Source organism: Pseudomonas sp. BBP2017 (assembly GCF_003024385.1).
Lineage (GTDB): Bacteria > Pseudomonadota > Gammaproteobacteria > Pseudomonadales > Pseudomonadaceae > Aquipseudomonas.
On sequence record NZ_PVZN01000010.1, the window covers coordinates 55,152 to 112,473 of the forward strand.

The following is a 57,322-nucleotide window of genomic DNA, read 5'->3' on the forward strand; positions in this document are numbered from 1 at the left end:
GTGGCTTGAGTGCGCTGGTGATTCTTGCCGTGCTCAAGCCGTTCCAACGCCTGTGTGCCGAAGCCCTGAGCATCGCCGATAACCCGTTGAGCCAGCAGTTGTATACCGGCCGCCGCGATGGCATCGGCCAGATCGATTTCGCCCTGCGTATGCTCAAGGGGCAGCTAGGTGCGGTGGTCGGGCGCATCGGCGACACTTCCCGACGCCTGGCCGGACACAGCGGCTCGCTGGCGCAATCACTGCAAAGCAGTCACAGCAACAGCCTCGAGCAGCAGGGCGAAGCCGACCAGATCGCCACCGCGATCAACCAGATGGCCGCCAGCGTCGCCCAGGTCGCCAGCAATGCCCAGCAAGCGTCCCAGGCCGCCGATCAGGCCGAAGGTGAAACCCGTGCCGGGCACCACCTGGTCGACCTCAACCGTAGCGCGATCCAGGCGTTGGCCAGTTCGCTGGATGCCGCCACCGAGGTTATCCACAACCTGCAGAACCACAGCAGTGAGATCACCGGCGTCGTGGAGGTGATTCGCGGGATTGCCGAGCAGACTAACCTGCTGGCACTCAACGCCGCTATCGAGGCCGCTCGGGCGGGGGATCAGGGCCGTGGTTTTGCCGTGGTTGCCGATGAGGTGCGCAGCCTGGCGCAGCGTACGGCGCAATCAACCCACGAGATTCAGCGCATGATCAGCGTCCTGCAGGTCGGTGCACGCGATGCAGTACAGGTGATGCAGCAGAGCAGCGAGCATGCCGGGCACAGCGTCGATCAGGCCGGGCGCGCGGCCAGTGCGCTGGACGGTATCAGCCTGCGGGTCAGGCAGATCAGCGAGATGAGTGTGCAGATCGCGGCGGCGGTGGAACAGCAGAGCCAGGTCAGTGAAAGCATCAACTGCAACATCATCAGTATTCGCCAGGCCAGCGAGGCAGCGGTGCAGGTCGGTCAGCAGAGCCACCTCAGCGCCAGCGACGTGGCTGCGCTTGCCGAAGACCTGCGCCGCCTGGCCGCCGAGTTCTGGCGGCGCTGCCATTGAGTGTGATCAAAAACCGATGAAGCTGTAGTGTCCGGCCGCTTCGCTGCGGATCCGGGCACCAGCGGCCTGCAGCTGTGCACACAGCTGCGGGTCAAGTACGTGCAGGGTCCAGGGCGCGATCTGCTCCTCGGTGCGGACCTGCTGCAGTGCCAGGGCCAGGGCCTGGGTATCGGGCAGGTAGGCGGTGAAGCCGTTGCCCTTCAGCGCGCTGGTGTCGATGCCCAAGGCTTGGCAGATGGCGACCTTGCTGCGGATATCGTCACGGTCGGCCTGGCGCGAGCGTTCGATCAGCTCGGCCAGGCGCCGGTCGACCAGGTGCTGGCCGTGAATCAAGGGCGGGCCGCTTTGCCAGGCCTCGCCGGGACAGTCTTTGGCTTCAGGGCGCAAGGGGATGTGCGGGTTGATTTCCATCGGATAGATGCGGCACACCAGTGGCCGGATCTCATAGATGGTGCAGCGGTCGTCGGCATCCAGGTTGCGGCAGCGTTCAGGGTTGAAGGCGGCGAAGGTGATCGCCACATGCGCCTCGGTGCTGCCACACGGCACAGGCCAGGAACGGCGCAAGGCATGTTCGCGTTGCTCGGCGGGCAAGCCCAGGCCATTGGCCAGGAAGGCTTCGACCAGGACGATCAGTTGGCCGCCGGAGTTCGTCCACTGGCGGGCTTCGCTCAGCGTCAGGGGGACGTGGTGGCCAGTGCAGCATTTGCCGCAGCCGGTGCAGTCGAAGCGGATATTGCCAGTTTGGGCAGTGTTCACGGTTTAGCGGGGACTCGATAGACAATGGGCTCGATTGTGCCTGAGGTTCAGGCACTTTCAAGCACAACGCTCATCGGTTGTGTGTCAGCCTTCTTCGAAGGCCACCGCTCGGGCGGCGACGATCAGGCAGTCGGTCAGGTCCGGCGAGGAGAACTTGGTCAGCACCGCATTGGCCCCGGCGAGCCTGGCTTTTTCGCTGTTCATTGCACTGTCCAGAGAGGTATGCAGCAGTACATAGAGGTGCTTGAAGTCCGGGGTGTCGCGCAGGGTGCGGGTGAAGGCGTAGCCGTCCATTTCGGACATTTCGATATCCGAGACCACCACGTTGATTTCCTGTTCGGTGCCTTGCAGCTCCAGCAGGGTGTTGATCGCATCCTTGGCACTGCGCGCAGTGTGGCATTCGATCCCGAGGCTGCGCAGGGTGTGCACCGATTGCTGCAGGGCGACCTGGCTGTCATCGACCACCAGGATATTGGTGGCGGCAAGCACTGCGGCATCATCCGCGCTCAACTCACTGGTGAGCACTTCGTGAGCAGGCGGGGCGATGCCGTGGATGACTTTTTCGATGTCCAGCACCTGCACCAGAGTGTTGTCGACCCGGGTGACGCCAGTGATGAACGACTTGTTGCCCGAGCCATAGGGCGGCGGTTTGATGTCGGTGCTCAGGCAATGCACGATCTTGCTCACCGCCTGCACATGCAGGCCCTGCTTGGAGCGGCTGATGTCGGTGACGATCAGGCAGCCACCCTGGGGATCTTCCAGCGGTTGCTCGCCAATGGCGCGGGACAGGTCGATCACCGACAGCGAGTTGCCACGCAGGGTGGCCACGCCTTTGACGTGGGGGTGCGACTCCGGCAGCTTGGTCAGCGGCGGGCAGGGGATGATTTCACTGACCTTGAGCAGGTTGATCGCCATCAGCTTGCCACTGCGCAGAGTGAACAGCAGCAACGACAGCGAGTCCGCGCGGGCATTTTGCGTGGCCATAGGCACCTTCAGGACAGATTGAATGGGGGGATATGCCGGGTTATCGACCCGCCAGTCCCTGGCTTTAATCGCTTGTTCAAATCAGCGTAGACCCAGGCGCTTGGCCAGGCGACCGAGATTGGCGCGGTCCAGGCCCAGTTCGCGGGCGCTACTGGCCCAATTGTGCTGATGGCGTTCAAGACAGGCCTGGATCAGCTGGCGCTGGTAATCATCGAGGGCCTGGCGCAGGTCGCCGCCAGGCAGGGGCACTTCGGCAGGTAGCTGTGCCTGGCTGTGGTTGGCCACAGGTTCGACCGGTCTGAGGTCCAGGTCTGCAGCATCCAGGGTCAGAATCTTCGGGCGTTGCCGATGCTGGCCCAGGGCTTTGAGCGCCGAGCGGCCGATCAGGTGCTCCAGTTCACGCACGTTGCCCGGCCAGTCGTAGGCCAGCAGCGCGCTTTGTGCCTCGCTGCTCAGGCGCAGACTGCCCAGGCCCATGCGCGAGCGATTCTGTTCGAGAAAGTAGCCGCTGAGCAGCAGCACATCGCGCCCGCGTTCGCGCAGCGGCGGCACCAGCAATGGGTAGACACTCAGACGGTGATAGAAGTCAGCGCGATAACGTCCGGCGCGTACTTCATCGGCCAGGTCGCGGTTGGTCGCGGCGATCAGACGGACATCGACGCGGTGTTCCTGGTCTGAGCCCAATCGCTGCAATTGCCCGCTCTGCAGCACACGCAACAGCTTGGCCTGTACGGTCAGGGACAGCTCGCCGACTTCGTCAAGAAACAGCGTACCGCCGTTGGCCAGTTCGAACTTGCCGCGCCGTTCGCCGACGGCGCCGGTAAAGGCGCCGCGCACATGGCCAAACAGCTCGCTCTCCACCAGGGTGTCGGGCAAGGCCGCGCAGTTGAGGCTGATCATCGGCTTGTCGGCACGGCTTGAGGCCTGGTGGATGGCCTGGGCCACCAGCTCCTTGCCGACCCCGGTTTCGCCAGTGATCAGCACAGTCAGGTCGCTACTGCCGACCAGCTGGATTTCCTCCAGCAGGCGTTTATGCGATTTGCTCTGTCCGATCAGCTCCTTGTGTTGCTGGCCGCTGGCCTGGCGATACACCTCGGCGCGTTCATGTTCATCCTCGGCCCGTAACGCCAGACGCTCGATGCGTTCGGCGACGTTGACCGTGGCTTCTGCCAGGCTGGCGAAGGCTTGCAGGGCATCGAGTTCGACCTGCTGGAACTGCTCCGGGTCCAGCGCATCGAGGGTGATCAGGCCCCAGGGCTGCTCATCGACGAACAGCGGGCAGCCCATGCAGTCGTGGACTTCCAGGTGCTGGTGCAGGCCTTCGACCAAGCCGTCGTAAGGGTCGGGCAGTTCGCTGTCGCTGGCAAAACGGGTGGGTGCGCTGTTACTGAGAATGGCCTCGAAGCGCGGGTGTTCGTTGACCTTGAAGCGCCGCCCAAGGGTGTCGGTACTCAAACCATCGACCGCCAGCGGCACCAGCCAGTCACCGTCCAGGCGCAACAGTGCGGCAGCGTCGCAGGGCAGCAGGCTGCGCATGGCTTCGAGCAGGCGTCGGTAGCGTTCGCGCTCGGGCAGGTCGCGGGCCAGATCGCTGACCAGCGGCAGCAGGGCGGTGAGCAGGGATTTTGCGGTCATAAAGACTCCTGTTGGTCTTAATGACTATATATCACTTGTAGTCTTTATTACTCATTAAATTTTAAGCTATTGATTTATAACGATTTTACAGTTGGCATGGAAACTGAATTAGCCAAGGCATTCATCAAGAAGCCACAGGCTCAGGAGTCATCCATGCTCAATGCCCAGGATCGTGCGATCATCAAAGCCACTGTTCCCCTGCTGGAAAGCGGCGGTGAGGCGCTGACCACGCACTTCTACAAGCTTATGCTCAGCGAATACCCAGAGGTGCGTCCGCTGTTCAACCAGGCGCACCAGGCCAGCGGCGACCAGCCTCGGGCGCTGGCTAACGGTGTACTGATGTATGCCCGGCACATTGACCAACTCGAACAACTCGGTGGTTTGGTCGGCCAGATCATCAACAAGCATGTGGCCTTGCAGATCCTTCCGGAACATTACCCGATCGTTGGTAGCTGTCTGCTGCGTGCCATCGAAGAAGTACTCGGCAAGGAAATCGCCACCTCGCAAGTGATTGCTGCCTGGGGCGCCGCTTACCAGCAACTGGCCGATATCCTCATCGGTGCCGAAGCCGACATCTATGCCCAGAAGGCTGCTGCGCCTGGTGGCTGGCGTGGTGCGCGCGACTTCAAACTGGTGCAGCGCGTCGATGAAAGCAGTGAAATCGTTTCCTTCTACTTCGCTCCGCTCGATGGTGGTGCGATCCTCAGCGCTGAACCCGGTCAGTACATCGGCCTGCAGCTGTTCATCGACGGCGTGGAACAGCGCCGCAACTATTCGCTGTCGGCCCTGAGCAATGCCGGTCAGTACCGCATCAGCGTCAAGCGCGAGGCCGGTGGCAAGGTTTCCAACTACCTGCATGAGCAACTGGCCGTGGGCGATACCATCAAGTTGTTCCCGCCATCGGGCGAGTTCACCTTGAGCGCCAGCGACAAGCCACTGGTGCTGATTAGCGGCGGCGTTGGCATCACCCCGACCCTGCCGATGCTTGAAGCGGCCCTGGAAAGTGGCCGTCTGGTGCACTTCATCCATTGCGCACGCAACGGCGCGGTGCATGCGTTCCGCGACTGGGTCGATGGCCTGGCGGCGCGTCACCCGCAGTTCAAGCGCTTCTACTGCTATGCCGAAGACGACGGTGTCAGTGAGCCTGCCGATGCCGTTGGCCTGCTGACTGCCGACCAGTTGAACGAATGGCTGCCCCAGGAGCGTGACCTGGATGCCTACTTCCTCGGTCCGAAAGGTTTCATGGCTACGGTCAAGGCTCACCTCAAGGGCCTGGGCGTTCCTGAAAAGCAGAGCCGCTACGAGTTCTTCGGCCCGGCTTCGGCGCTGGAATAACACGGTTTTCCCAACCTACGGTTGAAAGCGCAAGGCACAGCCAGCGATGGCTGTGCCTTGCGACGTTTGGTCGCCTTCTCAAACAGGGCGCCTGGCCTTTTTACTGCATGCAGAAAAAGCGTCATGCGTGTGGCGCATCATCCTTCCAGCCGTATCAAGGAAAGCGAAATCGTGAACATAAAATGGGCAGACAAACTGCGCAAAGGCCTGCATGGCTCAGCTGACTCGCTGGGCAACCTCTGCGTCGAAGCTTTTCACTACCTGGCCCTGTTCGGCATCGGTGCGATCACCGCCTATGCGGCGGTGGCGACTTTCATCGAAATGCTCGGCAAGGGCGGTGTCAGCGTCGATGACATCCTGCTGCTGTTCATCTACCTCGAGCTGGGGGCGATGGTCGGGATCTACTTCAAGACCAACCACATGCCGATCCGCTTCCTGCTCTATGTGGCGATCACCGCACTGACGCGCCTGCTGATCGGCGACGTCTCGCACCACAAGGCGCCGGATGTCGGCTTGCTGTATGTGTGTGGTGGCATCTTGCTGTTGGCGTTTGCGATTCTGGTGGTGCGCTACGCCTCGTACCAATACCCGTCGACCAAGGCTATCGATGCGAGCGGCAAGGAGCTCGAGGAAGGTAAGTAGCATCCTCTGTAGGAGCCGGCCTTGCCAGCGATAGGGCCAATGACGCTTGTATATCAGATGGCCTCAGGATTGTTACCGCTTTGCGGTCGATCGCCGGCAAGGCCGGCTCCTACAAATGCAGTGCAGGTACGAAATAAAAAAGGCGAGCCCACCGGGCTCGCCTTTCTACCGTCTGCGTTGTGCGCTCGTAGCCCAGGACTGTTTTTGCAATGAATCTCTAATCTGACGGCGGCTTCTGGTCGCCATGTAGGATGTTTCTGAATCACTTTTGGTGACCTTTTTACCTGTAAATGCCGTGCTAGGTTCCGGGCTCCACTTGCTCAAGGAATCAGTGCATGGCCTACCGCATGAACATGAATGGCCTTGGCGCCGGGCAACATGGCGACCAGACCACGACTGGGGCCACCTGCCTCAGCAGTCAGACCTCTCACACCCAGGACCGGGTCCCTCACCTGCGCCTCGGGGACAGCACCACGCCCTGTCCACAATGTGGCCAGGTCGGGCAAATTGCCGAAGGTTATGACGGCTGGACCATTGACGGTCTGGCAATTGCCGTTGACGGTGTGCAGATCAATTGCGGCTGCCCGCCCGGCAGCAACCGGCTGATAGCGCCCTTGTACGGCGGGGGAGTCACCGCTGCGCCGACAACCACCGGCTTTTCCGAACCGGCTCGCCCGGTCGGCCGTTCACCTTCGTCGATGCCCACGTCCAGTTTCGCTTCCACGACTTCCCAGCCGATGGTGGCTGCCGCACCGGGCACGCTGGAACCTGGCTTCTATGTAGTGCCGCGCAGCATGTCTGGCCAGCAAGTGCTGATTGAGCTGGGCGGCAAAAGCCGCTACCTGTCGGCTCGGCTGCACCGGCTTAATCCGACTTTTGCCCAAGGCTACAAGGCGGGTGAGCTGTTCGTCATCGGCGATCCGAACAACGGCACGGCCTGCACGCGGGAGGAGGCCCAGCTGATGGCTGCTGCCGCTCAGGTCCGCGAGGCGCTGGCGCCGCTCAACGAGGACGAGGCCAATTTCATGGTCCGCTATCAAGGTGAGATTGCCGGGTTGCTAAGTGGCGCGAGCCAGTCGATGGGGGTTGGCAAGGACATGCTTGGCCAAGGGTTGCGCCAGGTCGAAGGCAGCTTGCGCGCGGTTGAGCAGTTGCACCAACGCATGTTCAGCACTTACGGGCACCTGAAGAGCCCGGAGTTCTTCGCCTCACGTCAGCAGTTGTACCGCCAGATTGATGCTCAGTTGAAGAGCGCGTTTCTCAACAAGCAGTTGAATCTGGGGAGTTACGACACCCTGCGCCGCGATTTGGGGATCTCAACCAAAAGTCTGGTGCACCACTGGAGTCGCGCCGGTGCGCCGGGTGAGATTCCGGGTTATGCCACGCATCTGGACCAAGTGGCCAAGACGGCGAAGTACCTGAAGTATGGGGGGTATGTCGGGATTGCGTTAGGTGGCGGCGCATCGGTACTCAAGGTGCAGGAGGTGTGTCGGGCTGGTGAGACAGAGGAATGTAAAAAGGTGCGTTTTACTGAAGCTGGAAGTTTCTCGGGAGGGTTCGGTGGTGGTATGGCTGGTGCCTACGTGGGAGGAAAGACTGCCGTGGCCGTATGTGGTGGCGCGGCCGTGGCTGGTGGAGTTGGTGTAGCCGTTTGTGGAATTGTATTCGTCGGAGGTGGAGCGCTTGCGGGCGGCCTGGGCACTAGTGCTGGTGGCGAATGGCTCGGGGAGTTCTTATACGAAAAGATCAAACCATGAGCGGTTTCTGGAGCTCTTGGTGGGCATTCGCCTTCATGTTGGCCCCGTATGTGATCGGATTAGCGGGCGTGGTCATGGAAACCCATCTAGCCCGTAGCCGCGACTTCGACATCATCATTGCAAGCCTTCCAAACAGCGTTTGGCTAAAGTTGCAAATACCTTTCTGGGGGACGACAAGGTTGAAATCCCGCTGCTACTTGCTCAGCACAATCTGTGGCGCGATGCTCTATCCAAAATTAAGTGTTCGCTTGGGGATGATGGACGCAGAAGATTTGCGCAACTTTCCTCCGCGACTGCGGCGCCGAATGTTGATCGCTTCCTGGCTGTTAATCATTGCTGCTGTCTGGCTTGCGATAGGCCTTGCCTTGATCAAGCTCTTCTCAACAAGGTGAGAGGCTGGGAGTTTTTCTGGTGGACTCGGTGGTGGCGCGGTTCTAGCTCTGGCAGGGCCATTGGGCGGGGCTTTGTGCGGAATATAGCTTTAGTTGGGGGCGAATCACTTGTGGGTAGTCTAGGAGGTTGGGCAGGTGGCGAGTTGCTTGGGGGGGGGCTCGGCGTAATCGAATTATCGGAAGGCTAACACTTAACAGTCATAAAAAAGGCGAGCCCACCGGGCTCGCCTTTTTACCGTCTGCGTTATGTCATTCAGCTAATACTGCGAGCTTGCTCGTTCTCCAGAAATTCTTCCTGTAGCAGGCCGTCGTTCTGGGCGCCGTCAACGCTTTGCTGGGTCACCGCGCGTTTGCTGCGCAGTTTGCCGTAGAAGTGCTCCAGGGCATGATTGAGCTTGATCGCCGCGCCATCGACAGCCTGGTCGAGGGACGCGGATGTGTGGCTCACGGAAATCGGTTGATGGCCTTTTGGGCGTGCCTCCATCTGGCAGCGTTTGTCGTGCGGACCTGGCTTGTCGCCGTTCTCGTCGCGCAGGTGGACCTCAACGCGGGTGAGGTCTTCTTCAAATCGTTCGAGCGTGCTTTCTACAGTGCTGCGGACCCACTCTTCCAGTCGAATGTTGCCTTGAATATGGTTGTCGCTATTGACTTGGATTTGCATAGTTCAATCCCTTATTCAGCTAGCTCGCAAGAGAATCGATGGGGCCTTTGCGGCCTGTGGAAACCATCGCCTCTTGACTACAAGGTCAGGCACTTGGCGCAACATTTCAAGTCCTTTTGAAAGATAAATTTCTTGTTGCAAAAAGCCCGGCTTCGGCCGGGCTTTTGCATGCGCTGGATCAAAGCGCGACTGCGCATTTAGGTGTCCCTGGCTGTTCGGCAATCAGACGCTGGCTGGCGGCAAAAACGAAGTCCGGAAAATGTAAATAACGTAAATAAGCTGTACTCTCATTTGAGAATCAATAGCATTCGCCCTCTGAATGGTTTACCAAACCTTTACATTTCTCAGGGAGAGCTCCACGTGTCCCCGCTTTTCACTCGATCCTGCCTCGCAATTACCCTTTGCTCCTTGTACTGCGCCCAGGCCAGTGCCGATGGCCAGCAGCCTATGGAACTGGACAACGTGGTGGTCACCGCCTCCGGTTTCTCCCAGCAAATCAAGGATGCCCCGGCGTCGATCTCGGTGATTACCCGCGAGCAGATCGAGAACAAGTCCTACCGTGATGTGACCGATGCCCTGAAAGATGTCCCGGGTGTCGTGGTGACCGGTGGCGCCAGCTCCAGCGACATCAGCATCCGCGGCATGGCCTCCAAGTACACGCTGATGCTGGTCGACGGTAAACGTCAGGACTCGCGTGCAACCCGCCCCAACAGTGACGGTGCCGGGATCGAACAAGGCTGGATGCCGCCACTTGAGGCGATCGAGCGCATCGAAGTTGTCCGTGGGCCAATGTCGTCGTTGTATGGCTCCGACGCCATGGGCGGGGTGATCAACATCATCACCCGCAAAGTGACCCCCAACTGGTATGGCGGCGTGCGCAGCGAAGCGACCTTCCAGGACCGCTCCGACTCCGGCGATTACAACAGCACCAGTGCGTTCGCCTCCGGGCCGCTGATCGAGAACCTGGTCGGCTTGCAGCTCTATGGCCAGCGTTCGCGTCGCGACGAAGACCACATCACCAACGGCTTCAACGAACAGAGTACCGACAGCGGCACGGCCAAGCTTTCGTTCACCCCTGACGAACACAACGACATCACCTTCGAAGCGGGCAAATCCGAGCAGGACCGTTATGCCCACAAAGGGAAGTCGGCGCGCTCTTCCGATAGTTTCAGTGACTATGAGCGCACCAACTTCGCGATCAGCCACTCCGGACGTTGGGAAAGCATCACCACCGACAGCTACCTGCAGCGCGAGAAGATCGAGAATCCGGGCCGGCGCATGGAGCTGGAGAACACCGTGCTCAACTCGCAGGTGTCGTTCTTCAGCGATTCGCACATCACCACCGTGGGTGGTTCCTACAAGTACGAAGACCTCACTGACGAAGGTAACCAGTTGGCCGCGGCGTCCGACGTCAACCAGCTGACGCGCTGGTCCTGGGCCCTGTTTGCCGAAGACGAATGGCGCCTGACCGAAGCCTTCGCCTTGACCGGCGGCATTCGCATGGACAAGGACGAAAACTACGGTACCCATTGGTCGCCACGCTTGTATGGGGTGTATCACCCGGCCGAGCACTGGACCGTCAAGGGTGGTGTATCCAGCGGCTATCGTTCGCCGGACATCCGCGCAGCAGTGGATGACTGGGGCCAGATCACCGGTGGCGGTGGCGACCCGGCAATCATCGTCGGTAACTCCAGCCTCAAGCCGGAGAAGAGCCTGAGTCAGGAGGTCGGCGTGATCTGGGACAGCCTGGAAGGCTTCTCCACCGGTCTGACCGTGTTCAACACCGACTTCAAAGACAAGATCACCGAAACCCGCCGCTGCACCGACAGCACCGGCAATGCATCGGGTCAGTGCCAGATCGGCGGTACTTCGTACAAGTTCATCAGTGACCGGGTGAACGTCGATGAGGCGCAGATGCGCGGTATCGAAGCGACCCTGGACTGGGAAATCACCCAGGCCCTGAAGCTTGCCAGCAACTACACCTTCACCGACTCCGAACAGAAGAGCGGCCCGCAAAAGGGCAAGGCGCTGAACCAGATGCCACGGCACATGGTCAACGCCACCCTGGACTGGCAGACCACCGACCAACTGGGTACCTGGGTGCGCCTGAACTATCGCGGCAAGACCTCTGACTACCTGGGCCGCACCACCATGTCCGATGGCACGCCGTCCTACACCTTCGTCGACCTGGGCGGCACTTACCGGGTGACCAAAAACGTGAAATTGCTGGCCGGTGTCTACAACGTGTTCAACAAGGAGGTCGACTACGAGAACTACCAGACCGTGCTGGATGGCCGCCGCTACACCGTGGGTGTCGACGTGTCGTTCTGAGTATCCGGTCAGCGGCTTTGCTTGTGAGAAACTAAATCATTACTATTAGTGATTCTTCACCAGGAATGGACGTCATGAAAAGCAAAGCCGCCGGGTTGCCCCTCAGTTATCGCCTGGCCGTGACCTCACGTTGCCTGGCCGCTGTGTTCGGTGGCTATCTGCTGGCGGCGATGGCCAGCGTTTGTATCACCCTGCTGACGCCGATGCCGAAAGCTGAAGCGGTGGTCAGCGGCATGATGCTGTCATTTCTGTTCTACCTGGTGGCCTTTCTCTGGTGCTTTGCCAGTCGCAGCGCCTGGCAGGCCTGGTTGGGTGTGTTGCTGCCGAGCCTGGTGCTGGGCGCGATCAATGGACTGGCCTACTGGATGAAAAACTGATGAAAGAGGGCTTTCGCCAGGCCATGGCCTGGTTACACACCTGGACCGGCCTGATCTTCGGCTGGCTGTTGTTTGCGATTTTCCTCACCGGGACCATGTCCTACTTCAAGGAGGAGATCAATCACTGGGCCCAGCCCGAGGTAACGGTTCGACCGCACGACCCGCTGGCCAGTCTGACGCTGGCGCAGAACTACCTGCAGGAACATGCGCCCAATGCTGGCAGCTGGTTCATCCGCCTGCCTGAAGCACGCGGGCCGGGCCTGAGTGTCGGTTGGCGGGCAGAGGGGGCCGGACGCCGCGGTTTCATTGAAAAAAATCTCGACCCTGCGACTGGCGCAGAGGTCCAGGCTCGCGAGACCCGCGGCGGCGATTTCTTCTACCGCTTCCATTTCCAGCTGGAGATGCCTCATCCCTGGGGCCGCTGGCTGTCGACCTTTGCCGCCTTCATCATGCTCCTGGGGCTGGTGACCGGCATCATTACCCACAAGAAAATCTTCAAAGAATTCTTCACCTTCCGCCCGGGCAAGGGCCAGCGCTCCTGGCTGGATGGCCACAATGCCATCGGTGTGCTGGTGCTGCCGTTTCACTTGATGATCAGCTACAGCAGCCTGGTGATCTTCATGTCACTGGTGATGCCGGCGAGCATCATCGCCAGCTATGGCGATAACACCCGGGCTTATTTCAATGATCTGTTCGGTGCGTCTGAAGAGGTCAAGGTGGCCGGTGTTGCCGCGCCGTTGTTGCCGCTGCCGACGCTATACCGGGCGTTCCAGGAACAGGCGCCGGGTAGTCGCCACGGCTGGATCGAAGTACAAAACCCGGGTGATCAGAATGCCCGTGTGCGCTTCTCCCGGCATGGTGGTGGTCGCATTGCCTATCAGCGTGGCGGAGGCTGGGTGTTCGATGGTGTCAACGGCACGCTGCAAAACGACAGCAGAACCGAAGCGACCCCGGTGGTGATTGCCAGCGGTATGTACGGCCTGCACATGGGCATGTTCGCCGGCCCTTGGCTGCGCTGGCTGTACTTCTTCTTCGGCGTGGCCGGCACGGCGGTGATCGGCACCGGTCTGGTGCTATGGCTGGGTAAGCGCCAGCTCAAACACGTCAAGAGCGGTACACAGCCCTTCGAGCTGCGCCTGGTGGAAGTGTTGAACATCGCCAGCATGAGCGGTTTGTTGCTGGGTGTGGCGGCCTTCTTCTGGGCCAACCGCTTGCTGCCGGTTGGTCTGGAAGGACGTGCCGGGTGGGAAGTGAACAGTTTCTTCCTGCTCTGGGCGCTGTCGCTGGTGCACGCCGTGCTGCGCCCGGGGCGCCGAGCCTGGGCCGAACAGTTGTGGCTGGCGGCGCTGCTGTGGACGGGCTTGCCGCTGCTCAATCAGCTGACCACAGGCCAAGGCTTGATCCATTCGATTGCGGCCGGCGACTGGGCCATGGCCGGCTTCGACCTGACGGCGCTGGGCTGTGGCCTGTTCTTCGCCTGGGCTGCCCGCAAGATGTGGCGCCCGCCAGTGGTGGTCGCCAAGCGTGCGCCCAAGGCGGCGAAAGCGGCCAGTGCCCATCTGATCGAAAGCGAGGTGAGTTGATGCTGGCCGTTGCCCTGTTCGGTTTTGCCGGCTTTGCCTGTCTGTGCCTGGCCATGGAGAAACACTACAAAGTCCTGCTCGGCGCCGCTCCCGCCGCAATGCGCTTGCGTGTCCTGCGCATCGGCGGCTGCTTGCTGCTGTTGCTGGCGGTGTACCTGGCCGTGCACAACAGTGGGTGGGCCATGGGCCTGGTCGAACTGTTTGCGGTATTGATGGCTGGCGTTACCCTGTGGGTATTTTTACTGCCTTTTCGACCGCGTCTGTTGCTAAGGTTGGTTGGGCTCAGCCTGGTGCTTGGCCCCGTGTTGGCCATGTTGCCCGAGTGAACAGATGAACGAGCCGCTGGATTTATCGGGTGAACCCGCATCGGATGTCGATTGCGCCAGTGGTCGTGCGCGTTTTCTCCAGGTTTTTCTGGCCCAGCGTCCGCGTATGGAAGCCTTGGTCAGTCGCCGGGTCGGTTGCCGGGCCACTGCTTCGGATCTGGTGCAGGACCTGTTCCTGCGATTCTGGCGTCGCCCTCAGGTACGAGTCGAAGCGCTGGACACCTATCTGTTGCGTTGCGCAGGCAACATCGCCATCGATCACCTGCGCAGCGAAGGTGCGCGTGGACGGATCAATGACAGCTTGCAGTTGAGCGTGAATGATTGCCACGTCGCCGAGCCCCATGCGGCGTTGGAGCTCAACGACGACCTGCAGCGCATTGAAGCGGCATTGCGCGAGTTGCCTGAGCGTACCCGGCAGATCTTTTTGCTCAATCGTGTCCACGGTCGAAAGTATGGCGAGATCGCCAAGGCGATGGACATCTCCCAAAGCGCTGTAGAGAAGCACATGATGCGCGCGTTGGACGCGTGCAAAGCCAGTATTGCCGTGGCTCCAGCCGGGGCGCGCCAGCCAGGGAATGCACCATGACCGCCCCGTCGATCATACCGACCGCCGAGCAGGAACAGGCCGCCTTGCACTGGCTCAGGCAAATCAACGAGCAACCGGCATTGAGCGAGGGCGCAACGTTCAAACGCTGGCTGCTGGCCAACCCCGCGCACCCGCATGCTTACGCCAAGGCTCAGGCGCTTTGGCGGCTGACAGAAGGGCCGGCGCGGACCCTCGCCGGACAAGAGTCGGACGCCTTGCAGCGCTACCTACAGAGCATGGATCAGCCGCAGCCAAGCCGTCATTGGCGTCGTGGCGGGGTCTTTGCGGCGGTGGCTTGCCTGGTGCTGGCACTGGGTACTCTGGCCGGTTGGCATCCCGCCTATTGGGTGCAGGACCTGCAGGCCGACTATGTGACGGCGGCGGGGCAGGTACGGCTGGTTACCCTGGCCGATCAGTCGCGCATGACCCTGGATGCCGGTAGCGCCGTCTCCGTGCAGTTCAGCCAGGGCCAGCGTCAGGTGCGGGTGCACCGCGGCGCGGCATTCTTCCAGGTGACACACACCGGTGAGCCTTTTGTGGTTGTGGCCGGTGATGGGGCTGTGCATGTCCTAGGCACTCAGTTCGAGGTGCGGCGCCAGGACGCCGGAGCGCAGGTGACCGTGTTGTCCGGGCGCGTCGCGGTGAGCGCAGCGCCTGGGCAGGCACAACAGCAATTGGCTGGCGGCCAGCACCTGGCCTACCGTGATACGCAGCTCGGCAACGTCGAGGCAGTGGACAGTGAGGCCCGGCTGGCCTGGCGCCAGGGTTGGCTAAATTATTATCAGGTGCCGCTGAGTGTGGTGATCGATGATCTGGCCCGCTACTACCCAGGACGCATCCTGCTGCTTGACAGCGAACTGGCCAAGCGCACGGTCAGTGGCAGCTTCCCCGCCGCCCAACCGTTGGCCGCGCTGGACTCGCTCGGAGCGGTGCTTGGTTTCAAACGTCACACGCTGTTGGGGCGGGTGACAGTGGTGCGCTGAAAAAATATTTTTATCTGCGGGTGAGGTAACTTGCGGTGGCAGTCGTGTAATGAGCAGAAGTGCGATTCATTCGCATATACTCACTCCCTTACAGGTCACCGTTCATGAAGTTCAGGGCACCCCCTACTGCGGCTCGTTGCGTTTCCATCTGGCTCGGCGCTTCAACGCTGGCCGCCTGTAGCGGTTTGCCTGTGCTGGCCCAGGCGTCTGAACAGCAACGTCAGCTGTTCGCTTTTGCCCAGCCCGCAAAGCCTCTGGTTCAGGCCCTGAACGACTTCAGCCGGGTCACTGGCCAGAGTGTGATCTACACCGTCGAGTTGCCGGCATTGCAGGCGCCTGCGCTCAGGGGCAACCTCAGTGCCGAGCAGGCGTTGCAGCACTTGCTGGGCAACTCCGGGCTGGTCTACCGACGCATCGACGCCCGTACCTTGACGGTCGAGCCCCAGGCGAGCGCGGGTACACTGAGCCTTGATGCGACCCAGGTAACTTCCCAGGCAGATGCCGCCTATAGTTATCAGCCGCCGCCGAGCAGCTCAGTCATGCGGAGTCAGGCGCCTATCCAGGACGTCCCCCAGGCCATCAACATCGTTGCCTCTCAGGTGCTCAAGGATCAGAGCCCGCGCAACCTCGATGACGCTCTGGCCAATGTCAGCGGCATCACCCAGGGCAACAACTTCGGCGGCACCCAGGACACGGTGATGAAGCGCGGTTTTGGTGACAACCGTGACGGCTCGATCATGCGCGATGGCATGCCTGTCGTGCAGGGCCGCAGCCTCAATGCCACGACCGAACGGGTCGAAGTGCTCAAGGGCCCGGCATCGTTGCTATACGGTATCCAGGACCCGGGCGGCGTGATCAATGTGGTCAGCAAACGTCCACAAATGCAGTCCTATAACGCGCTGAACTTGCGTGGCTCCAGCTATGGCAGCGGCAAGAACGGCAGCGGCGGTGGCCTGGACAGCACCGGTGCGCTGGGAGATAGCGGTTTTGCGTACCGCTTGGTGCTCGATCATGAAGACGAAGACTACTGGCGCAATTTTGGTGTGCACCGCGAATCGCTGGTGGCGCCATCGCTGGCGTGGTTCGGTGAGCGCACTCAGGTGTTGCTGGCCTACGAGCACCGCGAGTTTCTCTATCCCTTCGACCGCGGCACAGCCATCGATCCTCGCACCAATCATCCGCTGGATATCCCCAGCACCCGTCGCCTGGATGAACCCTTCAATGACATGGAAGGGCGTTCGGACCTGTATCGGCTGGAAGTCGATCACCAGCTCAGTGATGAGTGGAAAGCGCACTTTGGATACAGCTACAACCGCGAGACCTACGACGCCAGTCAGGTTCGGGTCACTGCCGTGAACCCGCAGAATGGCACCCTGACCCGCAGCATGGACGGTACACGCGGCGCCTTGAGTAACGACCGTTTTGCCACCCTGAGCCTGGAGGGTCAGGTGCAAGTGGCCGGCATGCAGCACGATCTGTTGTTCGGTTATGACAACGAGCACCGCAAGATCTACCGGGACGATCTGATCCGTCAGAGCAGCCTGACCACCTTCAGCTACCTCGATCCGGTGTACGGACGCGAGGTCGAAGGCACCACGGTGCGTGCCAGCGACAGTGCGCAGACCGATAAACTGCGCAGCGACTCATTGTTCGTCCAGGACTCGCTCCACCTCGACGAACACTGGATCCTGGTCGCGGGGGCACGCTATCAGATGTACGACCAGATCGCCGGGCGTGGCCGACCGTTCAACGCCAACACCGATAACAACGGCCAGGCCTGGGTGCCGCGTGCAGGTCTGGTCTACAAGGTTGATGACAGCCTGTCGTTTTACGGCAGCTACACCGAATCGTTCAAGCCCAACTCCAGCATCGCGCCGCTGACCGGTGGCCTGGTCCTGGACTCGGCGATTGATCCGGAAGAGGCAAAGTCGTGGGAGCTGGGGGCGAAGCTGGACATGCCCGGCGCAATGACCGCTACCCTGGCCCTGTTTGACATCACCAAGCGCAACGTCCTGGTGTCCAACCTCGACCCGGTCAGCGGCGACACGCTCTACAGCAATGCTGGCGAAGTGAGTTCACGGGGCGTTGAACTGGACCTGAGCGGCCAGCTCAGCGCGCGCTGGAGCCTGATCGGCAATTATGCCTTCACCGATGCCGAGGTCACTGAAGACCCTGAGCTCAAAGGTAAGCGTTTGCAGAATGTGGCGCGTCATAGCGGCGCGTTGTCGGCAGTGTATGACGCCGGTAGCGTGTTGGGCGGTGACCGCCTGCGCCTCGGTGCCGGGGCGCGCTATGTCGGTGAACGCGCCGGTAACCCGGTCAATGACTTCGACCTGCCGTCGTACACTGTGGCCGATGCCTTCGCCAGCTACGAAACCCGTGTGGATGAGCACAAGGTGCGCTTTCAACTGAACGTGAAGAACCTGTTCGACCGCACTTATTACACCTCAGCGGTGAATCGCTATTTCGTGTCCTTGGGCGACTCGCGTCAGGTCAGCCTGTCCAGCACTTTTGAGTTCTAGCACCTGAAGGCCGCCCGGTATGCGCCGGGTGTTGCCCCCAGGGCCTGACGAAAGCGGTTACTGAAATGGCTGGCGCTGGCAAAGCCGCACTGCAGTGCGACCTCGCCCAAGGGCAGGTCGCCAAAGCGCAGCAGCTGACGCGCCATGGCCAGGCGTCGGGCCAGCAGGTATTGGTGTGGCGGCAGGCCGAAGCTTTCGCGGAACATCCGCGCGAAGTGGTACTCGGACAGGTTGCACAGCGCCGCCAGCTCACCCAGGCTCAGCGGTTGATCCAGGTGGCCCTCGATGTAATCGTTCAGTTGTCGGCGCTGGTGCGCGGCCAAGCCACCCTTGAGGCGCAAACCCCGGCGCAGGCCGACCTGGTTGAGCACGGCATGGTCGAGTATCTCGTGGGCGAGGGTGCTGGTCAGCAGGCGTTCACCCGGTTCGTCCCAGTTTTGTGCGATCAGTTGACGAAAACGCCGGGCTTGCTCGGGGTCGTCCAGGAAGGTCGCTTCCTGCAATTGCAGTTCGCGGGGTTCGCGGTCGAGCAGGCTGATGCAGCCAAGGGCGAACTGTTCCTCGCTGATGTACAGGTGCGCCAGACGGATCGAGCCATTGACCACCCAATGCGACGCCGAGCCGGCGGGCATGATGCACAGCTTGTCGGGGGCGCCTTTGTGGCTGGGCCGGTCACGGCGAAAGGTGCCGGTGCCATCGGCGATGTAGCAGGACAGGGTGTGGTGGGTTGGCGCTTCGTAGTCGCGGGCGTCGTGACGATTGTTCCACAAGGCTGCTGCCAGGCCGTCACCCAGGTGCGCGCTGTGCTCCAGACGGGCATGGGGTGAATCGTGCATGGCTTTGAAAACTTGCAGCTGGTCCAACGTGGTCATTTGCGCTACCTCTGGCGGTCATCCTACTCCGCTGCACAACGCCTGACAGCTGTGAGCAAAGCAAATGCGCAAGAATCTGCAAGCGCACTCAGCCCGTGCAGCGGGAGACTGACAGCCTGGATGCGAGGAGTGCTGCCATGAACCTGTCGTTGTACCTGCTGACCGTATTGATCTGGGGCACTACCTGGATCGCCCTGAAACTACAGCTGGGTGTGGTCGCCATTCCCGTGTCGATTGTCTATCGCTTCGCCCTGGCGGGGCTGATCCTGTTCGCCATTCTGCTGCTCAGCCGTCGCCTGCAACCGATGAACCGGCGTGGCCATGGCATCTGTCTGGCCCAGGGTTTGTGCCTGTTCTGCGTCAACTTCATGTGCTTTTTGACTGCCAGCCAATGGATACCCAGCGGGCTGATCGCCGTAGTGTTTTCCACTGCGACCCTGTGGAACGCGCTCAATGCCCGAGTGTTCTTCGGTCAGAAGATCGCTGCCAATGTGCTCGGCGGCGCTGCGCTGGGCTTGTGTGGGCTGGGCTTGCTGTTCTGGCCGGAGTTGTCGGGCCACGCCGCGAGTCGTGAAACCCTGATCGGTCTGGCTCTGGCGCTGCTGGGCACCTTGTGCTTTTCGGCGGGCAATATGCTGTCCAGCCTGCAGCAGAAAGCCGGATTGCGGCCTATGACCACCAACGCCTGGGGCATGCTCTACGGTGCCGGAATGCTCGCGGCATACTGCCTGTTCAGCGGCATTCCTTTCGATATGGAGTGGAATGCGCGCTACATCGGCTCGCTGCTGTATCTGGTGATTCCGGGCTCGGTGATCGGCTTTACCGCTTACCTGACCCTGGTCGGGCGCATGGGGCCGGAGCGTGCGGCGTATTGCACGGTGTTGTTCCCGCTGGTGGCGTTGAATGTGTCGGCGTTCTATGAAGGGTATCAGTGGACGGCGCCCGCGCTGTCTGGCCTGGTGTTGGTGATGCTGGGGAATGTGTTGGTGTTCAGGAAGCCCAAGGCCAAGGTTGGCGCTGCTGTTGCTTTGAGGTAGGCCTTATCGCGGGGCAAGCCCGCTCCCACCGAGGCTGTGATATGCCGGTGGGAGCGGGCTTGCCCCGCGATTGCTGTTACTTCCACACCTGCGGATTGACCAGATCCCGCGGCCGCTCACCGAGCAGGGCACTGCGCAGGTTGTCGATGGCCCGGTTGGCCATGGCGTCACGGGTTTCGGCGGTGGCCGAACCGACATGCGGCAGGGTCAGGGCGTTGGGCAACTGGAACAACGGCGATTCGCTCAGCGGTTCCTTTTCGTACACGTCCAGCCCGGCGCCGCGGATGGTGTTAGTACGCAGGGCCTCCACCAGCGCCGCTTCATCCACTACCGGCCCACGCGATACGTTGATCAGGAAGGCGCTGGGTTTCATCAGCTGCAGTTCACGGCTGCTGATCAGGTGTTTGGTCTGGGCGCCAAGCGGTACCACCAGGCAGACGAAATCGGCTTCGGCCAGCAACCCATCCAGGCTGCGGAACTGAGCACCCAGCTCCTGTTCCAGTGCGGTCTTGCGCGAGTTGCCGCTGTAGATAACCGGCATGTTGAAACCAAAGCGTGCGCGGCGGGCAATGGCTGCGCCAATATTACCCAGGCCGACGATGCCCAGGGTTTTGCCGTGCACATCGCTGCCGAACTGCGCCGGGCCAACCGTGGCCTGCCATTGCCCGGCCTTGGTCCAGGCATCGAGTTCGGCGACGCGGCGGGCGCAGCCCATCAGCAGGGCAAAGCCCAAGTCGGCGGTGCTTTCGGTCAGCACGTCGGGGGTGTTGGTCAGGGCAATGCCGCGCGCATTGAAGTAGTTCAGGTCGTAATTGTCGTAGCCCACTGACACACTCGACACCACCTCAAGCTTGCCGGCATTGGCCAGCTGCGCTTCGCCGAGATTGCGGCCAACCCCGATCAGGCCATGGGCCTCGGGCAGGGCTGCGTTGAACTGGGCACTGATATCGCCGAGCTTGGGGTTCGGCACGATCACGTTGAAATCTTGCTGCAGGCGTTCGACCATCGCCGGGGTGATGCGGCTGAAGGCAAGGACGGTCTTTTTCATCGGCGAAATCTCTGCGGGCGGTGGAGAATGGGTAGCACGCTATCATTCTCCACCGCTTCTGTGCAGCAAGATTTCAGTTGGCGATCAGCAATTCGTGGGTCTTGAGGTCCGCTTCATGGGCGGCGAGGATCTCCGGCAACGAGTTGCGCAGGTATTCAACCCAGGTCTTGATCTTGGCATCCAGGTACTGGCGCGACGGGTAGATCGCGTACAGGTTCAGCTCCTGCAAACGGTAGTCAGGCATCACCCGTACCAGGGAGCCGTCACGCAGGCCATCGATGGCCGAGTAGATTGGCAGTACGCCGACCCCCATGCCGCTGCGGATCGCGGTTTTCATCGCATCGGCCGAGTTCACCTGGAACGGCGCCTGGGTGATGTTCACCATCTCCTGGCCTTCCGGGCCGTCGAACAGCCACTTCTCCAGCGGGATCACCGGGCTGACCATGCGCAGGCAGGCATGGTTGAGCAGGTCGCTGGGTTTGTGCGCGATACCGTGGCGTTTCACGTAGTCGGGCGAGGCGCAGACGATGCTGTAGGTGATGCCCAGGCGCTGGGAGACGAAGCCCGAATCCGGCAGCTCGCTGGCCAGCACGATGGACACGTCGTAGCCCTCGTCGAGCAGGTCCGGCACGCGGTTGGCCATGGTCAGGTCGAAGGTCACGTCCGGGTGGGTTTCGCGGTAGCGGGCAATGGCATCGATGACGAAATGCTGGCCGACGCCGGTCATCGAATGCACCTTCAGCTGCCCGGCCGGGCGGGCATGGGCGTCGCTGGCCTCGGCTTCGGCTTCCTCGACATAGGTGAGGATCTGTTCGCAACGCATCAGGTAACGCTTGCCGGCCTCGGTCAGGGCAATGCGCCGGGTGGTGCGGTTGAGCAGGCGGGTTTGCAGATGGGCTTCAAGGTTGGAGACCGCCCGCGAGACGTTGGCGGTGGTCGTATCCAGGTGCCCAGCCGCGGCAGTAAAGCTGCCGACTTGCGCTACGCAACTAAAAGCACGCATGTTTTGCAGGGTGTCCATGGGTCGCTCTCAAAGTAGACGACAAATTGTGACATGAAGTAACCGAGGCGGTCTTCAGACTAAAGCCGGATTATCGCTGTTTTCGTAACAAAGATTCGCAGTAATACACGCTTATCGCCAGTGCGGCGGCCCCCTAGAATTGCCTCTCCAAGCGTCATCCACCTTCTATGTCGGGAATTCGCAGCTGTGCCGCGTCGCATCATCAGAGCGCTGAATGCGCTCAGTGTCTGTGCCCTTAGCTTGACCTTGAGCGGCTGTATCGGAACCTGGGGCATTGCCCCGCAAAGCAAGACGCTGCAAGCCAATACCCTGACCACCGACGAGGCGATCCGCGAGGCCGCCCGTGATGCCCACTGGCCTGACCAGCAGTGGTGGCGCGCCTATGGCGATCCACAACTGGACCGCTGGATTGCCCTGGCGGTCAACGACAGCCCGAGCATGGCCATGGCCGCCGCGCGGGTACGTGAGGCCAAAGCCATGGCGGGGGTGGTCGAGTCTGCCGAGAAACTGCAGGTCAATGGCGAGTCGACGCTCAAGCGCCACAACTGGCCAGAAGACCAGTTCTATGGCCCGGGGGCGTTGTCCGGGGCCAACACCTGGGACAACAACGCCGCCCTCGGCTTCAGTTACGCCCTGGACCTCTGGGGCCGCGAGCGCAATGCCAGCGAGCAGGCCGTGGACATGGCCCATATGAGCGCGGCGCAGTTGCGCCAAGCGCAGTTGGAGTTGCAGAACAACATCGTCAAGGTGTACATCCAGCTGGCCCTGCACTTTGCCCAGCGCGATATCGTCAAGGCTGAACTTGAGCAGCAGGAGCAGATCCTGGCTCTGGCCGAGCGCCGTCTGGCCGGTGGCATCGGTACCCATTTCGAAGTCAGTCAGGCGCAGACGCCGCTACCGGAAACCCATCGCCAGCTTGATGCGCTGAACGAAGAAATCGCCCTGGCGCGTAACCAGCTGGCGGCTTTGGCCGGTAAAGGTCCGGGTGAGGGCGCGCAACTGCAGCGTCCGCAACTGGCCCTTGGTGCTGCGTTGAAACTGCCGTCGGCGTTGCCTGCCGAGCTGGTCGGCCAGCGTCCGGATGTGGTTGCCAGCCGCTGGCAGGTCGCGGCCCAGGCGCGCGGTATTGACGTCGCCCACGCCGGGTTTTTCCCCAACGTCGATCTGGTCGGCGGGCTCGGCTTCATGGCCACCGGTGGTGGTCCACTGGAGTTCCTGACCGGGCGCAAGTTCAACTACAACGTCGGTCCCGCCATCAGCCTGCCGGTGTTCGACGGCGGCCGCCTGCGCTCGCAACTGGGTGTCGCTTCGGCCGGCTATGACATCGCTGTGGCGCGCTATAACCAGACAGTGGTCGAGGCACTCAAGGGCATCTCCGATCAGCTGATTCGCCGTGAATCGATGAACGAGCAGCAGCATTTTGCTGCCGAGTCGGTGGCGTCGGCGCAGAAGACCTACGACATCGCCATGATCGCCTTCCAGCGCGGCCTGACCGATTACCTCAATGTGCTCAATGCCCAGACCTTGTTGTTTCGCCAGCAGCAGATCCAGCAGCAGGTCGAGGCCGCACGCCTGACCGCGCATGCCGAGCTGGTCACGGCCTTGGGCGGCGGTTTGGGCGCGGGTGAAGACGTGCCGGGCGAAGATAAACAGCAGGCACCGAAAACCCCGGCAACCCTGGCGATTTTCGATAAGCCGAGCCACGCCGAATGAGCGCACTGAGCCTGCCGTTTCGCTGGTTGGCAAGCCTTGAGTGGCGCCGTGGTTTTTTTGAGTGGGCACGCACCGACGGGGTGACCTGGGTCTACATCTTCAAGGTCCTCAGCGCCGCCTTCCTGACCCTGTGGCTGGCCATGCGCCTGGAGTTGCCGCAGCCGCGTACAGCGATGATCACCGTGTTCATCGTCATGCAACCACAGAGCGGACACGTGTTTGCCAAGAGCTTCTGGCGCTTGCTCGGGACCTTGGCCGGCTCGTCGATGATGGTGACCTTGATCGCCCTGTTTGCGCAAAATACTGAACTGTTCCTGCCGAGCCTGGCGATCTGGGTGGGCTTGTGCTCGGCAGGTGCCATGCGCTATCGGACCTTTCAGGCCTACGGTTTCGTGCTGGCGGGCTACACCGCGGCGATGGTCGGATTACCCGCCCTGGAGCACCCGGACGGGGCGTTCATGGCGGCGGTCTGGCGGGTACTGGAAATCTCCTTGGGGATTCTGGTATCGACCCTGGTCAGCGCCGCGATCCTGCCGCAGTCGGCCGGTGCGGCGATGCGCAATGCCCTGTACCAGCGCTTCGGGGTGTTCGCCGGTTTCGTCATCGAAGGCCTGCGTGGCGACAGTCAGCGCGATCGCTTCGAAAGCAGCAACGTGCGCTTTATCGCCGAAGCGGTTGGCCTGGAAAGCCTGCGCAACGTCACCGCCTTCGAAGATCCGCACATGCGCCGCCGCAACGGGCGGCTGGGACGCATGAACAGCGAGTTCATGGCCATCACCACGCGCTTCAACGCCTTGCACCAGTTGCTTGAGCGCCTGCGCCTGCGTGGTCCGTTACAGCTCGTCCCGGCGATCGAACCCGGCCTCAAGGCTTTGGCCGAACTGCTCGATGCCTATGCCGGCCGGGCGCTGACCAGTGCCGATGCCGCGCGCCTGGCCGAGCAACTGGCTGCCTACAAGGAAGGTTTGCCGGAACGGGTGCGCAGCCTGCGCGCTGCCTATGTCGAGAGCGGGCCGAGCGATGCCGATCTGCTTGATTTTCATACCGCCTACGAACTGTTGTACCGCTTTGTCGATGACCTGCACAGCTACGCTCTGACCCACGCCTCGCTGGCCGAGCACAACCATGCCCGTGAGCAGTGGGACGAGTCCTATGTGGCGCAGACCAACTGGATGGTATCGCTGGCAGCGGGTTTGCGCGCTTCGTTCATCCTCCTGGTGCTGGGCAGCTTCTGGATCCTCACGGCCTGGCCGAGCGGGGCGATGATGACCTTGATCGCCGCCGCCACCGTGGGCTTGTCGGCGGCCTCGCCGAACCCCAAGCGGATGTCGTTCCAGATGGCCTGCGGGACCTTGATCGGGGCCTTTATCGGCTTTTTCGAAACCTTCTTCGTGTTCCCCTGGATCGACGGCTTCCCCTTGCTCTGCCTGGTGCTGGCACCGGTGTTCGTGCTGGGCGCATTCCTGGCTTCGCGGCCTGCATATGCCGGTGTCGGCCTGGGCCTGCTGATCTTCTTCGCCACAGGTTCGGTGCCGGACAACCTGACGGTCTACAACCCTTACAACTTCATCAACGACTACATCGCCATGGTCATCGGCATGCTGGTGTGTGCCGCTGCCGGGGCAATCATCCTGCCGCCGAACAGCCGCTGGTTGTGGAGCCGCCTGGAGCAGGACTTGCGCAGCCAGGTGCTGTTCGCCATCAGCGGACGCTTGCGTGGCTTGGGGTCGGGCTTTGAAAGCCGCACCCGCGACCTGCTGCACCAGGCCTATGGCCTGGCCGCCGGTAAACCGCAGGTGCAGAGCAACCTGTTGCGCTGGATGTTCCTGGTGCTGGAGGTGGGGCACGCGATCATCGAGTTGCGCAAAGAGCAGGCGATCCTGCCGGTGCACCCGTGTTATGCCGAGTCGCAACCCTGGCGTCAGGCAATCCGGGTCATGGGTCGGGCTTTGGCGCGCTTGTTCCTGCAGCCGAGCGCGAGCAACCACGAACGTGCCCTGGTTGCGGTGGACCACGCCATCAGCCGCGTACAGGCCACCGATGAGCCCTTTGCCCGACACTTTGACACCTCGGCCCTGCGCCGCGTGCAGAGCTACCTGCATTTCATCCGTACTTCGCTGCTCGACCCCCAGTCGCCGCTGGCTGCACTGGCCCCGGCCCAAGGACTGCCCCATGCCTCGTGAAATCGCCTTCCATGGCGTCTACATGCCAACCATGACCCTGATGTTCCTGTTCGCCGCCGGGCTTGCCTGGGGCCTGGACCGCTTTATCGCCAGCTATGACGGCTACCGCTTTTTCTGGCACCCGGCGCTGCTGCGCCTGTGCCTGTTTATCTGTTTGTTCGGATCCATGGCCCTGACTCTCTACCGTTGAGACCCCTGTTGATGAAAAAGTTTTTCAGCCTGATCGCCACCTTGCTCGTGCTGGCTGCTGCCGTGGTGATCGGCCGCCAGCTCTGGGTGCACTACATGAACACGCCCTGGACCCGGGACGGGCGGGTGCGCGCCGATATCATCAACGTCGCCGCCGATGTGCCGGGCTATGTCGTCGATGTGCCGGTGCGCGACAACCAGTTGGTAAAGAAGGGTGACTTGCTGCTGCAGATCGACCCTGAGCATTATGAAGTGGCGGTCAAACAGGCCCGGGCTCTGGTGGCCTCTCGCAAGGCCACCTGGGAAATGCGCAAGGTCAACGCCCACCGGCGTGCGGATATGGATAACCTGGTGATCTCCCGCGAGAACCGCGACGACGCCAGCAATATCGCCAACTCGGCGCTGGCCGACTATCAGCATGCGCAGGCGCAACTGGCGGCCGCTGAGCTGGATCTCAAACGGACCAGAATCCTCGCCACCGTCGATGGCTACGTGACCAACCTCAACGTGCACCGCGGCGACTATGCGCGCACCGGCGAGCCGAAGATGGCAGTGGTCGACAAGGATTCGTTCTGGGTCTATGGCTTCTTCGAAGAGACCAAGCTGCCGCATGTGAAAGTCGGTGACCAGGCTGATCTGCAGATGATGAGCGGTGAAGTGCTCAGGGGTCATGTGGAGAGTATTTCCCGCGGCATCTACGACCGCGACAATCCGCAAAGCCGTGAACTGATTGCCGACGTCAACCCGACCTTCAACTGGGTGCGCCTGGCCCAACGGGTGCCGGTGCGGATTCATATCGACGAAGTACCGGAGGGTTTTTTGCTGGCGGCGGGGACGACCTGTACGGTGGTACTGAAGCCATCGCGGGGCAAGACCGCTCCCACCGAGCCGGTAGGAGCGGGCTTGCCCCGCGAAGCTCTTTAGGCGCTCCGCGAATCCACCAACACCGGGCAGCTCACCTGATCAATGACCTTGTTACTGATCGACGGATCGAGCAAGCGCCCCAGGCGGTTCAGGTGCCGATGGCCGATGATGATCAACGCGCACTCGAGCCGCTGCGCTTCGCTGACAATCGCCGTCACCGGATCGTCCTGGGCCAGTTTGCCTTCGCTCTCGAAGCCCAAGACCCGCAAGCGTCGCAGCGCCTGTTGCACAGCAGCAACGGCATGGCGCTGCTCGTCAGTGGCGGCCGGAAACTCCTGTTGCTCGTACAGGCTGATCGCCCCGGGACCATCGCTCAGGGAAAACGCACCGTCGATCGCCAGCAGCACCTGCAAGCGATGGCGGCTGGGCTGACAGAACTGTTGCACAAGGTCCAGCAAGCCCTGAGAGGCACTGGAGCCATCGATGGCGATCAACACGGGACTGAGCATGCACGGCTCCACTGGGCCAATATCGAGCCGGCTATTGTTGGCCAAGGCCTGGCGCGGATAAATGGCCCGGCATGCACTGTGTAGTTGTGTGCGGCGCAACCCGGCGCTTGCAGCCGAGCTGTTAACATCCGTATTTCTTAGCCTATGGATACCTGGCAATGCAGATTCCGGATATGAACCTGTTGGTCGCCCTCGATGCGTTGCTCGATGAGGGCAGTGTGGTCGGCGCTGCACGGCGCATGAACCTGAGTCCTGCGGCAATGAGCCGGACCCTGGGGCGAATCCGCGAGGCGATTGGCGATCCGATTCTGGTCCGCGCCGGTCGCGGTTTGGTGCCGACACCGCGGGCGTTGGCCTTGCATGACCAGGTGCGGGCGCTGGTCGAGCAGGCCGGTCTGGTGTTCCGCAGCCGTGAGGAAGTCGACCTGGCCATGCTGGACCGGGCGTTCAACATTCGCACCAATGACCTGTTCATCGCCCTGTATGGCGCGCAGTTGCTGCGCATGATGCATGAGCAGGCGCCGCGTACCGTGTTGCGTTTCGTCCCGGAAAGCGGTGGCGATGACGATTCGGTGCTGCGCGACGGGCGCACCGACTTGCTCGTCAGTTCGACCATTGATCTGGGCCCCGAGATCAAGGTGCAGAGCCTGTTCAACACCATCTATGTCGGCCTGGCCCGCCAGGATCACCCGATCTTCGACGCGCCGATCACCCCCGAGCGCTTTGCCGCTTACCCGCAGATCAGCGTGTCGCGTCGTGGCCGCGCCAATGGGCCGATTGATATCGAGTTGGCCAACTACAAGGTGCAGCGGCGCGTCGCCCTGATCACTCCGAGCTTTCACTCGGCGATGTTCTCCCTGCCGGACTCCGACCTGCTGCTGCCGATGCCGGCCAATATTCTCTCCAGCGTGACCAAGCTCGGTCTGCCGCTGCGCTCGTTCCGTATTCCGTTGCCGATGGAGCGGGTGACGGTGATGCAAGCCTGGCACCCGCGTTTTGACAATGATCCGGCGCACCGCTGGTTACGTCAGACGCTGAAAGCATGTTGCAGCGAAAGCCCTTGAAGCCAGGCGTGCGTTTGCTGCACTAGTAAACTGCCAATATGTCAGTTTTCGTCATCATTGCCGCTTCATAGACTTCTGCCGGTAGTTGTTTACCCCCGGAGATGTCTTTAATGAGTTCGTTGACTGCGCTGCCCACCGCTGTCGCGCCCAAGCCTGTGGCTAGCCCCGCAGCGCCGGGTGCATTTGGCCCGCGCATTGTGGTCGGGCTGCTCGGCGTGTTGCTGGCGGTATTGTGCGCCGGCCTCAACGAGATGGTCACCAAGGTGTCGCTGGCCGACATCCGTGGCGGCATGTTTATCGGTGCCGATGAAGGTGCCTGGCTGATTGCCGTGTATGCGGCGGCATCGGTCTCGGCCATGGCCTTTTCGCCGTGGATGGCCGCCACCTTTTCCTTGCGTCGCTTCACCCTCTGCGCCATTAGCGCCTTTGCCCTGCTCGGGTTGCTGCAACCCTATGCCCCGAACCTGGCCAGCCTGATGCTGTTGCGTACCTTGCAAGGCTTGGCGTCGGGCGCCTTGCCGCCGATGCTGATGAGTGTCGCATTGCGCTTTCTGCCACCGGGGATCAAGGTCTATGGCCTTGCCGGTTATGCCCTGACCGCCACCTTCGGGCCGAACATGGGCACACCGCTGGCGGGCCTGTGGACCGAGTATGTCGGTTGGCAGTGGGCGTTCTGGCAAATCATCCTGCCTTCACTGCTGGCGATGGCCTGTGTGGCCTGGGGCCTGCCTCAGGATCCGCTGCGCCTGGAGCGCTTCAAGCAGTTCGACTGGCGCGGCCTGCTGCTCGGTTTGCCGGCGATCTGTGCGCTGGTGATCGGCCTGACCCTGGGTGATCGCATGGGTTGGTTCAGTTCAACGTTGATCTGCTGGTTGCTGGGTGGTGGCCTGGTGTTGCTGGTGTTGTTCCTGCTCAACGAGTGGTCCGAGCCGTTGCCGTTCTTCAAGCTGCAGATGCTCAAGACCCGCAACCTGACGCACGCGCTGGTCACCTTGTTTGGTGTGCTGATAGTGCTGTCGGCGGCGATCCTGATCCCCTCCAGTCACCTCGCCCAGATCCAGGGTTACCGCCCAGCGCAGACCGCACCGTTGCTGCTGCTGGTGGCCTTGCCGCAGTTACTCGCGCTGCCGTTGACCGCGGCGCTGTGCAACATCCGCGCAGTGGACTGCCGTTGGGTCCTGGCTATCGGCCTGGGCATGCTGGCGTTGTCTTGCGTGCTGGGTAGCCAGCTCACCAGCGTGTGGATTCGCGACAACTTCTATCTGCTGCAGATGCTGCACATCTTCGGCCAACCCATGGCCGTGTTGCCGCTGCTGATGCTCGCCACCGGCGGCATGACCCCGCAGGACGGCCCGTTCGCTTCGGCCTGGTTCAACACTGTCAAGGGCCTGGCCTCGGTGGTCGCCACCGGGGTGCTGGAGGCGCTGACCACGCTACGCCGGCATTTTCATTCCAACGTCCTGGTCGACAACCTGGGCAACTCGCCGCTGGCCGATAGCCAGGCGGCGGGACTGGCCAAGCGTATTCACCAGCAGGCCCTGGTGCTGGCCTCGGCTGACCTCTACCTGTGCATGGCGGTGCTGGCTGCGGCGCTGATCCTGCTGATTCCCTTTGTGCCTACCCGGATCTACCCACCGCGTGCGGTGGCTTAGGTTGCTGTTCTGAGAGAAAAACATGACGACAATAACCACCCACCGAAAAACCGCCCTGATCGCTGCCGCGTTGGTGCTTGCGGGCCTGGCCGGTGTTCTTGGCCCGATGTTACTGGGCAGCAATGCCGAACAGAGCACCAACGATGCCTATGTTTCAGCGGACTACACCGTGGTCGCGCCGAAGGTGGCGGGCTTTATCAAGCAAGTGCTGGTTGCAGACAACCAGCAAGTCAAAGCTGGACAGGTGCTGGCGCTGATCGACGACCGTGATTATCAGGCGGCCCTGGCGGCGGCGCAGGCGCAACTGCTGGTGTCTACCGCGCAGCAGCACAATGCCCGGGCGACCCTCGAGCGCCAGGCTTCGCTTATCGCCCAGGCCCAGGCTGCAGTGAATGCCGACCAGGCCGAGCTGGCGTTCGCCAATCACGAACTGACCCGCCACAGCCGTCTGGCCGAGCAGGGCGCAGGTACCGTGCAAAATGCCCAGCAGGCGCGCAGCCGGGTCGATCAGACCAGTGCTCGTCTGGCCAACTCACAGGCGGCGCTGGCCGCAGCGCGCAAGCAGGTGGATATCCTCAGCGCGCAGGTGGACAGCGCCGAGGGTGGCCTCAAACATGCCCAGGCAAGTCTTGAGCGGGCTCAGCTGGATCTGTCCTATACCCGTATCGTCGCGCCCATCGATGGCATGGTCGGCGAGCGCGCGGTGCGCGTCGGCGCTTACGTCAATCCGGGGGCGCGGCTGCTGTCGGTGGTGCCGCTGGAGCACGCCTATGTGGTCGGCAACTTTCAGGAAACCCAGCTGACCCATGTAGTGCCTGGGCAACCGGTGCAGATCCGCGTCGATACCTTCGCCGATGAGTACCTGCACGGCCGGGTCGAGAGCATCGCGCCGGCTACCGGGGTCACCTTCGCGGCGGTCAAGCCAGACAACGCTACTGGCAACTTCACCAAGGTGGTGCAGCGGATTCCGGTGAAGATCGTCTTCGATGCCGATCAACCCTTGCTGCAGCGTCTGCGGGTTGGCATGTCGGTGGTGGCGAAGATCGATACCGATGCCAGGCTCGCCTCCGGTAAAGAGGTCAGCGCCCGATGAAACCTGCGTTCGCTATAGGCCCTTTGCTGCTGAGCCTGCTGGCCGGTTGCACCCTGGGTCCGGACTTTCACCAGCCTTCCAGCCAGGCCCCGGCAGCCTGGGCGCCTTTGCAGGAAACGCCTGCGCCGAGTCAGGCCCTGGCTGACCCGATAGAGCAACGCTGGTGGGAGAGCTTCGATGACGCCAAACTCAGCGCTCTGGTCGAGCGTGCCAGTCAGCGCAACCTCGACTTGCAGATCGCCAGTGCACGGCTGCTGCAAAGCCGTGCCTTGCGCAGCAGCATCGCCTCCGAGCAAACCCCTGCAGTCGATCTCGATGCTGACTACAGCCGCGCCCGCAACAGCGCTGAAGGCCTCAGTGATCCGTCCGGCAGGGGCGGCAAGTCGGCCTTCAATCTCTGGCAGGGCGATCTGACCGCCAGCTGGGAACTGGACCTGTGGGGCCGGGTACGACGTCAGGTGGAAGCTGCCGATGCGGTGGTTGAGGTTGCCGAGAACGACCGCCGTGGCGTGCTGTTGTCGTTGCTGGCCGAGACGGCCGGCAGTTACATCCAGCTGCGCTCGGTGCAAAGCACCCTGGCCGTGACCCGGGAAAATCTCGAGGTTTCGCGCCATAGCCTGCGCTTGTCGCAAATGCGTTTGCGCGATGGTGTCGCCACCGCCCTGGATGTGGCCCAGGCCAGCGCTCAGGTAGCCTCGATCGAAGCGCGCCTGCCGAGCCTGGAAGAACGCCAGGCGCAACTGATCAACGCCCTGAGCCTGTTACTGGCCGAACCACCACGCAGCTTGCAGGCTGAATTGCTGACGCCGGGCGCGATGCCGACGCCGCAACAGCACTTTGCTATCGGCGTACCTTCGGAACTGGCTGAGCGCCGTCCGGACATCCTCCAGGCCACCGCCCAATTGCATGCGGCCACCGCCAGCATTGGCGTGGCCAAGGCCGATTTCTATCCGAGCATTCGGCTGTCGGGCAATGTTGGCTTTCAATCGATGCAACTGTCCGATTTCGGCGCCTGGGACTCGCGTCGCTTCGGTATCGGTCCGCAAGTGAGCCTGCCGATCTTTGACGGCGGTCGCCTGCGTGGCGTGCTGGAGTTGCGTGAAGCCCAGCAGCAGGAAGCCGCTTTGCACTATCAGCAGGTGGTGCTGCGCGCCTGGCATGAAATCGACGATGTGCTACGCCTGTACAACGCCAGCCAGTTACGTCGCGACCTGCTGGCCGAAGCGGTGCGCCAGAACCGTATTGCCCTGCAGACTGCGCAGCAACAATACGTTGAAGGCGCGGTGGACTTTCTCAATGTACTCAGCGTCCAGGGTGCCTTGCTGGCAAGCGAGGAGCAGTGGGTCGAAAGCTCGGCGGCGGTGTCTCAGGCCTTGGTTGGTTTGTACAAGGCACTGGGTGGTGGCTGGCAGGCCTTCGATCCGGCAATGACCGCAGCGGTTAAAGCGGGCGGCTAAGGCCGAAGCGCTTTTTCAGTACGGTGTCCAGCAGCATGCGCGGCAGCCAGCGGGCCATCAACGGCAGCGCGCGGCTGCCGTTGCCCAGACGCACCAATGCTGGCGTAGGCTGTTTGTGCACCGCCGCGAGCAGGCCTTGGGCGAAATTTGCAGCCGACGTTGGGTGATCTTGAGAGGCGCGAGCCCGGGCGTGGATCTGTTCGCGCAGCGGCCACCAGGGGGAGTCGGCAGCCAACACCTGTTCGGCCTGAGTCTGGGCATTGTCGGCAAACTGTGTGGCAATCGCTCCCGGTTGCACCTCCATGACGCGGATGCCCATCGGCGCCAGCTCCAGACGCAGGGCATCGCTCAGGGCATGCACGGCGGCTTTGGAAGCGCAGTAGGCACCGGCAAAGGGCGTGACCAGTACGCCGGAGACGCTACCGATGTTCACCACCAGCCCCTTGTTTCGGCGCAATGCCGGGAATAGCGCGCGGGTGACGCCGACCAGGGCAAACACATTGGTTTCAAACTGGCGCTGCATGGCTTCGACGCCGCCATCGAGCAGCGGGCCCATGGCGCCGTAGCCGGCATTGTTGACCAGCACGTCAAGGCCATGGCCTCGCTGGGCCAGCTCGTCGGCCAGTTGTGCCAGGGTAGCTTGATCGTTGACATCCAGTTGCCGGGCATTGAAGCCCGTTTCGCTCAGGCGCTGCACATCTTCGGCCTTGCGTGCCGTGGCCCAGACCTCATAACCCGCGGTGTTGAAAGCCTGGGCCAGGGCCAGGCCGATGCCACTGGAGCAGCCGGTGATCAGAACGCTGGGCATATGGGTGCTGTCCTTAAGCGGGGGGAGACGGCTCGAATTCTACGTCAGCAAGCAAGTCCTCCAGGGATTTTTTCAACAGCTCGGTACTTGCCCCGGTAAACAGGCTGCGATTGCTCTGGCGGTCATACAAGAGATAGGAGGGGACGCGATCGACCTCGCTGTCCAATTGCGCTGCCTTAAAGCTTGCACCGGGAATCTGGTAGAAATCGACGCGTGCTCGAAACCCATCGTCGGCCAGCGCTGTGAGTGCTGTCTTGGCGGTTGTGCAGGCCGGGCAGATTTCTGAATAAACCAGAATCACTGCCGGACGATCCAGCGCTGCTTTATCTTTTATGCGCTTGACCAGGGCCAAGAACTCGGCCTGGACGGATGCTGAAGTATCCACCATGTTGTCGCTTCCCAAGGTCGTCAAGTCAGTGCTTATTCAACACAGCTTTCAGTCCTGGGTAACCTGACAAAAATACCAGGTGCTCAGCGCGAGAAGCTGCCCTGTAGGTGTTCTGCGCGAAATTCCAGACTTTGTGGCCGGTAGCCTGCGCGTAGGGGCGGCATCGGTAGGCACTCCTGCCAGCTGGCGCCAGGTTGCAGTTCGCCCGGGCCACGGTAGCGCGGTGCGGAATAGGTATTTTCGGCAAGATTGACGGTATCGCCGGGGGCATAGGCCGCTATCCGCCAGCGCAGCTCCAGCAGGGGCACGTCGTTGCCATTGTTCATCTGCACGCGCAATGGGCGGTCGGCGGGACAGTCGTTCGGGGCGTAGCTCAGGCGCAGTTGCAGGCGCGCCAGTTGGCTGGCTTCGCGGGTGTCCTGCCAGACCACCCACAGCGCCACCAGCCCCAGGCCGAACAGCGCCGACAGGGAAATGGGCAGGGCCTTGGCCGGGTAGCGCAGCAGCAGGACCAGCCAGGTGAGGATGAGCAGGGCACCGATGATCATGGACGAGGCCTTGTATGCAGAGGTGCTTCTATCCTAACCGCAAACCGAGGGGGCCTCAAAAAGCATCGCGGGGCCAGCCCGCTCCCACACACTGTGGGAGCGGGCTGGCTCCGCGATGAGGTTGTTACTGCGCGATAGTCTTGATCGAGATCCCCCGTTCGATCGGCGTCGAGCGCCCATAGATATCTTCGAAGCGCTCGATATCGTCTTCACCCAGGTAGCTGCCCGACTGCACTTCGATGATCTCCAGCGGGATCTTGCCCGGGTTGCGCAGGCGGTGTACCGAGGCGATCGGGATGTAGGTGGACTGGTTCTCGGTGAGCAGGAAGACGTTCTCGTCGCAGGTCACCTCGGCCGTGCCCGACACCACGATCCAGTGTTCGGCGCGGTGGTGGTGCATCTGCAGCGACAGGCAGGCGCCCGGCTTGACGGTGATGTGCTTGACCTGGAAACGCCCGCCCATGTCCACCGAGTCGTAAGAGCCCCACGGCCGGTACACTTCGCAGTGGTTCTGGGTTTCGCTGCGGCCCTGTTCGTTGAGGGTGTTGACCAGCTGTTTGACGCCCTGGACCTTGTCCTTGTGGGCGATCATCATCGCGTCTTTGGTCTCGACCACGACGATGTTCTCAAGGCCAATCACCGACACCAGCTTGCCATTGCCGTGGATCATGCAGTTGTGGCTGTCCTGGACCACTACGTCGCCCTTGGTGACGTTGCCGTTGCTGTCTTTTTCGTGCACGTCCCACAGCGACGACCAGCAACCGACATCACTCCAGCCAGCACTGAGCGGCACCACGCAGGCGCGTTGGGTTTTTTCCATCACCGCGTAGTCGATGGAGTTGTCCGGGCAGCAGGCGAAAGTGGCGTCGTCGATGCTCAGGTTGTTGCCATCTTCCTCGCTGCGCTCCAGGGTCAGCAGGCAGGTGTCGTAGATGTCCGGGTCATGCTTTTTCAGCTCTTCGAGGAAGCGGCTGGCGCGGAACAGGAACATGCCGCTGTTCCAGAAGTAACCACCGGCCTGGACGAACTCCTTGGCGCGTTTCTCATCCGGTTTTTCGACGAACTGTACGACGCGGCTGACGCCTTCGGGCAACAGTGCGTCCTGGCTCGACTTGATGTAGCCATAGCCGGTTTCCGGCTTGGTCGCCGGCACGCCGAACAGCACCATCTCGCCACGTTCGGCTGCTACCGTGGCCAGGGCCAGGGCACGTTGCAGGGCTTTCTGGTCGTCGATCACGTGATCGGCCGGCAGCACCAGCATCAGCTCATCACGGCCTTCATTGACCAGTTTCATCGCCGCCAGCGCTACGGCCGGTGCGGTGTTGCGGCCGAACGGTTCAAGGAGGATCGCCTGGGTTTGCAGTTTCAGGCTGCTCAGTTGCTCGTTGACGATGAATGTGTGGTCTTTGTTGCAGACCACGATCGGCGTGTCCATGCCTTCGAACACCAGACGTTCGACCGTTTGCTGGAACAAGGTGTGTGCACCGGTCAGGGCCAGGAACTGCTTGGGGAACTGCTTGCGCGACAGCGGCCACAGACGCGAACCGCTACCACCGGACAGAATGACTGGAATCATGAGTGTTCTCCGAAGATTGAAAGAGGCAGTTGCTTAACGGGTCGATACCGGGCGCTTGACCCAGACCGGCGACAGGTTGCTGCCGGATCCGGTGACGTAAAGCACCGCTGCTTCGCCGCGCTCCAGAGCCACCGGCTTCAGATCGCTGACTTTTCTGTCGCCTTCATACAGCGCCAGGCTGACCTTGACCGGGTTGATCTCGCGCTCGCCTCGGGCCTTGGCGGCCACCGGCTTGACCACTTCGGTCTTGCCGTCGGCGGTTTTCAGGGTCAGGGCCTGGTCGCTGAGGTTCTGCACCCGCACCAGGGATTTCTGTTTGTTCTTGAACGGCGGCTCCTCCACCAGTTGCGGGGCGCCCGAAGCGTTGTTGACCAGGGTGTAGTAGTGGTCCGAGGCGAGCTTGACCGGCAGGCTCTGACTGCCGAGCTTGGCGCTGTAGTCGCCCTGGGGCATGAAGCTGAAGTCGCTGCTGGCTTGCGCCGCCACGTCGTTGATCCGGGTGTTGCCGACGCTGGCGCTGACCGCCTGGTTGCTGGCGTTGTAGATGCGCACGAAGGTCGAGCCTTTCGGTGCGCTGGGGCCGTACAGGGCGGCATCGGCGCCGGCCCAGGCCTGCAGCGAAAGCAGGCTCATGCCGGCGGTCAGGGCAAAGGCTTTGGCAATACGGTGCTGGGTGGTCATGTGCGTTACCTCTCAGTGTTGCGTCCGATTGGACGACAGGGCCAGGTCTTGATTGGCGTTACGGGTTTTCTTCAGCTGGGCGATCCATTGCGGATCGAAAGTGCTGAGGTCGTTTTTCATTGGCAGATAGCGTTCCGGAAACTCCCAGATCAGCACTTGCGGGGTGCTGCCTTTGAAGGCGTCGCTCTGCAGGTACTTGAGCATTGGCAGCAGCGGGCCATGGCCGTCTTCGGCGTAATTGACCACGTCACTGCGCAGTGCCTGCTGCAGCGCGCCGAGGAAGTTCCAGTTGGGGTTGGCGCTGTAGCTGGTGCCGATCAGCGCCACCGGGATTTGTTTGTCGGCGAACAAGGCGTCGCCACTGTCAGCGTGCGAGTCAGTCGGGCGGGTGCTGCGCTTTTGCAGGGTATCGGGCGGCGGCAGCAGGTTGCTGAACAGTGGGTCGAGCGGCAGAAAGTTGGTCAGGTCGCCCTTGTACGGCGCGCTCTGACGCTGTTCGGTAATGAACTGCTGCGGTTCGCCGTTGAGCAGGTTCTGGCGGCTGACGGCTTCGGCCAGATGCTGGGCGGCCACCTCGGCGCCCAGTGGCGTCCAGTGCGTGTCGGTACGCAGGAACACCTGGCCACGGGCCTTGGCGCTCTGCAGCGGGGTCAGCAGGTCGGGAGCGAAGACGCCGGCCTGACGGGCCTGGGCATGGAATTCGCTGTACAGGTCAGCGTGCAAGCTGGCCGGGGTTTGTTCGCCCAGGTACTCGCTGTACAGCCGCGCCTTGGCCGGTACGATCGCCAGTACCAGCTGCACGCCGCGCTGTTGCAGGGTGTCGCGTACGCCGCGGATCAGCGCGAGGTTTTCCTGTTCGAACTGATCGCTGTTGGCGACCGGTTTGAATTCCTCATCGCTGAACAGCCAGTGCTCGCGGCCAAGCACCACGCCAGGGCGGCCTTCATTGAACAGTTTGAAGTCCAGCGCCGCCCACAGGTTGGTGCCAATGCGCTTGAGTGGGAACTGCTCGTCGTAGTGGGTCTCGGCAGCCTTCGCCAGCTTGCCGTCGAGCACGCTCATCTGCGCGGTACGCTGGAAGCTGTTCAGGCCCCCCAGCGACCACACTCCCAAAGCCAGGAGCAGGGCGAGGAACAACACGGAATAGAGTTTGCGTAATGATCGGGTCATGGTCGGCTCACTCAGAACTGGAAGTAGAGAAACGGCGAGTAGCTTTGCGCCGAGAGCTTGAGGATCGAGGCGACGAACAGCAGCAGCACCAGCACGCGGGTGACGTACAGGCCCCAGTCCAGGCTCAGGCTGCCATCGGCGTGCATGGCCACCGGGCTGGGTTTGGGCTCAGGGTTGGCATTGCGGTAGAAGTCGCGCAGGCCGAAGAACGCCAGGGTCGCGTAGGCCACCAGCAGGGTCGCTACCTGCAGGCCGGTGAGGTTGGCGCGGTTGAGTTCCGACAGCTGCCAGTCAGCGAAGCTGAACATCGCGCCGTACATGCGTGCGGCGACGTCGAGGTTTTCGGCGCGGAAGATCACCCAGCCGACTACTACCAGCAGGAAGGTGAAGGCCCATTTGACTGGGTTGAAGCGTTGCGGGTTGGTGTCCAGGCCCAGCGCCCGTTCGATGGCCAACCACATACCGTGCCAGGCTCCCCAGATGATGTAAGTGAAGTTGGCACCGTGCCACAGACCGCCCAAGAGCATGGTCAGGAACAGGTTGCGGTAGGTGGCGACGGTGCCGCCGCGGTTGCCGCCGAGGGTGATGTACAGGTAGTCGCGCAACCAGGTTGACAGGCTGATATGCCAGCGCCGCCAGAACTCGGTGATCGACTGGCTGATGTACGGCTGCTTGAAGTTTTCCATGAAGCGGAAACCCATCATCAAGCCCAGGCCGATGGCCATGTCGCTGTAGCCGGAGAAGTCGAAGTACAGTTGCGCGGTGTAGGCCAGGGCGCCGAGCCAGGCGTCACCGGTGGTCGGGTTCTGCAAGGCGAAGCAATGGTCGGCGACCACCGCCAGGGTGTCGGCGATGAACACCTTCTTGATAAAGCCCTGCATGAACCGTGTGCAGCCCTCGGAGAACTTGTCGAGGGTGTGGGTGCGGTGGTTGAACTGGTCGGCCAGGTCCTTGAAGCGCAGCACGGGACCGGCGATCAGGTGCGGGAAGATCGCCACGAAGGCGGCGAAGTCGATCAGGTTGCGGGTGGCCGGGGTGTCGCCGCGGTACACGTCGATGATGTAGCTGATCGACTCGAAAATGTAGAACGAGATACCGATCGGCAGCAGCACATGGGTAAGGATAAACGGTTCAAGACCGAAGGAGGTCATGATCGCGTTAATGCTGTCGACGCCGAAGTTGGCGTACTTGAAATAGCCGAGGATGCACAGGTCGACGGCGACCCCGAGCAGCAGCCAGCGCTGGGCCGGATTGCTCCGCACGCCGGCGGCGCCGACTTTCAGGCCGATCCAGTAGTTCCACAGGGTGACCCCGGCAAACAGCGCGAGGAAGTCCACCCGCCACCAGGCGTAGAACAGGTAGCTGGCCAGCAGCAACAGCGCGTTGCGATAGCGTTGCCCGCTCAAGTAGTACAAGCCGAGAAAGATCGGCAGGAACAGAAACAGGAACACATTGGACGAGAACACCATCCCGATCTCTCCTTGTCGTTATCCATAATCGGGGCAGCAGCCCCCCAAGCCCCCCACGTAAATTTGTGGGGAAACCTTTAACAGCATCGCGGGGCAAGCCCGCTCCCACCGGGTACGCCGCGCTCCTGTGGGAGCGGGCTTGCCCTGCGATGGGAACTACCTCATTTCTTCTGTGCGGCCTGCGGGTCGTAGATCCGGGTCAGGTCGCCGCCGAGACGGAAATTCCTGAACGGCTGCATGTCGTGCTTCTTCTTCAGCGCATCGGCACTGCAGCGGTAAAGGCTGCACCAGGGTTCGAGCCAGGCGTATTTGCTGTCGACCTTGAGGTCGCCCATGGCCTGCTTCTCGCCACTTTTGTTGTTGAACGGACTCGGGTCTTTCGCCCCGGACAGCACCCGCTCACCCAGACGCTTGAGCGCACCGTTGTTTTCCGGGCGCACATCAACACCATTGGCCTGGGCAAAGCTGGCGATCATCGCCAGCGGCGGCAGGGCGTAGTTGTGGTAGGCCAGGGCGCGTTGCTTGCGCTTGAGTTCGTTGGGCAAGAAGCCTTGGGCGTCGACCTGGTTGGCGGCCACCCGGTATTCCTTCACCGACCAGTCGAACAGGTCGCGGCGGTCGGTCGCCACGGCGGTGGCCATCACTGACCAGGCGGCCCAGTAGGAATGGTTGTTGATCTTTTCCAGGGGCAGATTGCTCCAGTCCCTGACCACCTGATCGGCCAGGCGTGCGAACCATTTTTCGATCAACTCGGCTTCCTGTTGATGCGCGGCCAGGGGCTGGGGGTTGGAGAATTTCAGCTGCAGCCAGGAGGCGCTCAGGCTGCCCAGCGTCCATTTGCGCATGGACTTGCCGGTGTGGTTGTAGTCGGTCGACATCAACGCATCGGCGCGGGCCCAGCTGCTCAGCCATTCCAGGGTGCAATCGAGCTGCTGCGGGCGGCCGTCGCGCATGTACTGCATGACCTGTTTGCTGACTCCGTGCTCAAGCGTGGTGATGCTCGCGGTGGAGTCGCGGAAGGCTTTTTCCGAGGTCTTGTTCAAGGTTGCGCGGGCGCTGTCCGAACCTTCGTACTTGCTGCGAAATTGCAACTTGCCGGTGTAAGGCTTGGGAACGGCCTCGCACTTGTAGTCGCTGGGGCCGGTCTTGAGTTTTTCGATCCCGGCGTAGTAACCCTGGGGTGGAACCAGCCCGGCAGCCTGCGTAGCCGGGCCGAGCAGGGCCAGGGAGAGCAAGGCCGGAGCCGTCAGTTTGCTGATGTGCATGGTGCGCCTCACTGGCCGGCCTGCGCGGTATGTTGCGCAGTGGCGAAATTGTTGCGTTTGCAGAGCGTGGCTTCGACTTTCTCGGTGCCGCTTTGCGGGCCCTGAACTTCCACCGCGAGCAGGGTCTGGCTGGCCCAGTCTTCATCCTCGCGCAGCTGGAAGGCGAAGCGGCCATCGGTGTCAGCGGTCGTCGGCTTTTCGATCTTCACGTCTTCATGACGGCCGTTGAGGTACCAGAGCGTGGCCTGCAGCACCTTGACCGAGGTGTCTTCGAACTTGATGTCCAGTTGGTGGCGGCCATTGCTCAGGTCCTTGATCACACCAGCCTTGCCGTTGACCATCAGCTCGTTCTTGCCCGGTTTGAGCGTGGCATTGGCGTGCATCTGTGCCGGCTTGCCTTCGCAACCGTTGTCGAGCAGGGCGAGCATTTGCCGCCAGATGGTTTCCTGGTCCAGGCGATACAGTGGCGAGAACTCCCAGATAAGGATCTTCGGCGGGTTGTTCTTGAAGTCGTCACTGCCCAGGTACTGGATCATCGAGCCTTCCAGGCCACCGCCAGGAAAGGCGACGTTGAGCACGTCGGCACCGATGTACTGTTCGAGGAAGCCGGAGAAGTTGTAGTTCTTGCCGCTGTGGCTGGTGCCGACCAAGGTGATTTTTGGATTAGCGGAATCGCCGAACAGGTCGTCGCTGCCGCTTTCGCCCTTGGGTTCGGTGACGAACTGGTCCATGTACTGCACCGCATAGCTGGTGCCGCACAGTTGCCCGGCGACGTTGTGCAGGGTGCCGGTCTTACCCATGCGCCCGGACTTGTGGCTTTCGAATTCACGCCGAGGAATGCCTTCGAATGCAGGCATCTTGTGCACCGTGTCAGCCACAATCTTGGCCGCGCGCTCGGCGCCGTAAGGCGTCCAGTGCTGGTCACCGCGGAAGTAGAAATCCTTGCCCTGGTCGGCAGCAGTCAACTGTTCATTGGTCAGCGGCGACAGGTCGGGCACGTTGTAGCCCATCTTGCTGAAGCGGGCGAGCATCGCCTGATAGTTGCTCAGGGCTTTCTCGTAGTTGAACGCGGCTTTCTCGGCCGGCTTGAGCATGTTGCGGTTTACCAGGCCACGGGTCGGCTGATAAACCACCACCAGCTCGATGCCGCGTGCCTTGAAGGCGTCATGCAGTTGCTGCAGGCGTTTGTAGCCAGCGGGGGTGGTCTGGAATTCGGTGCGCAGATCCTCGCGGGCACGGAACAGCCAGTCACCCTGGGCTTGCACCAGGGTGGTGAAGTTCTGCTGGTAACGGGTGGTGTAGCGGCTGGCGTCATGCGCTTCGGGGCACAACTGGCAGCAGGGTTCGGCGCTGAAGATCGGTGCTTGTACGTTGTCGGCCTGCGCGCTGTTGCTGATTGTCAGCAAGGCAGCGCTTACGCCGAGGAGTTGCAGGCCAAGCAATTTCATCAGATGTGGAGTCATGTCGTGGCTTCCTTAATCCGCCATTTCGGTCTGGCGCTCGACCGGGTCGATCAATACGGCTTTCTGCTGGCGCACCATCAGGTCGAGGATCTCGTCCTGACGTTCACCCAGCACCCCGGAAAAGCTGATGCCGCTGGCCTTGCTCGGTGCCAGCATCGACACCCGGTACAGCTCCACGCTCAACGGCGAGTCGATCGACAACGGGCCGCTGCCGTTGGCCGCCAGCTCACCACCGACGACGATCAGCGAGACCTTGGTGTCGAACGGGTCGAGGGCGATGTCGCGGTCGGTGTCGGAGAGGTCCTTGATGTGGCCGTACACGCCGACCAGGCCGTTGGCCATGGCGACGTTCTCGTACAGGCGGATGTTGACGCTGTTGCGCACGCGAATGCCGTGGCGGCGGTTGTTGATCAGCTTGTTGCCCCAGATCAGGTTGTCGCCGCTTTCGTACAGGGTGATGCCGTCGGTGTGGTTGCGGTAGATCTCGTTGTAGGCGATCAGGTTGTTGACGCTGTTACGGTCGATCACCACGCCCGAGAGCTTGTTGTCGTAGCTCTTGTTGTTGATGATCCAGCTGTCGTTGACCTCACGGGACACGATGATGCCGTGCTTCTTTTTCGTCCCGTACACGCTGTTGCCGGCGATGATCAAACGGTGCGAACGGTCGTGCGGGTCAATGCCGTAGACGATGTTGTCGCGGTAGGTGCTGTCCTTGACCACGAAGTCGCTGGTTTCGTAGCAGTAGAAGCCGTACCACATGTCGCTGAACTGTGAGCCGATGATCCAGCCGGTAGGTTCGGCGCGGCCCATCTGCTTGGCCATGTTCGGCGTGTACTGGGAAATACTCACCCCGTAGGACTTACTCTTGGCGTAGCCGAAGCTGGCCATCTGGCTGTTGACGATGTAAGTCTCGGTGCCGCCCCAGGACAGCAGGAACGGGCGGAACTCGTTGGGCGAACGGAACGTCGCCGGGCCGTTGTCCTGCTCGCGCCAGCCGGTCACCTTGGTATCGGTGACGAACAGTTTGCCGTCGTTGACGATGAACGCGCCGCCTTCCTGGGACAGGCGCAGTTCCTTGACCTTGGCGTCGATCTCCAGCACACCCTTGGCGCCGACCACGATAGGCAGGCGCGCCAGGTAGACGCCTGGCGAGGTTTCGCTCAGGTACTGTTTGGGCACGCGCTTGCTCAGTTCGCTGAAGTCGACATGGCCGTCATCGATGAAGATCGCCTGCGGAATGCCGTGCTGACGCGCCACCCATTCGGCCATCTTGTTGTCGCCACCGATGAATTCCTTGAGTGCGTTTTCCTGCAGCATGCGCCGCACCGAGACTTTGCCCTTGTGCGTACGCTGGATCTTTTTCTGCACTGCCTCAGCGCTGTAGCCGGACAGGTCGGGCAGGGTCGGCGGCGGAATCTGCAGCGGTTCGATCGGCGCGCTGCTGACCGTATAAGTCTTGGCCTGTTGCAGTCCTTTGGCCACCGGAACCGGCGCCTGACTGTTGGCCAGGGCGATGCTGCTGGCCAGCAACAGGCTACCGGCCAGCAAGCGCTGCAGGGTGTTCGATTGAAGGCTCATATCAGTGCACTCCAGGCATCAGAAGCGCCAGATCACGTCGACGAAGGCGCGGTGCATGTACGAGTCGGTTTCCTTGCCATAGGCGTCACCCGGCTTGAACACCCCGGCACGCAAACGCACCAGCGCCGACGGCTCGTCGACCGACTGGCTCAAGGAGGCGGGCAACAGGCCTTGCTTGAAGTACTTGGTGACCACCACATCCATTTCCTGGCCCAGATCTTTCTCGCCCTGGATCAGCGGACGGTTGATCCCGTTGTCCTCGACCACCGCGTTGATGCCGCTGCTGCTGATGTTCTGGTCGCCATCGACGCGCCAGAATTTGTGGTAGATCAGGCTGGCGTCGTAGTCGTCGCGCAGTTGCCAGGAGGTGAACAGGGTCGCGGCCTGGAGGTTGCCCAGTTCGCCACGGAACGCCTCGCCGAAGCGGTGCACGCGTGAGCGGGTGCCGGTGAAGTTGGAGCGGTTGCTTTCAAGGCCGGTCTGCTCGTAGTTGCTCGAACCGTCGCTGCCACCGCCGCCGCGGGCGTAGGCGGCGCCGACTTGCCAGTTGGGGTCAAGGCGCAGGCGGATACCGAGGTCGCTGGCCCAGGCGTTGACGTCACGGCTCTGCTTGCCGCTGGCAATCTGTTCGCCATTGACGGTAGTGGTGTTGAGGCTGTCGCGGTCACCGGTCAGCCAGGTCACGCTACCCCAGTAATTGACCAGGTTCTGGTTGCGCCAGTTGTAGGCGTCGCTGTTGGCCTCAAGGCCCAGCCAGGTCAGATCGCCGGTACGTGTCTTGTCCAGCTCATCGACGGTCTCGCCCGGGCTCTTGAGATTGCCGTTGTCATGGGTGTGGTGGGCGCGCAGGCCGGCCCAATGCCCTGGTGTCCACTGGGTGGCAATGTCGCCGTAGACGTGCAGGCGATCCTTGTCTACCGGGGCCAGCTCGGTGAGGTCGGTACGGTATTCACTGAAGCGCTCGGCGACGCCAAGGTTGGCGCGCAGCAGGGTGGTGTCGAAGGTCCAGTTCAGCGCTTCGATGTTGGTGTCGCGCCACATGCCGTCTTCGTTGCGCAGGCGCTGGCGGCCGAAGCGCAGCTGTTCGCCGGGGTAGGCAGTCAGGCCGCTGTAGCCGACCCAGAATTCGCGCATCGCCAGGTAGCTCTTGTCAGCCTCGCGGCCATCGGCATTACTGCTGCCAGATTCGGCTTGGTTGCCGGACTGGCGCAGAGAGTCGGTCTCGATGATGTCGGTGGCGGCAACCGCCTGGCCCATGGCGAAGGCGCTCCAGTTGCCGCGTTCACCATAGACCCAGGGGCGCAGGTCCAGACCCACACCGTTGACGTCGCCACCAGAGCGGGTGCCCAGATCGCGGTCGTCTTCGGACTGACCGGTGATCTTTATATCCAGGCCAAAGTTCTTTTCAGCGGTCATCGCCGCCAGGGTCGGGCACGACCACAGCAGGGCGAAACCAAGGCCGAGGCCGGCTTTCATCCACGGATTGAGTGTCATAGGGAGTCCTCGCCTTCTTCAGGTGCTTGCACAGCATGCAGGGCCAGGGCACCTGCGCCTTGGCCGATGGCGCCACGGGCCTGACGCTCCTGTTGCAACAGGCGTTCGGCCTGGGCTTTTTGTGGTGGGCTGAGTTGCTGGTCGAGCTCAGCGGCCAGTGTCTGGGATTGCTCGCTGGGGTTAGCCTGCGCCAGTTGGCTGAAGACCCAGGCGTTGACCAGGTCCTGGCGAATGCCATGGCCTTCGCTGAACAGCTGCGCCAGGGCGTAGTCGGCACTGAGCTGGCCGCCGCGGGCGGCCGTGAGCAGATGATCGACCGCTTTCTGCGGATCGACGTTGCCCAGGTAGCCACGGCGGTACAGCTGACCCAGGTAGTAATGGGCGCTGATTTCGCCAGCGTCGGCGGCGTTTTGCAGATGGCTTTCGGCTTTTTCTGCATCGGCCGGAACAGTCTTGCCTTCGTAATACAGGCGCCCCAGCAACAGCTCGGCACGGGGTTGTTCAGCCGCTCGGCCCTTGTCGATGTACTCCATCAGCTTGTCGGTGTCGCCAAGCTCGGGGAAGTCGTAGGCCAATTGCGCCAGGCTGACCCAGGAGGCCGGGTTGACGGGAGCCACTTGCTCAAGCAGCGCCTGGGCGGTTTTCTCGTCGGTCTGCCCCAAGCTGCGGTCGGCCAGCACACGGGCGACGCTGTCGACGCGGCTGGCTGGAATCACGCCGCGCTGGTAGGCGCTTTTCACTTGCTCGATCAACGCGGCTTGCTGCTCGGCCTGGCCGCGTTTCTGGTACACGCTCGCCAGTTCGACGTAGCAAACGTCGGTGGTGGTCAGTGCGGCCTTGCAGATCCGCTCGACCTCGGCCAGGTGCTGGTCGTAGGTGTTCTGGGTGCGATATAGCAGCACTTGGGCCAGGCCCGCTTCCGGGTAGCCTGCGGCGCGCCACTGATCGATCTGCTGTTGTGCATTGGTGCCGGGGAAGCTCTGCGGGAATTGCAGGTAGAGCATCGCCAGAGGAATCAGGGTGCTGCCCTCGCCATTGGCGAAGGCTTTCTTCAGCAGGGTTTCGGCTTCCTGGCGTTCAGCTTCAGAAGCATCCGCTTTGGCGGCCAGCAGACGGCCAAGGCGAGCCTGGGCACGCGGCGAAATATCGGCGGCAGCGCGGTAGGTCGCTTCGGCTTGCTTGAGTTTGGCCGGATCGCGGGTTTCCATCTGGATATCGGCCAGACCGACCTGAGCCTCGCTGTAGCCGAGGTCGGCCAGTTGCTGGTAGTTCTGTTCGGCCAGGGCGGTGTCGCCGCGCTTGAGCGCTTCGTTGGCCAGGCGTTGGTCGGGCAGGCCGGCGCAACCGGCCAGGCTGATGGCCAGGGCCAGGCTGCACAGGATCATGAGCGAGCTGGGCCCATGGGGGCCGCTGCGCAGCCCATCGCCGGCAATGCCGGCTCCTACAGGTCGAGTATTCACCAGCATGTCTCCCTTAGAGCCCACGGGCTACGGCTTTGTCGATCAGCCAGTCCAGCGACGGGCCACGATTGCTGTCCACCGCCACTGGGCGGTCCGCCAGTTCGCCGGGCAAGGCACCTTCGGGTTGGATCTGCACACGAATGTCCGAAGACAGGTCTTCGCTGTTCAGGCTGGTGCTGCTGACGATCTCGCCAGTGCGCCATTGGTCTTCGCCAGCGATCTGGAAATTGACCCGGGTACCCGGCTGGACGTCGTCGAACTGGCGATAGCTGAAACGCGCCTCGACGCTCGGATTCACCGTGCGCGGAATCAGCTGGAAGATCACCTGGCCTTTGCTTGCATACTGGCCGTCATCCACCAATTGGCGAGCGACCACACAATCGCAAGGGCTGGTCAGGGTGCCGCTCAGTTGCTTGCCGAACAGTTCTTCGACCTTGCTCGGCTCAAGCTGTTGGTCGTCCAGATGGCCCTTGAGCATGTCCAGCATGCTGGTGCTGAACGAGGCCAGCGGTGCGCCCTTGACCACCTGGCCACCATCCTCGACCAGGCTTTGCAGTGTGCCGTCGCGGGGCATGGTGACGTTGGTGGTCGGCACACTGACCACACCGGCCTGGGCATGGCTGACGAAGTAAAGGCCATACACCGACTTGGCGATGAAGCCGAAGGCGGCGACGCCGACCACGAACACGCCAAGGCTGAACGTCACCGCACGCAGACGGCCGAGGGCACTCATGCCGCCGTTGGCGTCTTTGTGCTTGCGCGCCTTGGTGAAGTTGTCGCGTTGCAGGGTGCTGAGCACATCGCCAATGGTGATCAACTCGCCCGACAAGTGCGAAGTGATGATGTGTCGCAGGGTAGCGATATCGCGCGGCTCAAGGTTCTGGAACTGCACGCCGGTACGGCCGCTGGACGGGTCGAAGGAGCGCACCTGGAACTCGATGTCCATGGCCAGGCCGAGCTTGTCGACGGTGAACTGCAAGCGCCCGCGCGACACATCGCCGATTTTCAGCGGCTGCTTGGCATGGAAGCTCAGGCCGCCGGCAGACAGGTCATCGACCTTCACTTCCAGGGTTTCGCGGTTGCTCCCCAGGTAACGCAATTTGGCCGGGATGCGCACCCGGGCGTGCTGGCGCTGGGCTTCGGACTCATGCACGACATTGACGTTCACGGCGGTATTCATGGCGATTTGTTCCTGTTTAATCCAATCGGTTTCCGGCTCACACGACCATGAACAGCACAGCAATGAAGATGCTGGCTGCCGAGAAGGTCATGGTCCGGGAGGACCAGGTGTTGAACCATTGTTGAAAGCTGGCGAGGTCGCGTTTGAGGGCAGTCGGCTGGCGCGTCCAGGACTGCTTGTCGAGGCGGAAGAACACGTAGATTTTCATGATCGCGCCGACGATCTGGTTGTAATAAAGGATCAGCGGGTAGGCCGGACCGATGTTGTGGCCCGAGCACAGCAGCATGAGGGTCAGGATCAGGCGGGTGATGCCGATCCACAGCAGGTATACCAACAGGAACGCCGGGCCGAATTTCAGGCTGGCAATCACCGCAACGCTCAAGCCCAGCAGGCTGGTCCACATCGATACACGCTGGTCGAACAGCACCACGCTGGTGAACAGGCCCAGGCGACGGATACCCAAGCCGAGGGCTCGCGAGTTCTGCCGCAGGTTGTTGCCGTACCAGCGGTACATCAGTTTGCGGCTGGCCTTGATGAAGCTCTTTTCCGGCGGGTGCTCGACCGTGTTGATCGCCGCGTCCGGCACGTAGAAGGTGTCGTAGCCCAGGCGCATGAGGCTGAACCAGCTGGACTTGTCGTCACCGGTGAGGAACTTGAAGCGGCCCAGACGCCAGTGCTGCAGCGAGTCGTTCTCGACGTCGGCGATGAATTCTGGGTTGGTCACCACCGCGGCGCGGAACACCGACATGCGCCCGGTCATGGTCAGCACGCGCTTGGACAGGGCCATCGAGCACATGTTGATGTGGCGCTGGGCGAAGCGCAGCTTGTGCCACTCGCTCATGATGTAGCCGCCGCGCACTTCGCAGAATTCGTTGGTGGTCAGGCCGCCGACATTGGCGAACAACTTGAACCACGGCACGGTCTTGCGCACCACGCCTGCATCGAGCACGGTATCGCCGTCGATCACCGCTACCACGGCATTCTCGTCCGGCAAGTGGCGGGAGATGGCACGAAAACCGTAGGCCAGACCGTCACGCTTGCCGGTCCCGGCGATACGCACGAAGTCCAGGGTGACGCGGTCCGGCGGATTGAGTTTTTCCCAGAGGCTTTTCACCAGCAGCTCGTCTGACATTTCCACCAGCGAGCAGACCACCGTGGTCGGGTAGCCGCAGTCGATCGCCTCGCGAATTACCGAGCTGTAGACCTGGGCAGTGGTCAGGGCGTCGATGCGAAAGCTGGTGACCATCAGGTAGACATGCGATGGATCGGCGGCGCTGCCCAGCTTGCGCACCTTGCGACGTAGCAGCGGGTAGACCACATAGAGAAACAGCATGCCGCGCACAAAGTGCGTGGCACCCATGGAATAGCGCCAGATACCGACGGCGCCGACGAGGAAAATGAAATCCTTCGAGTCGGGGTCGAAAATGGAGTTGGGCAAGGCCAGGGCGATCAACATGAGCAGGCTCACGTAGAACAGCCAACCGGCGACCTGTAGCAGGTCGTGCTTGAGCCTTTGCATGTTCTGCATCCGTATCCAGAGAGGAGAGAAGGGTGATGCACAGGGCCCAAAGGCCCTGCGCAACCTGCCGGGTTACCAGCAGATGCCTTCGGTGCGGGTGGCCGGGGAACTGGCCTTGCTCATGAAGCCGACCAGATCGATGACCTGCTTGCCTTCAGGCGCTTGCTGGGCCAGGGCGCGGAACTTCTCGTCGCGGTTGCCCAGGACGATCACGTCGGCGTGGTTGATGACCTGGTCGAAGTCAGCGTTGAGCAGCGACGAAACGTGGGGGATCTTCGACTCGATGTAGTCCTTGTTCGCCCCGTGAACCCGGGCGTACTCGACGTTGCTGTCGTAGATGTTCAGCTCATAGCCCTTGCCGATCAGGCGCTCGGCCAGTTCCACCAGCGGGCTTTCGCGCAGGTCGTCGGTGCCGGCCTTGAAGCTCAGGCCAAGCAGGGCGACCTTGCGCTTGTCGTGGCTTTCGATGATGTCGAAAGCGTTCTGCACCTGCGATTCGTTGCTGGTCATCAGCGAGTTGAGCAGCGGCGCCTTCACGTCCAGGCTGCTGGCGCGGTAGGTCAGGGCGCGTACGTCCTTGGGCAGGCACGAACCGCCAAAGGCAAAGCCTGGGCGCATGTAGTACTGCGAAAGATTCAGGGCTTTGTCCTGGCAGACCACGTCCATCACTTCGCGGCCATCGACACCGACCGCTTTGGCGATGTTGCCGATCTCGTTGGCGAAGGTCACTTTTGCCGCGTGCCAGACGTTGCAGGTGTACTTGATCATCTCGGCCACTTCGATGTCCTTGCGGATGACCGGCGCGTCGAGCTCTTCATACAGCGACTGCAGGACGTCGCCGCTGGCCTTGTCCAGCTCACCGATGACCGTCATCGGTGGCTGGTCGTAATCCTTGATCGCGGTGCTTTCACGCAGGAACTCTGGGTTGACCGCTACGCCGAAATCGACGCCGGCTTTCTTCCCCGAGCAGTCTTCAAGTATCGGGATCACCACGTTCTTCACTGTGCCTGGCAGCACCGTACTGCGCACCACGATGGTGTGGCGGCTGGCTTTTTCGCGCAGCACGAAGCCGATTTCGCGGCACACCGACTCGATGTACTCCAGGCCCAGGTCGCCGTTCTTCTTGCTCGGCGTACCCACGCAGATCATCGACAGGTCGCTGTCGATGATCGCCGCGGCAAAGTTGGTGGTACCACGCAGGCGGCCGGTGTCGATACCCTGTTGCAAGAGTGCTTCAAGCCCGGGTTCGACAATTGGCGATTTGCCCTGGTTGATCAGATCAATCTTGGTCCTGGAAACATCCACGCCAATCACTTCATGACCCCGTGCGGACAGGCAACCAGCACAGACTGCACCCACATAACCCAAACCAAAGATGCTGATACGCATCGCTATCACCTCATGTGTTTATCATGCCGACTCAACTTGCAGAGTCAGGCCGGGTTGATTAACCAGCAATGTCCGGGCGAACGGAGTTGTGGCAAAAAGATGTCATTTCAGCGTTCGCAGGCATATAAATATGGAGTGCAAGATAATCTGCACTCGAAGTTGGCAGCCAATGGCCAATAATTATGGACGTGCCCTTCCATGCAGCCGTCTTTATTGCAATTCCGTGTCCGGATACTGCAGTGCTTGCTCTTTCAAGCGGATAAAATCCTTTGAAATCAACCACTAGGACGATTTTTGTCGGGCGCGGATCTCCTCGGTTCGCTGTAGGTCATCTCTCACACGATGCTCGAGAATCGTTACGGGTGGTATGAGCGATGGGCGAGGGAATAAGTTCCGAGGGCGGTTCAGTGAGCGTGAAAGATTTTTAAATAATTATTGAAGTGCCAGTGCTTTCACTTTGATAGCACTCGGTAGTTTCGTCCCTGTATATAAAGGGCGAACTTGTGGAGGGATGTTTTATTGCCAGTATCGGAAATTATTTTTTGAATTTCGTCAAAAAATTACGAATGGTCTTAGTGGCGTTTTGCAATATTGGCGTTATCGCGGGGCAAGTCGAGTCGTCGCATCGCCGCTCCCACAGGGGCAATATAATTGCTGTGGGAGCGGGCTTGCCCCGCGATGCTGTTTACTCGTCCGGATGATCGCGCAGAAACACCAGATTGTCCGGCTTCGATTGCTCGGCACTGTAGTAGTAACCCTGCACATCGAACTGCTTGAGCTGCTCGGGATCGTTGATGCGCTCCTGGATTACGAAACGGCTCATCATCCCGCGGGCTTTCTTGGCGTAGAAGCTGATGATTTTGTACTGGCCGTTCTTGAAGTCGCGGAACTCGGTGTTGATGATCCGTGCCTTGAGCGCATTGCGTTTGACTGCGCTGAAGTACTCGTTGCTGGCCAGGTTGAGCAGCAGATCGTCGCCTTGCTCGGCGAGCGCCTGGTTCAGCCATTCGCTGATGCGCGTGCCCCAGAAGGCATACAGGTCCTTGCCGCGGGCGTTGGCCAGCTTGGTGCCCATTTCCAGACGGTAGGGTTGCATCAGGTCCAGCGGACGCAGCAGTCCGTACAGCCCCGAGAGCATGCGCAGGTGGTCCTGGGCGTAGCTGAAGTCGTCTTCGTTCAGGCTTTGGGCATCCAGACCGGTGTACACGTCACCCTTGAAGGCCAGTAACGCCTGCTTGGCGTTCTCCGGGGTGAAAGCCGGGGTCCAGCTGCCGAAGCGCGCGGCATTGAGGCCGGCGAGCTTGTCGGAGAGGTGCATCAGCTCGCTGATTTGCGCCGGTGACAGTTCGCGCAGTTGCCCGATCAGTTCCTGGGAGTCGTCCAGGTACTGCGGCTGGGTGTAGCGCTGGGTTACCGGCGGGGTGTCGTAATCGAGGGTCTTGGCGGGGGAAATCACCGTCAGCATCGGTCGGGCTCCTGAAATCGTGGCGCCGATTCTACGGGGCGGGGGCGTTGATCTCCAGCTATGACGTTGATAGCCACAGACCATCCCGACGCTTGACGCTATAGTGCGCGGCGAGGAAATCGGGGAGCTCGATCGTGCGCATTGCTTTTCTACTACTGAGCGGACTGTTAAGTGCCGCGGCGCAAGCCGCGCCTGTGCCGCCGACCACCTTCGAACGTGGTCACTGGCCAGAGCAACTCGACAGCCCGGCGCTGTTCGATGTGGCCTCGCGGGCCGAGATTCTTGGTTTTTCCCAGGCCCTTGCGGCCAGCGAAGCGCTCGACGAACCGGCGCTGGCAGCACGTCTGGGCCTCAAGCAGATCAATCTGCTGTCGATCAACCAGGTGCGCGCGCGCTTGTGGCAGCGGTTATGGCGCAATTACGACCTGGCCCAGCAGAGCTGTGAACAGGATGCCTCGTTCTGCTATGCCATCGACGGCCAGGCCGAGTTGCGCCAGCAAGCGGCGAAGTTCGAAGTGGCCAACGGCTCTTTCTATGCTGGCTGGGCCGAACCCAGCCGCGAGTTCCATCGGCGTTATCTGGACGAGTTGTTGCGCAAAGCCGCGCTGTTCCCGCAGAGCGCTAGCGAAATCGAACGTTATTCGCAGCTTGAGCGCAACGGTGATGAGCTCAATGACCGGCTGTTCATGCTGACTTTCGACTCAGGCCCCAGCGCCATCGGTGCGGGTACCGATACCCTGACCGACTACCTGCGCCGGCAGAAGCTCGGCGCGACCTTCTTCGTGCTTGGCAACAGCCTGCAGACGCGCCGTGACAAGACTTCGCTGGCGGACCTGCGTGCCCTCTACACAGGCCAGTGCGTGGGGATTCAAGGCTGGCAGTACCGCTCTCACGGGCAATGGCAGGACTGGCAGCAATCAGTGCTGCGCAGTCAGGCCCGGGTGCAGGCGGACCTGCCCGATCAGTATGTAGCGCTGTTCAGGCCGCCCTATGGTCAACGCCGGGCTGACAGCCAGGACTTCTTCGCCAGCCAGGGGTTGCAGGTGGTGTTGTGGAATATCGACGCCCAGGATCAGAGCACCTTGACTGGCGAACAGTCGGCGCAACGGGTGCTGACCCTGATGCTGCTCTGGCGCCGCGGACTGATCCAGTTTCACGACGTCCAACCCAAAGCGCAGGAGGCCGTGGCCTGGCTGCTCAAACAGACGGCGCAAAGCGGTATCGGTTGGGAAGATTGCCGGCACTTTGCCGGAAAAAGCTGAAATCAGGGTGAGAACAGTGCGTTCAGCAAGAAAATGTTACGCGCAATTCACTGGGCCTGATTTATGACTGTAGCGGTGCTTTGCCCCTGCGCCAAGGGCTAAGTGTCATCACGAAAAATAAACTTCAAAAATACGTAAAAATGCTTTTTCCGGTCATGGGTTTTGCGGTATCAAGAAGACAGACCGCCGAACCCTGCATCACAGGTGGCGTCATTGGGCACCATTTCTGTGAGGGCAGCTTCCCACCCGTAACGACGCGGACCAGGGAAGAACCGGCGGCCACTTCACGGCGCAGCATCGTTCAGGTATTGCGTTGTATGGCTTCCACAAAGGTGACCGAGTATGGATGATCAAGGACGCACCACTTCCTCCAACCAGCCAATCCTTTATGTGCTCGATACCAATGTACTGATCCACGATCCAAACGCATTGCTCAATTTCGAGGAGCATCACGTCGCCATACCGATGACGGTGCTGGAGGAGCTCGACAAACTCAAGACCGGAAAGCACACCATCGCCGCTGAATGTCGCCAGGCCATCCGCCTGATCGACCAGACCCTGGGCGATGCCTCGCCTGCCGATGTCGAGCAGGGCGTGCCGATCCAACGCGGCAAGAGCGGGCCCAAGGGTTCGCTGTCGATCCTGATGAGCCCGCGCAACGAGCCCAACCGTCTGCTGCCGGAAACCCTCAACGACAACATCATCATCAACCAGTTGCTGGAGTTGCGCAGCCGGCGCAAAGACCTGGATGTGGTGCTGGTGACCAAAGACATCAACATGCGCCTCAAGGCCCGCGCCTGTGGAATTGCGGCCGAGGACTACAGCACCGACCAACTGGTTGACGACGTTTCCCTGTTGTCCAAGGGCTATCACAGTGTCACCGGGTCGTTCTGGGACCGGGTCAGCAAGGTCGAAACCCGCCAGGAGCGTGGGCGTACCTGGCACCGGGTGCAAATGATCGACAACCTGCCGGCGGTGCACATCAATGAGTTCATCATTGACGAGCAGGGTTTCGTTGGCTGGATCAAGGGCATCAAGGACGACGAGCTGCTGTTGCTCGACCTGCACCAGGAACCGCTGTTGCACCAGGAAGCCTGGGGCCTGAAACCGCGCGACATCCATCAGAGCCTGGCATTGTTCGCGCTGCTCGATCCGGATATTCACCTGGTCAACCTGACCGGCGCTGCCGGTTCCGGCAAGACCATCCTGGCCCTGGCCGCCGCCATTGAGCAGACCATGGTCAGCAAACGTTACCGGCGCATCATTGCCACCCGCAGCGTGCAGGGGCTGGACCAGGAGATTGGCTTCCTGCCAGGTACTGAAGCGGAAAAAATGGAGCCTTGGCTCGGGGCGATCACCGACAACCTTGAAGCGCTGCACATGGATGATGAAAACACCCATGGCAGTGTCGACTACATCCTTGAACGGGTGCCGCTGCAGTTCAAATCGCTGAACTACATTCGCGGTCGCAGCTTCCAGCAGAGCCTGATCCTGATCGATGAATGCCAGAACCTCACCCCGCACCAGATGAAAACCATCATCACCCGTGCCGGTACCGGTTCCAAAGTGATCTGCCTGGGTAACCTGGCGCAGATTGACACCCCTTACCTGTCCGCCACCAGCTCGGGCCTGACCTACCTGACCGAGCGATTCAAAGACTTCCCCAACGGCGTGCACATTACCCTGCAGGGTGTGCCGCGTTCGATCCTGGCCGAATACGCCGAATCGCACCTGTAACCCTTGGGCACCGGGCGGCTCTGCCGCCCGGTTTTTTTCGCTGCGATATCCACACCCTTGGGTTTACACTCTTCACTCCTGAACAGGAGGAAGGCTGTGCTGACTCATCTCGATTCCCAAGGTCGGGCCAATATGGTCGACGTTACCGATAAAGCCGTGACCTCGCGCGAGGCCGTAGCCGAAGCGCGGGTGCGCATGCTCCCGCAAACCCTGCAGATGATTATCGAGGGTGAGCACCCCAAGGGGGATGTTTTCGCCGTGGCACGCATTGCCGGTATCCAGGCGGCGAAGAAGACCAGCGACCTGATCCCGTTGTGCCACCCGCTGATGCTGACCAGCGTCAAGGTCGAGCTCAGCGCCGAAGGCAACGACACCGTGTATATCGTCGCCCGCTGCAAGCTGGCCGGACAGACCGGCGTGGAAATGGAGGCCCTGACTGCTGCCAGCGTCGCCGCACTGACGATTTATGACATGTGCAAAGCCGTTGATCGCGGCATGATCATCGACGGTGTGCGGGTGCTGGAAAAGCTCGGCGGCAAGAGCGGCCATTACCAGGCGGATGACGTGAAATGAGCATCAAGGTGATGTATTTCGCTCGTTACCGCGAAGCGCTGGGTGTCGATAGCGAGAAACTCGAAGGTGCGTTCGCTACCCTGGACGACGTGCGCAAGGCGTTGGTCGCCAAAGGTGGCAAGCATGAAGTTCTGGGCGAACAGAACCTCATGTGCGCGCGTAACGAAGAGCTCTGCAAGCTTGACGAGCCAGTGACAGACGGCGACGAAGTGGCGTTCTTCCCCCCAGTGACCGGAGGCTGAGATGAGCGTTCGTGTCCAGACCGAAGCCTTTGATCCGGGTGTCGAAGTCAACGCCATGCATGCTGCCAATGTTGGCGTCGGCGCGGTGGTCGGCTTTGTTGGCTATGTGCGCGACTTCAATGATGGCCAGGAGGTCGCGGGCATGTTCCTGGAGCACTATCCGGGCATGACCGAAAAGGCTCTGGCCAAGATCGTCGTTGAGGCCGAGCAGCGCTGGCCGCTGCTCAAGGTTGAGGTCCTGCACCGCATCGGCGCGCTTGAGCCCGGCGAACCTATCGTTTTCGTTGGTGTGGCCAGCGCTCATCGCCAGGCGGCGTTCGATGCCTGCAACTTCATCATGGATTACCTCAAGACCCGTGCACCGTTCTGGAAGAAAGAACAGACCGGTGACGGCCCGCGTTGGGTCGAGGGCAAGCAGAGTGATGAAGACGCGGCCGGGCGCTGGTAGCCTGCTGCGCTACAGCTCCCTGTAGGAGCCGGCCTTGCCGGCGATGGGGTGCGTAGCACCCCTCTGGCCCGGCTGAGTCGGACATCGCCAGCAAGGCTGGCTCCTACAAGGGCCGCCAGGATGCTTTTGCCTGTTGAGTTTTTATACAATAAAGTCCAGTATGGAATTATAAGTACAAAATAGTTCCAGGCCGTCGCGTGCCTGCCCCTTTCCCTCTGTCTTGCAACACACCTCCAATAACGAGCGAGAGAGATCCAGCATGAAGAACTTCACCCTGATCAGCGGTCTGGCCCTGAGCCTGATGGCCAGCAGCCTGTTCGCCGCCGAAGACACCTTGCGCATCGGCATCGAAGCCGCTTACCCGCCGTTTGCCTCGAAGAACGACAAAGGCGAGATCGTCGGCTTCGATTACGATATCGGCAATGCCTTGTGCGCGCAGATGCAGGTCAAATGCGTGTGGAACGAGGTGGAGTTCGACGGTCTGATTCCTTCGCTGAAAGTGAAGAAGATCGACGCCGCGCTGTCCTCGATGACCATCACCGAGGAGCGCAAGATGTCGGTCGACTTCACTCACAAGTACTACTTCACCTCATCGCGACTGGTGATGAAGAAGGGCGCCACGGTCGATGACCAGTACGCCAGCCTCAAGGGCAAGAGCGTGGGTGTGCAGCGCGCCACCACCACCGATCGCTATGCCACTGAAGTGCTGGAGCCCAAAGGCGTCATCATCAAGCGCTATAGCAACAACGAAGAGATCTACATGGACCTGGCTTCCGGGCGTGTCGATGCGATTTTCGCCGATACCATCCCCCTGGATGATTTCCTGTCGATGCCGCGCGGGGCTGGCTATGCCTTCGTCGGTCCTGAGCTGAAAGACCCGAAATACGTCGGTGAAGGCGCCGGGATCGCGGTGCGCAAGGGCAACGAGGCGCTGGTGAGCAAGCTCAACAAAGCCATCGACGACATCCGCGCCAATGGCGAGTACCAGAACATCCAGTCGAAGTACTTCA

The 57,322-nt window shown here is 61.5% G+C and carries 51 protein-coding genes (2 of these 51 only partly in view); 27 read left to right on the forward strand and 24 right to left on the reverse strand.

Going from position 1 to position 57,322, the window contains the following annotated elements; genetic code table 11:
- Positions 1–1,025, forward strand: partial view of a methyl-accepting chemotaxis protein gene (locus C6382_RS14055; RefSeq protein WP_371919625.1) — the 3' portion only. The gene continues 37 nt to the left of window position 1, outside the view; only the last 1,025 of its 1,062 coding nucleotides appear in the window; its start codon lies off the left edge, out of view; the stop codon is at positions 1,023–1,025.
- A 6-nt stretch (positions 1,026–1,031) separates the two neighbouring features.
- Here C6382_RS14055 and C6382_RS14060 read toward each other — a convergent pair whose 3' ends face one another.
- From C6382_RS14060 to norR, 3 genes are all read right to left on the reverse strand, one after another.
- The gene (locus tag C6382_RS14060; protein WP_107025026.1) at positions 1,032–1,781 is read right to left on the reverse strand and encodes a YkgJ family cysteine cluster protein; all 750 of its coding nucleotides are present in this window, start codon (positions 1,779–1,781) and stop codon (positions 1,032–1,034) included.
- An 84-nt stretch (positions 1,782–1,865) separates the two neighbouring features.
- Positions 1,866–2,765 carry a chemotaxis protein gene (locus C6382_RS14065; RefSeq protein ID WP_107025027.1) on the reverse strand — a complete coding sequence of 300 codons (900 nt, stop codon included), beginning with the start codon at positions 2,763–2,765 and terminating at the stop codon, positions 1,866–1,868.
- Positions 2,766–2,846: 81 nt separating this feature from the next.
- Positions 2,847–4,400, reverse strand: a complete 1,554-nt coding sequence (gene norR / locus C6382_RS14070; protein WP_107025028.1) for a nitric oxide reductase transcriptional regulator NorR — start codon at positions 4,398–4,400, stop codon at positions 2,847–2,849.
- A 153-nt stretch (positions 4,401–4,553) separates the two neighbouring features.
- Between norR and hmpA the strand changes: the two genes are divergently transcribed.
- From hmpA to C6382_RS14090, 4 genes are all read left to right on the forward strand, one after another.
- Complete coding sequence (hmpA, locus tag C6382_RS14075; protein WP_107025029.1) at positions 4,554–5,735, forward strand: NO-inducible flavohemoprotein; 1,182 nt, start codon at positions 4,554–4,556, stop codon at positions 5,733–5,735.
- A 171-nt stretch (positions 5,736–5,906) separates the two neighbouring features.
- On the forward strand, positions 5,907–6,377 hold the full coding sequence (locus C6382_RS14080; RefSeq protein WP_107025128.1) for a phosphate-starvation-inducible protein PsiE: 471 nt from the start codon (positions 5,907–5,909) through the stop codon (positions 6,375–6,377).
- A gap of 335 nt (positions 6,378–6,712) precedes the next feature.
- The gene (locus tag C6382_RS14085) at positions 6,713–8,134 is read left to right on the forward strand and encodes a PAAR domain-containing protein (RefSeq protein ID WP_107025030.1); all 1,422 of its coding nucleotides are present in this window, start codon (positions 6,713–6,715) and stop codon (positions 8,132–8,134) included.
- Positions 8,131–8,526, forward strand: a complete 396-nt coding sequence (locus C6382_RS14090; RefSeq protein WP_107025031.1) for a hypothetical protein — start codon at positions 8,131–8,133, stop codon at positions 8,524–8,526. The genes C6382_RS14085 and C6382_RS14090 overlap by 4 nt, the downstream gene beginning before the upstream one ends.
- A 253-nt stretch (positions 8,527–8,779) precedes the next feature.
- Here C6382_RS14090 and C6382_RS14095 read toward each other — a convergent pair whose 3' ends face one another.
- A complete protein-coding gene (locus C6382_RS14095) occupies positions 8,780–9,187 on the reverse strand; it encodes an HPF/RaiA family ribosome-associated protein (protein WP_107025032.1) in 408 nt (135 codons plus the stop codon).
- Positions 9,188–9,547: 360 nt separating this feature from the next.
- Between C6382_RS14095 and C6382_RS14100 the strand changes: the two genes are divergently transcribed.
- The 7 genes from C6382_RS14100 (at position 9,548) to C6382_RS14130 (ending at position 17,895) form a co-directional block, all read left to right on the forward strand.
- Complete coding sequence (locus tag C6382_RS14100) at positions 9,548–11,518, forward strand: ligand-gated channel protein (protein ID WP_107025033.1); 1,971 nt, start codon at positions 9,548–9,550, stop codon at positions 11,516–11,518.
- Between the two features lie 74 nt (positions 11,519–11,592).
- Positions 11,593–11,895, forward strand: coding sequence for a DUF3649 domain-containing protein (locus C6382_RS14105; RefSeq protein ID WP_107025034.1), 303 nt, complete (start codon positions 11,593–11,595; stop codon positions 11,893–11,895).
- Positions 11,895–13,478 carry a PepSY domain-containing protein gene (locus C6382_RS14110; RefSeq protein ID WP_107025035.1) on the forward strand — a complete coding sequence of 528 codons (1,584 nt, stop codon included), beginning with the start codon at positions 11,895–11,897 and terminating at the stop codon, positions 13,476–13,478. The genes C6382_RS14105 and C6382_RS14110 overlap by 1 nt, the downstream gene beginning before the upstream one ends.
- Positions 13,478–13,804: a DUF3325 domain-containing protein gene (locus tag C6382_RS14115; protein WP_107025036.1), complete on the forward strand. Its 327-nt coding sequence runs from the start codon at positions 13,478–13,480 to the stop codon at positions 13,802–13,804. Before C6382_RS14110 ends, C6382_RS14115 begins: the two co-directional genes overlap by 1 nt.
- A 4-nt stretch (positions 13,805–13,808) precedes the next feature.
- Complete coding sequence (locus C6382_RS14120) at positions 13,809–14,390, forward strand: RNA polymerase sigma factor (RefSeq protein ID WP_107025037.1); 582 nt, start codon at positions 13,809–13,811, stop codon at positions 14,388–14,390.
- Positions 14,387–15,373, forward strand: coding sequence for a FecR family protein (locus C6382_RS14125; RefSeq protein ID WP_107025038.1), 987 nt, complete (start codon positions 14,387–14,389; stop codon positions 15,371–15,373). The genes C6382_RS14120 and C6382_RS14125 overlap by 4 nt, the downstream gene beginning before the upstream one ends.
- A 104-nt stretch (positions 15,374–15,477) precedes the next feature.
- Positions 15,478–17,895, forward strand: coding sequence for a TonB-dependent siderophore receptor (locus C6382_RS14130; protein WP_107025039.1), 2,418 nt, complete (start codon positions 15,478–15,480; stop codon positions 17,893–17,895).
- Here C6382_RS14130 and C6382_RS14135 read toward each other — a convergent pair.
- Positions 17,892–18,767 (reverse strand): AraC family transcriptional regulator, encoded by an 876-nt coding sequence (locus C6382_RS14135; RefSeq protein ID WP_107025040.1) that lies wholly within the window; start codon positions 18,765–18,767, stop codon positions 17,892–17,894. The two genes, C6382_RS14130 and C6382_RS14135, sit on opposite strands and share 4 nt — an antisense overlap.
- Before the next feature lie 137 nt (positions 18,768–18,904).
- On the opposite strand from C6382_RS14135, the gene C6382_RS14140 reads away from it, so the two are divergent.
- Positions 18,905–19,804, forward strand: coding sequence for a DMT family transporter (locus tag C6382_RS14140; protein ID WP_107025041.1), 900 nt, complete (start codon positions 18,905–18,907; stop codon positions 19,802–19,804).
- A gap of 76 nt (positions 19,805–19,880) precedes the next feature.
- Here C6382_RS14140 and C6382_RS14145 read toward each other — a convergent pair whose 3' ends face one another.
- Both C6382_RS14145 and C6382_RS14150 read right to left on the reverse strand, forming a co-directional pair.
- Positions 19,881–20,852, reverse strand: coding sequence for a D-glycerate dehydrogenase (locus tag C6382_RS14145; protein WP_107025042.1), 972 nt, complete (start codon positions 20,850–20,852; stop codon positions 19,881–19,883).
- A gap of 73 nt (positions 20,853–20,925) precedes the next feature.
- Complete coding sequence (locus C6382_RS14150) at positions 20,926–21,873, reverse strand: LysR family transcriptional regulator (RefSeq protein ID WP_107025043.1); 948 nt, start codon at positions 21,871–21,873, stop codon at positions 20,926–20,928.
- A gap of 186 nt (positions 21,874–22,059) precedes the next feature.
- Between C6382_RS14150 and C6382_RS14155 the strand changes: the two genes are divergently transcribed.
- From C6382_RS14155 to C6382_RS14170, 4 genes are read left to right on the forward strand one after another with little or no spacing between them, the layout of a single operon-like run.
- A complete protein-coding gene (locus C6382_RS14155; protein ID WP_107025044.1) occupies positions 22,060–23,586 on the forward strand; it encodes an efflux transporter outer membrane subunit in 1,527 nt (508 codons plus the stop codon).
- Complete coding sequence (locus C6382_RS14160; RefSeq protein ID WP_107025045.1) at positions 23,583–25,769, forward strand: FUSC family protein; 2,187 nt, start codon at positions 23,583–23,585, stop codon at positions 25,767–25,769. Before C6382_RS14155 ends, C6382_RS14160 begins: the two co-directional genes overlap by 4 nt.
- Positions 25,759–25,959 (forward strand): DUF1656 domain-containing protein, encoded by a 201-nt coding sequence (locus C6382_RS14165; protein ID WP_038607063.1) that lies wholly within the window; start codon positions 25,759–25,761, stop codon positions 25,957–25,959. The genes C6382_RS14160 and C6382_RS14165 overlap by 11 nt, the downstream gene beginning before the upstream one ends.
- Positions 25,960–25,970: 11 nt before the next feature.
- The gene (locus tag C6382_RS14170) at positions 25,971–26,882 is read left to right on the forward strand and encodes an HlyD family secretion protein (RefSeq protein ID WP_107025046.1); all 912 of its coding nucleotides are present in this window, start codon (positions 25,971–25,973) and stop codon (positions 26,880–26,882) included.
- Here C6382_RS14170 and C6382_RS14175 read toward each other — a convergent pair.
- Entirely contained in the window at positions 26,879–27,331 is a 453-nt protein-coding gene (locus tag C6382_RS14175) for a universal stress protein (RefSeq protein WP_107025047.1), read from the reverse strand. The genes C6382_RS14170 and C6382_RS14175 overlap by 4 nt on opposite strands.
- A gap of 158 nt (positions 27,332–27,489) precedes the next feature.
- Between C6382_RS14175 and C6382_RS14180 the strand changes: the two genes are divergently transcribed.
- The 4 genes from C6382_RS14180 to C6382_RS14195 all read left to right on the forward strand — a co-directional run bounded on the left by C6382_RS14180 (position 27,490) and on the right by C6382_RS14195 (position 32,597).
- A complete protein-coding gene (locus C6382_RS14180) occupies positions 27,490–28,395 on the forward strand; it encodes a LysR family transcriptional regulator (RefSeq protein ID WP_107025048.1) in 906 nt (301 codons plus the stop codon).
- 110 nt (positions 28,396–28,505) lie between these two features.
- Entirely contained in the window at positions 28,506–30,047 is a 1,542-nt protein-coding gene (locus C6382_RS14185) for an MFS transporter (protein ID WP_107025049.1), read from the forward strand.
- A gap of 31 nt (positions 30,048–30,078) precedes the next feature.
- Positions 30,079–31,140, forward strand: a complete 1,062-nt coding sequence (locus C6382_RS14190; RefSeq protein ID WP_107025129.1) for an HlyD family secretion protein — start codon at positions 30,079–30,081, stop codon at positions 31,138–31,140.
- Positions 31,137–32,597: an efflux transporter outer membrane subunit gene (locus C6382_RS14195; protein ID WP_107025050.1), complete on the forward strand. Its 1,461-nt coding sequence runs from the start codon at positions 31,137–31,139 to the stop codon at positions 32,595–32,597. The genes C6382_RS14190 and C6382_RS14195 overlap by 4 nt, the downstream gene beginning before the upstream one ends.
- Here C6382_RS14195 and C6382_RS14200 read toward each other — a convergent pair.
- The 16 genes from C6382_RS14200 to yaaA form a co-directional block, all read right to left on the reverse strand.
- A complete protein-coding gene (locus tag C6382_RS14200; protein WP_107025051.1) occupies positions 32,581–33,405 on the reverse strand; it encodes an SDR family oxidoreductase in 825 nt (274 codons plus the stop codon). The genes C6382_RS14195 and C6382_RS14200 overlap by 17 nt on opposite strands.
- Positions 33,406–33,418: 13 nt before the next feature.
- Positions 33,419–33,793 (reverse strand): hypothetical protein, encoded by a 375-nt coding sequence (locus tag C6382_RS14205; RefSeq protein WP_107025052.1) that lies wholly within the window; start codon positions 33,791–33,793, stop codon positions 33,419–33,421.
- 83 nt (positions 33,794–33,876) lie between these two features.
- Positions 33,877–34,341 carry a multidrug transporter gene (locus C6382_RS14210; RefSeq protein WP_107025053.1) on the reverse strand — a complete coding sequence of 155 codons (465 nt, stop codon included), beginning with the start codon at positions 34,339–34,341 and terminating at the stop codon, positions 33,877–33,879.
- Between the two features lie 124 nt (positions 34,342–34,465).
- A complete protein-coding gene (locus C6382_RS14215; RefSeq protein ID WP_107025054.1) occupies positions 34,466–35,917 on the reverse strand; it encodes a mannose-1-phosphate guanylyltransferase/mannose-6-phosphate isomerase in 1,452 nt (483 codons plus the stop codon).
- A gap of 33 nt (positions 35,918–35,950) precedes the next feature.
- Complete coding sequence (locus tag C6382_RS14220; RefSeq protein ID WP_107025055.1) at positions 35,951–36,598, reverse strand: alginate O-acetyltransferase AlgF; 648 nt, start codon at positions 36,596–36,598, stop codon at positions 35,951–35,953.
- Positions 36,599–36,610: 12 nt separating this feature from the next.
- Positions 36,611–37,768: an alginate O-acetyltransferase gene (locus C6382_RS14225; RefSeq protein WP_107025056.1), complete on the reverse strand. Its 1,158-nt coding sequence runs from the start codon at positions 37,766–37,768 to the stop codon at positions 36,611–36,613.
- Between the two features lie 11 nt (positions 37,769–37,779).
- Positions 37,780–39,237 (reverse strand): MBOAT family protein, encoded by a 1,458-nt coding sequence (locus C6382_RS14230; RefSeq protein WP_107025057.1) that lies wholly within the window; start codon positions 39,235–39,237, stop codon positions 37,780–37,782.
- Between the two features lie 161 nt (positions 39,238–39,398).
- On the reverse strand, positions 39,399–40,502 hold the full coding sequence (locus C6382_RS14235) for a mannuronate-specific alginate lyase (protein WP_107025058.1): 1,104 nt from the start codon (positions 40,500–40,502) through the stop codon (positions 39,399–39,401).
- Positions 40,503–40,510: 8 nt separating this feature from the next.
- On the reverse strand, positions 40,511–41,965 hold the full coding sequence (locus C6382_RS14240) for an alginate O-acetyltransferase (protein WP_107025059.1): 1,455 nt from the start codon (positions 41,963–41,965) through the stop codon (positions 40,511–40,513).
- A gap of 12 nt (positions 41,966–41,977) precedes the next feature.
- Positions 41,978–43,543, reverse strand: coding sequence for a mannuronan 5-epimerase AlgG (gene algG / locus C6382_RS14245; protein ID WP_107025060.1), 1,566 nt, complete (start codon positions 43,541–43,543; stop codon positions 41,978–41,980).
- 18 nt (positions 43,544–43,561) lie between these two features.
- The gene (locus tag C6382_RS14250; protein ID WP_107025061.1) at positions 43,562–45,037 is read right to left on the reverse strand and encodes an alginate export family protein; all 1,476 of its coding nucleotides are present in this window, start codon (positions 45,035–45,037) and stop codon (positions 43,562–43,564) included.
- Entirely contained in the window at positions 45,034–46,422 is a 1,389-nt protein-coding gene (algK, locus tag C6382_RS14255; RefSeq protein WP_256589104.1) for an alginate biosynthesis TPR repeat lipoprotein AlgK, read from the reverse strand. Before algK ends, C6382_RS14250 begins: the two co-directional genes overlap by 4 nt.
- A gap of 88 nt (positions 46,423–46,510) precedes the next feature.
- A complete protein-coding gene (locus C6382_RS14260; RefSeq protein WP_107025063.1) occupies positions 46,511–47,677 on the reverse strand; it encodes an alginate biosynthesis protein Alg44 in 1,167 nt (388 codons plus the stop codon).
- A 37-nt stretch (positions 47,678–47,714) separates the two neighbouring features.
- Positions 47,715–49,196 carry a mannuronan synthase gene (gene alg8, locus C6382_RS14265; RefSeq protein ID WP_178082782.1) on the reverse strand — a complete coding sequence of 494 codons (1,482 nt, stop codon included), beginning with the start codon at positions 49,194–49,196 and terminating at the stop codon, positions 47,715–47,717.
- Positions 49,197–49,268: 72 nt separating this feature from the next.
- Positions 49,269–50,585, reverse strand: a complete 1,317-nt coding sequence (locus tag C6382_RS14270) for a nucleotide sugar dehydrogenase (RefSeq protein ID WP_107025065.1) — start codon at positions 50,583–50,585, stop codon at positions 49,269–49,271.
- A gap of 685 nt (positions 50,586–51,270) precedes the next feature.
- Entirely contained in the window at positions 51,271–52,050 is a 780-nt protein-coding gene (yaaA, locus tag C6382_RS14275) for a peroxide stress protein YaaA (RefSeq protein ID WP_107025066.1), read from the reverse strand.
- 134 nt (positions 52,051–52,184) lie between these two features.
- On the opposite strand from yaaA, the gene C6382_RS14280 reads away from it, so the two are divergent.
- From C6382_RS14280 to C6382_RS14305, 6 genes are all read left to right on the forward strand, one after another.
- Positions 52,185–53,312: a polysaccharide deacetylase family protein gene (locus tag C6382_RS14280; RefSeq protein WP_107025067.1), complete on the forward strand. Its 1,128-nt coding sequence runs from the start codon at positions 52,185–52,187 to the stop codon at positions 53,310–53,312.
- 342 nt (positions 53,313–53,654) lie between these two features.
- Complete coding sequence (locus C6382_RS14285; protein ID WP_107025068.1) at positions 53,655–55,049, forward strand: PhoH family protein; 1,395 nt, start codon at positions 53,655–53,657, stop codon at positions 55,047–55,049.
- Between the two features lie 96 nt (positions 55,050–55,145).
- A complete protein-coding gene (gene moaC, locus C6382_RS14290; RefSeq protein WP_107025069.1) occupies positions 55,146–55,622 on the forward strand; it encodes a cyclic pyranopterin monophosphate synthase MoaC in 477 nt (158 codons plus the stop codon).
- The gene (moaD, locus tag C6382_RS14295; RefSeq protein WP_107025070.1) at positions 55,619–55,864 is read left to right on the forward strand and encodes a molybdopterin converting factor subunit 1; all 246 of its coding nucleotides are present in this window, start codon (positions 55,619–55,621) and stop codon (positions 55,862–55,864) included. The genes moaC and moaD overlap by 4 nt, the downstream gene beginning before the upstream one ends.
- A 1-nt stretch (position 55,865) precedes the next feature.
- The gene (gene moaE, locus C6382_RS14300; RefSeq protein WP_107025071.1) at positions 55,866–56,312 is read left to right on the forward strand and encodes a molybdopterin synthase catalytic subunit MoaE; all 447 of its coding nucleotides are present in this window, start codon (positions 55,866–55,868) and stop codon (positions 56,310–56,312) included.
- A gap of 259 nt (positions 56,313–56,571) precedes the next feature.
- Positions 56,572–57,322: the 5' portion of an ABC transporter substrate-binding protein gene (locus C6382_RS14305; RefSeq protein WP_107025072.1), read on the forward strand. It continues 23 nt past the right edge of the window; only the first 751 of its 774 coding nucleotides appear in the window; its start codon is at positions 56,572–56,574; its stop codon lies beyond the right edge, outside the window.

Coding starts and splice junctions, on each gene's coding strand:
- C6382_RS14065 (WP_107025027.1), bottom strand. CDS start 2,765: ATGGCCACGCAAAATGCCCGCGCGGACTCGCTGTCGTTGCTGCTGTTC.
- norR (WP_107025028.1), bottom strand. CDS start 4,400: ATGACCGCAAAATCCCTGCTCACCGCCCTGCTGCCGCTGGTCAGCGAT.
- hmpA (WP_107025029.1), top strand. CDS start 4,554: ATGCTCAATGCCCAGGATCGTGCGATCATCAAAGCCACTGTTCCCCTG.
- C6382_RS14085 (WP_107025030.1), top strand. CDS start 6,713: ATGGCCTACCGCATGAACATGAATGGCCTTGGCGCCGGGCAACATGGC.
- C6382_RS14090 (WP_107025031.1), top strand. CDS start 8,131: ATGAGCGGTTTCTGGAGCTCTTGGTGGGCATTCGCCTTCATGTTGGCC.
- C6382_RS14095 (WP_107025032.1), bottom strand. CDS start 9,187: ATGCAAATCCAAGTCAATAGCGACAACCATATTCAAGGCAACATTCGA.
- C6382_RS14105 (WP_107025034.1), top strand. CDS start 11,593: ATGAAAAGCAAAGCCGCCGGGTTGCCCCTCAGTTATCGCCTGGCCGTG.
- C6382_RS14110 (WP_107025035.1), top strand. CDS start 11,895: ATGAAAGAGGGCTTTCGCCAGGCCATGGCCTGGTTACACACCTGGACC.
- C6382_RS14115 (WP_107025036.1), top strand. CDS start 13,478: ATGCTGGCCGTTGCCCTGTTCGGTTTTGCCGGCTTTGCCTGTCTGTGC.
- C6382_RS14120 (WP_107025037.1), top strand. CDS start 13,809: ATGAACGAGCCGCTGGATTTATCGGGTGAACCCGCATCGGATGTCGAT.
- C6382_RS14125 (WP_107025038.1), top strand. CDS start 14,387: ATGACCGCCCCGTCGATCATACCGACCGCCGAGCAGGAACAGGCCGCC.
- C6382_RS14130 (WP_107025039.1), top strand. CDS start 15,478: ATGAAGTTCAGGGCACCCCCTACTGCGGCTCGTTGCGTTTCCATCTGG.
- C6382_RS14135 (WP_107025040.1), bottom strand. CDS start 18,767: ATGACCACGTTGGACCAGCTGCAAGTTTTCAAAGCCATGCACGATTCA.
- C6382_RS14140 (WP_107025041.1), top strand. CDS start 18,905: ATGAACCTGTCGTTGTACCTGCTGACCGTATTGATCTGGGGCACTACC.
- C6382_RS14145 (WP_107025042.1), bottom strand. CDS start 20,852: ATGAAAAAGACCGTCCTTGCCTTCAGCCGCATCACCCCGGCGATGGTC.
- C6382_RS14150 (WP_107025043.1), bottom strand. CDS start 21,873: ATGGACACCCTGCAAAACATGCGTGCTTTTAGTTGCGTAGCGCAAGTC.
- C6382_RS14160 (WP_107025045.1), top strand. CDS start 23,583: ATGAGCGCACTGAGCCTGCCGTTTCGCTGGTTGGCAAGCCTTGAGTGG.
- C6382_RS14165 (WP_038607063.1), top strand. CDS start 25,759: ATGCCTCGTGAAATCGCCTTCCATGGCGTCTACATGCCAACCATGACC.
- C6382_RS14170 (WP_107025046.1), top strand. CDS start 25,971: ATGAAAAAGTTTTTCAGCCTGATCGCCACCTTGCTCGTGCTGGCTGCT.
- C6382_RS14175 (WP_107025047.1), bottom strand. CDS start 27,331: ATGCTCAGTCCCGTGTTGATCGCCATCGATGGCTCCAGTGCCTCTCAG.
- C6382_RS14180 (WP_107025048.1), top strand. CDS start 27,490: ATGCAGATTCCGGATATGAACCTGTTGGTCGCCCTCGATGCGTTGCTC.
- C6382_RS14185 (WP_107025049.1), top strand. CDS start 28,506: ATGAGTTCGTTGACTGCGCTGCCCACCGCTGTCGCGCCCAAGCCTGTG.
- C6382_RS14195 (WP_107025050.1), top strand. CDS start 31,137: ATGAAACCTGCGTTCGCTATAGGCCCTTTGCTGCTGAGCCTGCTGGCC.
- C6382_RS14200 (WP_107025051.1), bottom strand. CDS start 33,405: ATGCCCAGCGTTCTGATCACCGGCTGCTCCAGTGGCATCGGCCTGGCC.
- C6382_RS14205 (WP_107025052.1), bottom strand. CDS start 33,793: ATGGTGGATACTTCAGCATCCGTCCAGGCCGAGTTCTTGGCCCTGGTC.
- C6382_RS14210 (WP_107025053.1), bottom strand. CDS start 34,341: ATGATCATCGGTGCCCTGCTCATCCTCACCTGGCTGGTCCTGCTGCTG.
- C6382_RS14215 (WP_107025054.1), bottom strand. CDS start 35,917: ATGATTCCAGTCATTCTGTCCGGTGGTAGCGGTTCGCGTCTGTGGCCG.
- C6382_RS14220 (WP_107025055.1), bottom strand. CDS start 36,598: ATGACCACCCAGCACCGTATTGCCAAAGCCTTTGCCCTGACCGCCGGC.
- C6382_RS14225 (WP_107025056.1), bottom strand. CDS start 37,768: ATGACCCGATCATTACGCAAACTCTATTCCGTGTTGTTCCTCGCCCTG.
- C6382_RS14230 (WP_107025057.1), bottom strand. CDS start 39,237: ATGGTGTTCTCGTCCAATGTGTTCCTGTTTCTGTTCCTGCCGATCTTT.
- C6382_RS14235 (WP_107025058.1), bottom strand. CDS start 40,502: ATGCACATCAGCAAACTGACGGCTCCGGCCTTGCTCTCCCTGGCCCTG.
- C6382_RS14240 (WP_107025059.1), bottom strand. CDS start 41,965: ATGACTCCACATCTGATGAAATTGCTTGGCCTGCAACTCCTCGGCGTA.
- algG (WP_107025060.1), bottom strand. CDS start 43,543: ATGAGCCTTCAATCGAACACCCTGCAGCGCTTGCTGGCCGGTAGCCTG.
- C6382_RS14250 (WP_107025061.1), bottom strand. CDS start 45,037: ATGACACTCAATCCGTGGATGAAAGCCGGCCTCGGCCTTGGTTTCGCC.
- algK (WP_256589104.1), bottom strand. CDS start 46,422: ATGATCCTGTGCAGCCTGGCCCTGGCCATCAGCCTGGCCGGTTGCGCC.
- C6382_RS14260 (WP_107025063.1), bottom strand. CDS start 47,677: ATGAATACCGCCGTGAACGTCAATGTCGTGCATGAGTCCGAAGCCCAG.
- alg8 (WP_178082782.1), bottom strand. CDS start 49,196: ATGCAAAGGCTCAAGCACGACCTGCTACAGGTCGCCGGTTGGCTGTTC.
- C6382_RS14270 (WP_107025065.1), bottom strand. CDS start 50,585: ATGCGTATCAGCATCTTTGGTTTGGGTTATGTGGGTGCAGTCTGTGCT.
- yaaA (WP_107025066.1), bottom strand. CDS start 52,050: ATGCTGACGGTGATTTCCCCCGCCAAGACCCTCGATTACGACACCCCG.
- C6382_RS14285 (WP_107025068.1), top strand. CDS start 53,655: ATGGATGATCAAGGACGCACCACTTCCTCCAACCAGCCAATCCTTTAT.
- moaD (WP_107025070.1), top strand. CDS start 55,619: ATGAGCATCAAGGTGATGTATTTCGCTCGTTACCGCGAAGCGCTGGGT.
- moaE (WP_107025071.1), top strand. CDS start 55,866: ATGAGCGTTCGTGTCCAGACCGAAGCCTTTGATCCGGGTGTCGAAGTC.